The sequence below is a fragment of the Streptomyces xiamenensis genome, assembly GCF_000993785.3.
Taxonomy (GTDB): domain Bacteria; phylum Actinomycetota; class Actinomycetes; order Streptomycetales; family Streptomycetaceae; genus Streptomyces; species Streptomyces xiamenensis.
In genome coordinates this window covers 1,934,080-1,991,750 of sequence record NZ_CP009922.3, presented here as the reverse complement: position 1 = coordinate 1,991,750, position 57,671 = coordinate 1,934,080, and the positions used below count along the sequence as shown (strand labels likewise).

General features: G+C 71.2%; 37 protein-coding genes, 3 rRNA genes and 3 pseudogenes (2 of these 43 only partly in view). 25 read left to right on the top strand and 18 right to left on the bottom strand.

Features of this window, described 5'->3' with window-relative positions; genetic code table 11:
* The 3 genes in view from SXIM_RS08985 to SXIM_RS08975 are tightly spaced (at most 12 nt apart) and all read right to left on the bottom strand, a layout consistent with a single transcriptional unit that may run on beyond the window.
* Positions 1-1,178, bottom strand: the 5' portion of a protein-coding gene (locus tag SXIM_RS08985) for a coenzyme F420-0:L-glutamate ligase (RefSeq protein ID WP_046723565.1). It extends 133 nt beyond the left edge of the window; only the first 1,178 of its 1,311 coding nucleotides appear in the window; it begins with the start codon at positions 1,176-1,178; its stop codon lies off the left edge, out of view.
* A complete protein-coding gene (gene cofD / locus SXIM_RS08980; protein WP_030735592.1) occupies positions 1,175-2,140 on the bottom strand; it encodes a 2-phospho-L-lactate transferase in 966 nt (321 codons plus the stop codon). Before cofD ends, SXIM_RS08985 begins: the two co-directional genes overlap by 4 nt.
* 12 nt (positions 2,141-2,152) lie before the next feature.
* Positions 2,153-2,641: a cysteine dioxygenase gene (locus SXIM_RS08975; protein WP_030735589.1), complete on the bottom strand. Its 489-nt coding sequence runs from the start codon at positions 2,639-2,641 to the stop codon at positions 2,153-2,155.
* A gap of 473 nt (positions 2,642-3,114) precedes the next feature.
* Between SXIM_RS08975 and SXIM_RS08965 the strand changes: the two genes are divergently transcribed.
* From SXIM_RS08965 to SXIM_RS08955, 3 genes and pseudogenes are all read left to right on the top strand, one after another.
* Positions 3,115-3,378, top strand: coding sequence for a WhiB family transcriptional regulator (locus SXIM_RS08965; protein ID WP_019435379.1), 264 nt, complete (start codon positions 3,115-3,117; stop codon positions 3,376-3,378).
* Positions 3,379-3,568: 190 nt separating this feature from the next.
* Positions 3,569-7,236: pseudogene (locus SXIM_RS08960) on the top strand (glycosyltransferase).
* Positions 7,233-8,747, top strand: a complete 1,515-nt coding sequence (locus SXIM_RS08955) for a DUF5719 family protein (protein ID WP_030735580.1) — start codon at positions 7,233-7,235, stop codon at positions 8,745-8,747. The pseudogene SXIM_RS08960 and the gene SXIM_RS08955 overlap by 4 nt, the downstream one beginning before the upstream one ends.
* A gap of 6 nt (positions 8,748-8,753) precedes the next feature.
* Here SXIM_RS08955 and SXIM_RS08950 read toward each other — a convergent pair whose 3' ends face one another.
* Complete coding sequence (locus SXIM_RS08950) at positions 8,754-9,209, bottom strand: metallopeptidase family protein (RefSeq protein ID WP_078635705.1); 456 nt, start codon at positions 9,207-9,209, stop codon at positions 8,754-8,756.
* A 198-nt stretch (positions 9,210-9,407) separates the two neighbouring features.
* Here SXIM_RS08950 and SXIM_RS08945 point away from each other — a divergent pair.
* The 7 genes and pseudogenes from SXIM_RS08945 (at position 9,408) to SXIM_RS08915 (ending at position 16,203) form a co-directional block, all read left to right on the top strand.
* Positions 9,408-9,799: pseudogene (locus SXIM_RS08945) on the top strand (DUF3499 domain-containing protein).
* Positions 9,800-9,829: 30 nt separating this feature from the next.
* Positions 9,830-11,200: a phosphomannomutase/phosphoglucomutase gene (locus SXIM_RS08940; protein WP_030735571.1), complete on the top strand. Its 1,371-nt coding sequence runs from the start codon at positions 9,830-9,832 to the stop codon at positions 11,198-11,200.
* A gap of 139 nt (positions 11,201-11,339) precedes the next feature.
* Entirely contained in the window at positions 11,340-11,522 is a 183-nt protein-coding gene (locus SXIM_RS08935; RefSeq protein ID WP_046723562.1) for a Trm112 family protein, read from the top strand.
* Entirely contained in the window at positions 11,519-12,667 is a 1,149-nt protein-coding gene (locus tag SXIM_RS08930; RefSeq protein ID WP_030735565.1) for an SIS domain-containing protein, read from the top strand. Before SXIM_RS08935 ends, SXIM_RS08930 begins: the two co-directional genes overlap by 4 nt.
* Positions 12,668-12,686: 19 nt before the next feature.
* Positions 12,687-13,883, top strand: coding sequence for a mannose-6-phosphate isomerase, class I (gene manA / locus SXIM_RS08925; protein WP_046723560.1), 1,197 nt, complete (start codon positions 12,687-12,689; stop codon positions 13,881-13,883).
* A 215-nt stretch (positions 13,884-14,098) separates the two neighbouring features.
* A complete protein-coding gene (ahcY, locus tag SXIM_RS08920; protein WP_030735559.1) occupies positions 14,099-15,529 on the top strand; it encodes an adenosylhomocysteinase in 1,431 nt (476 codons plus the stop codon).
* A gap of 48 nt (positions 15,530-15,577) precedes the next feature.
* Positions 15,578-16,203: pseudogene (locus SXIM_RS08915) on the top strand (hypothetical protein).
* Here SXIM_RS08915 and SXIM_RS08910 read toward each other — a convergent pair.
* Positions 16,187-17,029: an RDD family protein gene (locus SXIM_RS08910; RefSeq protein WP_046723558.1), complete on the bottom strand. Its 843-nt coding sequence runs from the start codon at positions 17,027-17,029 to the stop codon at positions 16,187-16,189. The pseudogene SXIM_RS08915 and the gene SXIM_RS08910 sit on opposite strands and share 17 nt — an antisense overlap.
* Positions 17,030-17,067: 38 nt before the next feature.
* On the opposite strand from SXIM_RS08910, the gene SXIM_RS08905 reads away from it, so the two are divergent.
* The 4 genes from SXIM_RS08905 to rrf all read left to right on the top strand — a co-directional run bounded on the left by SXIM_RS08905 (position 17,068) and on the right by rrf (position 23,583).
* Complete coding sequence (locus tag SXIM_RS08905; protein ID WP_030735551.1) at positions 17,068-18,075, top strand: stage II sporulation protein M; 1,008 nt, start codon at positions 17,068-17,070, stop codon at positions 18,073-18,075.
* A 501-nt stretch (positions 18,076-18,576) separates the two neighbouring features.
* Positions 18,577-20,106: ribosomal RNA gene (locus tag SXIM_RS08900) — 16S ribosomal RNA — on the top strand.
* A 188-nt stretch (positions 20,107-20,294) separates the two neighbouring features.
* Positions 20,295-23,417: ribosomal RNA gene (locus SXIM_RS08895) — 23S ribosomal RNA — on the top strand.
* 49 nt (positions 23,418-23,466) lie between these two features.
* Positions 23,467-23,583: ribosomal RNA gene (gene rrf, locus SXIM_RS08890) — 5S ribosomal RNA — on the top strand.
* Together the 16S, 23S and 5S rRNA genes form the textbook arrangement of a ribosomal RNA operon.
* Before the next feature lie 84 nt (positions 23,584-23,667).
* On the opposite strand, the gene SXIM_RS08885 is transcribed toward rrf, so the two are convergent.
* Positions 23,668-24,549, bottom strand: a complete 882-nt coding sequence (locus SXIM_RS08885; RefSeq protein WP_046723555.1) for an oxidoreductase — start codon at positions 24,547-24,549, stop codon at positions 23,668-23,670.
* A gap of 146 nt (positions 24,550-24,695) precedes the next feature.
* Between SXIM_RS08885 and SXIM_RS08880 the strand changes: the two genes are divergently transcribed.
* On the top strand, positions 24,696-25,559 hold the full coding sequence (locus tag SXIM_RS08880) for a LysR family transcriptional regulator (protein WP_030724979.1): 864 nt from the start codon (positions 24,696-24,698) through the stop codon (positions 25,557-25,559).
* A 25-nt stretch (positions 25,560-25,584) separates the two neighbouring features.
* Here SXIM_RS08880 and SXIM_RS08875 read toward each other — a convergent pair whose 3' ends face one another.
* From SXIM_RS08875 to SXIM_RS08855, 5 genes are read right to left on the bottom strand one after another with little or no spacing between them, the layout of a single operon-like run.
* Positions 25,585-26,892, bottom strand: coding sequence for a DUF58 domain-containing protein (locus SXIM_RS08875; RefSeq protein WP_030724982.1), 1,308 nt, complete (start codon positions 26,890-26,892; stop codon positions 25,585-25,587).
* Positions 26,892-27,875 carry an AAA family ATPase gene (locus SXIM_RS08870; protein WP_030724985.1) on the bottom strand — a complete coding sequence of 328 codons (984 nt, stop codon included), beginning with the start codon at positions 27,873-27,875 and terminating at the stop codon, positions 26,892-26,894. The genes SXIM_RS08875 and SXIM_RS08870 overlap by 1 nt, the downstream gene beginning before the upstream one ends.
* Positions 27,872-29,113 (bottom strand): DUF4350 domain-containing protein, encoded by a 1,242-nt coding sequence (locus SXIM_RS08865; RefSeq protein ID WP_030724988.1) that lies wholly within the window; start codon positions 29,111-29,113, stop codon positions 27,872-27,874. Before SXIM_RS08865 ends, SXIM_RS08870 begins: the two co-directional genes overlap by 4 nt.
* Positions 29,110-29,775, bottom strand: a complete 666-nt coding sequence (locus SXIM_RS08860; protein ID WP_046723553.1) for a DUF4129 domain-containing protein — start codon at positions 29,773-29,775, stop codon at positions 29,110-29,112. Before SXIM_RS08860 ends, SXIM_RS08865 begins: the two co-directional genes overlap by 4 nt.
* A 42-nt stretch (positions 29,776-29,817) precedes the next feature.
* Positions 29,818-31,056 carry a DUF7544 domain-containing protein gene (locus SXIM_RS08855; RefSeq protein ID WP_046723551.1) on the bottom strand — a complete coding sequence of 413 codons (1,239 nt, stop codon included), beginning with the start codon at positions 31,054-31,056 and terminating at the stop codon, positions 29,818-29,820.
* A gap of 194 nt (positions 31,057-31,250) precedes the next feature.
* Between SXIM_RS08855 and mtrA the strand changes: the two genes are divergently transcribed.
* From mtrA to SXIM_RS08825, 6 genes are all read left to right on the top strand, one after another.
* Entirely contained in the window at positions 31,251-31,928 is a 678-nt protein-coding gene (gene mtrA / locus SXIM_RS08850; protein WP_030724996.1) for a two-component system response regulator MtrA, read from the top strand.
* A 76-nt stretch (positions 31,929-32,004) separates the two neighbouring features.
* Entirely contained in the window at positions 32,005-33,759 is a 1,755-nt protein-coding gene (gene mtrB, locus SXIM_RS08845) for an MtrAB system histidine kinase MtrB (RefSeq protein ID WP_052384941.1), read from the top strand.
* Positions 33,749-35,599 carry an LpqB family beta-propeller domain-containing protein gene (locus tag SXIM_RS08840; protein WP_030725001.1) on the top strand — a complete coding sequence of 617 codons (1,851 nt, stop codon included), beginning with the start codon at positions 33,749-33,751 and terminating at the stop codon, positions 35,597-35,599. The genes mtrB and SXIM_RS08840 overlap by 11 nt, the downstream gene beginning before the upstream one ends.
* A gap of 34 nt (positions 35,600-35,633) precedes the next feature.
* Positions 35,634-36,380, top strand: a complete 747-nt coding sequence (locus SXIM_RS08835) for a ComF family protein (protein ID WP_324604798.1) — start codon at positions 35,634-35,636, stop codon at positions 36,378-36,380.
* Between the two features lie 158 nt (positions 36,381-36,538).
* Positions 36,539-37,234 (top strand): ribosome hibernation-promoting factor, HPF/YfiA family, encoded by a 696-nt coding sequence (gene hpf / locus SXIM_RS08830; protein ID WP_030725007.1) that lies wholly within the window; start codon positions 36,539-36,541, stop codon positions 37,232-37,234.
* Between the two features lie 148 nt (positions 37,235-37,382).
* On the top strand, positions 37,383-38,135 hold the full coding sequence (locus tag SXIM_RS08825) for a response regulator (RefSeq protein WP_030725009.1): 753 nt from the start codon (positions 37,383-37,385) through the stop codon (positions 38,133-38,135).
* Positions 38,136-38,175: 40 nt separating this feature from the next.
* Here SXIM_RS08825 and SXIM_RS08820 read toward each other — a convergent pair whose 3' ends face one another.
* Positions 38,176-39,396 (bottom strand): winged helix-turn-helix domain-containing protein, encoded by a 1,221-nt coding sequence (locus tag SXIM_RS08820; protein WP_046723549.1) that lies wholly within the window; start codon positions 39,394-39,396, stop codon positions 38,176-38,178.
* A 123-nt stretch (positions 39,397-39,519) separates the two neighbouring features.
* Between SXIM_RS08820 and secA the strand changes: the two genes are divergently transcribed.
* Positions 39,520-42,300 carry a preprotein translocase subunit SecA gene (secA, locus tag SXIM_RS08815; RefSeq protein ID WP_030725015.1) on the top strand — a complete coding sequence of 927 codons (2,781 nt, stop codon included), beginning with the start codon at positions 39,520-39,522 and terminating at the stop codon, positions 42,298-42,300.
* 176 nt (positions 42,301-42,476) lie between these two features.
* On the opposite strand, the gene SXIM_RS08810 is transcribed toward secA, so the two are convergent.
* Positions 42,477-42,980, bottom strand: a complete 504-nt coding sequence (locus tag SXIM_RS08810; RefSeq protein WP_046723547.1) for an Rv3235 family protein — start codon at positions 42,978-42,980, stop codon at positions 42,477-42,479.
* 118 nt (positions 42,981-43,098) lie between these two features.
* Between SXIM_RS08810 and SXIM_RS08805 the strand changes: the two genes are divergently transcribed.
* From SXIM_RS08805 to SXIM_RS08795, 3 genes are all read left to right on the top strand, one after another.
* Positions 43,099-43,548, top strand: a complete 450-nt coding sequence (locus SXIM_RS08805) for a DUF6912 family protein (RefSeq protein ID WP_030725021.1) — start codon at positions 43,099-43,101, stop codon at positions 43,546-43,548.
* 41 nt (positions 43,549-43,589) lie between these two features.
* Complete coding sequence (locus tag SXIM_RS08800; protein ID WP_046723544.1) at positions 43,590-44,276, top strand: HAD family hydrolase; 687 nt, start codon at positions 43,590-43,592, stop codon at positions 44,274-44,276.
* A gap of 273 nt (positions 44,277-44,549) precedes the next feature.
* Positions 44,550-49,523 (top strand): NAD-glutamate dehydrogenase, encoded by a 4,974-nt coding sequence (locus SXIM_RS08795; protein ID WP_046723542.1) that lies wholly within the window; start codon positions 44,550-44,552, stop codon positions 49,521-49,523.
* A 234-nt stretch (positions 49,524-49,757) separates the two neighbouring features.
* On the opposite strand, the gene SXIM_RS08790 is transcribed toward SXIM_RS08795, so the two are convergent.
* The 5 genes from SXIM_RS08790 to SXIM_RS08770 form a co-directional block, all read right to left on the bottom strand.
* Complete coding sequence (locus SXIM_RS08790) at positions 49,758-50,963, bottom strand: metallophosphoesterase (RefSeq protein ID WP_046723540.1); 1,206 nt, start codon at positions 50,961-50,963, stop codon at positions 49,758-49,760.
* Positions 50,964-50,969: 6 nt separating this feature from the next.
* A complete protein-coding gene (locus tag SXIM_RS08785; protein WP_046723538.1) occupies positions 50,970-53,225 on the bottom strand; it encodes an MMPL family transporter in 2,256 nt (751 codons plus the stop codon).
* A gap of 83 nt (positions 53,226-53,308) precedes the next feature.
* Positions 53,309-54,469, bottom strand: coding sequence for an alpha/beta hydrolase (locus tag SXIM_RS08780; protein WP_053116143.1), 1,161 nt, complete (start codon positions 54,467-54,469; stop codon positions 53,309-53,311).
* Positions 54,466-55,536, bottom strand: coding sequence for an NAD-dependent epimerase/dehydratase family protein (locus tag SXIM_RS08775; protein WP_046723536.1), 1,071 nt, complete (start codon positions 55,534-55,536; stop codon positions 54,466-54,468). Before SXIM_RS08775 ends, SXIM_RS08780 begins: the two co-directional genes overlap by 4 nt.
* Positions 55,533-57,671, bottom strand: the 3' portion of a protein-coding gene (locus tag SXIM_RS08770; RefSeq protein WP_053116142.1) for an MMPL family transporter. Its footprint extends 153 nt past the window's final position; only the last 2,139 of its 2,292 coding nucleotides appear in the window; the start codon falls outside the window, past its right edge; the stop codon is at positions 55,533-55,535. The genes SXIM_RS08775 and SXIM_RS08770 overlap by 4 nt, the downstream gene beginning before the upstream one ends.

Sequence of the window (57,671 nt, the reverse complement as noted above, 5' to 3'; positions counted from 1 at the left end):
CGGCAGAACATCGTGGAGGAGATCCACGCCGAGCCCAGGCCCTCCGCCGTCAGGGCGACCAGGAGGTTCTGGACGGCCGCGCCCATCGAGACCGTGAACATCTCCGCCTCCGCGCCCGCCCGGCGCGCGTCGGGGTAGGGGTGGGCCCACTGCGTCGTGGTCAGACAGGGGATCACCAGGTACGGCGCGGCCCGCAGGACGTCGCCGCGCTTCACCCGCTTGGCGATCGACTCCTCCGGCTTGCCGTCCGCCCGCAGGTCCGCGATCCACGCCTCGCGCATCGCGTCCAGCAGGGTGGTACGGCTGTCCGCCGACTCCAGCAGGACGAAGCGCCACGGCGTGGAGTGGTGCGGGGCCGGGGCGGTGATCGCCGCCGCGACCGCGCGGCGGACCGCCGCCGGGTCGACCGGGTCCGGGGTGAACTCCCGCACCGTGCGCCGCTGGGTCACCGCCTCGCGGATCGCCTCCGAGGTACCGAGCCGGAACATGTCCAGCGAGGCGTCCCTGATCAGCGCCCGGGCGGTCTCGGGCGTGTCGGGGTCCGTGCGGTGCGCCAGACCCCGTACCACCGCCACCGGCAGGCCCGAGGTCTTGCCCTTCACCAGGTCGCCGGCCCCGGCGAGTTCGTCGGCGAGCGCGGTGACCGTCATGCCCAGCGGGTTGCCGTGGGTGTCGGTGCCGCCGCGCAGATCGTCCAGTACCTCCACGCCCGAGGCGCCGATGGCCACGTCCGTCAGGCCCTCGCGCCACGGCCGTCCGAAGGTGTCGGTGATGATGACGCCGACGTCCACCGACAGCAGTTCCCGCAGCCCGCGCCGCAGTCGCGCCGCCGAGGCGTCCGAGTCCTCGGGCAGCAGGAGCACGGTGCCCTTGGAGGTGTTGGAGGCGTCGACCCCGGCGGCCGCCATCACCAGGCCGTGCCGGGTCTCCACGATGCGGGTCGCCCCGCGCCGGGCGACCAGCCGTACGGTCTCGGCGTCGATCGCCGCCTCCCGGTCATCGGCCTGGAGCACCCGGCCCTCGGCCTTGCTGACGATCTTCGAGGTGACGAGGAGGATGTCACCGTCCGCCAGGCCGGGGGTGTCCCCGGATCCGGCCGCCGTCGCGATCAACTCGGCCAGGCTGTCGCCGGGGTTGACCTCCGGAATGCCGGGCAGCGCCCATACGCGCAGGGTCATACCGTCCTCAACTCCTCGGCCAGGTTCAGTGCTTCGGTCGCCATCGCCTCGGTGGCGGCGGCGTCCGTCATCAGCAGGGGCACGGCGCGGCAGCGGATGCCGTCGGCCTCCACCGCCTTCACCGCGTGGGCGTCGACCGTGTCCACCAGCCAGCCGTCCAGCAGCCCGGATCCGTAGTGCTGGGCGACGGCCGCCGCCGTGGGCTCCACGCCGATGGCGGCGAGCACCTTGTCGGCCATGCCGCGCACCGGCGCGTCGCCGATGATCGGGGACAGGCCCACCACCGGGACGCCGGCCTCCGCGATGGCCTCCCGGATGCCGGGCACGGCGAGGATGGTGCCGACCGAGACGACCGGGTTGGACGGCGGGAAGATGATGGCGTCGGCGGCGCCGATCGCCTCCAGTACGCCGGGGGCGGGCGTGGACTGCTCGGCACCGACCGGGACCACGGCGTGCGCGGGCACGGCGGCCCGCAGCCGTACCCAGTACTCCTGGAAGTGGATGGCCTTGCGGGTGCCGTCCTCGGCGTCCGTCAGCACGTGGGTCTCGACCCGGTCGTCCGTCATCGGCAGCAGCGTGACGCCCGGCTGCCAGCGCCGGCACAGCGCCTCGGTGACCGCGCTGAGCGGATAGCCGGCGGCCAGCATCTGGGTACGCACGATGTGGGTGGCGAAGTCGCGGTCGCCGAGGCCGAACCACTCGGGTCCGACCCCGTACGCCGCGAGTTCCTCCTTGACGGCGAAGGTCTCCGCCGCCCGGCCCCAGCCCTGTTCCTCGTGGATCCCGCCACCGAGGGTGTACATCACGGTGTCGAGGTCGGGGCAGACCTTGAGGCCGAACAGATGGATGTCGTCGCCGGTGTTGCCGATGACGGTGATGTCCGCGTCCGGCGCGGCCCCTTGGAGACCGCGCAGGAAGCGGGCGCCGCCGATGCCGCCGGACAGAACCACGATGCGTCGCATGTGGCCAGTCTGTCAGCAGGCGACCTGCGGCTGTGTCCGGGCCCGTTGGGCGTGCATGGGCATCTCGGTCAGGCCCGGGAAGTACACGTGCAGGCTGACGGCCCCTTCGAGGGAGTCGTTGACCATCTCGTGGACGTGTCCGGGCGCGAAGACGTGCAGCGTGCCGGGGGTGAGGCGGCGCGGTCCGCGTGCGGTGCGTTCGGTGAGCGTTCCCTCCAGCACGGTGTGGACACCGCTGGACGGTCCGTGGTCGTGGAGCCCGCTGCCCTGGCCGGGCACCCAGCTCAGCAGCCACACCTCGTAGCCGGGGCCGGTGCGCAGCCGGTGGTACCAGCGGGTGGTCCCGTCGTACCGCACCAGGGGAGCCCAACACTCACGATCACCCGCGAGAGCGGTGGCCATCCCGGCGAACTGCGCGACGGTGGATGGGTGCTCGGCGACGGGCTGCAGAAGATGCGGCACGGAGAAGGGATCTCCGGCGATCTCGTTGTCGTTGTTCATGTGTGAGGTGGTCTCAGCGCTTCCGGAAGTGAGGAGAGGAGGGGCAGAAGATGTGTGCGTGCAGATTGATTCGGAACGGCCACTCGGTTGTCAACTCGGGGCCATCCCTTGGCGCATTCTTTCACCACATCCGGTCGTGCTGTCTGCTGAAAGGTTTATGCACCGCCTGAAGCGGTCAGGAGCACGCATCAGTCACGCAGTACGCGGTCAGGGGCGTATCTCATCAGTGCCCCTCTTTGATCCGAAATGAAGATCGGATAAAGCGAACGTGCTGAGTTGCGTGAGCATAGTTTGTGGCGATTTGAACACTTTCCGTATGGCTGTGGTGCCAGAGGGTGAATCATCGGGTGAATGGCAGATCGTGGCTTGACTGCCCGGGAGTGACGCACCTGTAATTTCACTCGTGTCGTTCGACGGCAATCGATAGCGAGCGATGGCATCACGGGGTAGCAAAGAGGACGAGGGGCGCGCACATGACCGAGCTGTTCCACCAACTGCTGGTCAACGAAGCGGACGAAGAGATGGGCTGGCAGGAGCGCGCGCTGTGCGCCCAGACCGACCCGGAGTCGTTCTTCCCCGAGAAGGGCGGTTCCACCCGCGAAGCCAAAAAAGTATGCCTGGCCTGCGAGGTGCGCTCCGAATGCCTGGAGTACGCCCTCGCCAACGACGAACGCTTCGGCATCTGGGGCGGCCTGTCCGAACGGGAGCGCCGCCGACTGAAGAAGGCCGCCGTCTGACCGCGGCGACGCCGCGAAGAACACGTCGGCACGGCCGTACATCTCCCCGGCGGGCCATGGACAGTTGTCCGGCACGCGGAGCGCCGTCGGCCCCAGCCGCTAGTGTGGTGCGCTGTCCCCGACGCACTCGCCGCTGCCGCAGGGCGCGCGCGTCCCCCAGCCCACCGAGCGAACCGGGGTCCGCACCTCGATGTCCGTGCACAGCCAGCAGCCGGCGCACCCGTCCGCCACCACCGCTGCCGCCGCCACCCCAGCCTTCCCGCAGCATGTGGTCACCGCCGTGCTCGTCTCGCACGACGGCGAACGCTGGCTCCCGGAGGTCCTCACCGGACTGCTGGGCCAGGACCGGCCCGTCCAGGACGTCATCGCCGCCGACACCGGCAGCGCCGACAGTTCCGCCACCCTGGTCACCGAGGCGTTCGGCGCCGACCGGGTGCTGCACCTCGCCCGCCGCACCGGCTTCGGCACCGCCGTCGCCGAGGCCGCCCGCAGCGCGCCCGTGCTCACCCCCGACGACCTCCCGTACCTCAAACGCCCGGAGGCGTGGGACCCGACGACGCGGACCTGGAACAACGACGTCTACGACCTGCCCGAATTCCCGCACGGCGAACCCGTCCACTGGCTGTGGCTGCTGCACGACGACTCGGCCCCCGAGCCCGACGCGCTCGCCGAACTCCTGCGGCAGGCCGACGCCAGCCCCTCCGCCGCCGTCATCGGCGCCAAACTCCGCGGCTGGTACGACCGCCGCCAACTCCTGGAAGCCGGCGTCACCATCGCCAACAGCGGCCGCCGCTGGACCGGCCTGGACCGCCGCGAACAGGACCAGGGCCAGCACGACCAGGTCCGCCCGGTGCTGTCCGTCTCCACCGCCGGAATGCTCATCCGCCGCGACGTCTACGAGGAACTCGGCGGCTTCGACCGCCGGCTGCCCCTCATGCGCGACGACGTCGACCTGTGCTGGCGTGCCCACTCCGCCGGCCACAACGTCCTGATCGCCCCGGGCGCCGTCCTGCGGCACGCCGAGGCCGCCGCCCGCGAACGCCGCACCATCGACTGCTCCGGCCGCACCGCCGTCAACCCGCACCGCGTCGACAAGGCCGCCGCCGCGTACACCCTGCTCACCGGCGTCCGCACCCGCGCGCTGCCCTGGGTCCTGTTCCGCCTCGTCCTGGGCACCATGCTGCGCGTCCTGGGCTACCTGGTGGGCAAACTCCCCGGCCGCGCCCTCGACGAGGCCACCGGACTGCTGGCCACCCTGCTGCGCCCCGGGCGCGTCCTCGCCGCCCGCAAACGCCGTCCCAAAGCCGCCGAACCCGGCGAACTGAGAACCCTGTTCCCCCCGCGGGCGCCACCCTGCGGGCCACCGTCGAGCAGATCGTCGGCGCCGTCTCCGCCCGTTCCGAAGCGGCCGCCGCCACCAGCGGCGGCGGCCGGCACGGCGGCCCCGTCGAATCCGGGCCCGGCGACGACGACACAGAATCGCTCCAGGTCGAACAGTTCGCCCGGCTCAAGCGGCTCGCCCGCAAACCCGGACTCGTGCTGTTCATCGGCTTGTTCGCCGTCGCCGCCGTCGCCGCCCGCGATCTCATCGGCGGCGGCGCCCTGGCCGGCGGCGCCCTGCTGCCCGCCCCCGCCGACATCTCCACCTGGTGGGACCGCGTCTGGCAGACCTGGCAACCGGTCGGCACCGGCGGCGCCGAGAGCGCGCCCCCCTACCTCGGTGCCCTCGCCCTGGTCGCCGGCGCGCTGCTCGGCAACCCCGGCGTCGCCATGACCGCGCTGCTGGTGTGCTCCGTGCCACTGGCCGGGGTCAGCGCGTACCTCACCTCCAAGCCCCTGGTGACCTCGCGCCTGCTGCGCGCCTGGGCCGCCATCGCGTACGCCTTCCTGCCCGCCGTCACCGGCGCGCTGGCCACCGGACGCGTCGGCACCGCCGTCCTCGCCGTCCTCCTGCCGCCGCTGGTCCGCTGCGCCGTGGCCGCCGCCGGGCACACCCGCGACAGCGGCAAGGGCTCCTGGCGCGCCGCCTGGGCCGCCGCCCTACTGCTCACCGTCGCCACCGCCTTCACCCCCGTGATGTGGCCGCTGGCCGTCCTGCTCGCCGTCGTCTCGCTCGCCCTGCCGCTGCGCCTGGAGGGCGCGCTGCGGGTGGCCAAGGCCGTACGGTTCGCGGCGATCCTGCTCACCCCGCTGCTGCTGCTCGCGCCGTGGTCCTTCTCGGTGCTGCTGAGCCCCGACGAATTCCGGCACGAGGCCGGGCTGCGCTTCGACACCGGCGCCGCCACGGCCACCCAGCTGCTCAACGCCAACCCCGGCGGCCCCGGCACACCCGGCAGCTGGCTGCTGATCGGGCTGCTGTTCGCCGCGCTGGGCGCGCTGCTGCGCACCGACCGCCGACTGGCGATCGGCACCGCCTGGAGCGGCGCGCTGCTGGCCCTGCTGTTCGGGGTGTGGGTCAACGACAGCGCCTGGGCCGGGCCCGCGACACTGCTGTACGGCATCGCCCTGCTGTCCGCCGCCGTGCTCGGCGCGGACGGGGCGCGCGGACGCGTCGCCGCGCAGAGCTTCGGCTGGCGGCAGCCGGTCGCCGTGGCGGTCGCCACCGCGGCCGCCGCGGGGCCGCTGCTGGTCGCCGCCGGCTGGATGATCAGCGGCGCCGACGGCCCGCTCCAACGCCGTGACCCGGTGCAGGTGCCGGCCTTCGTCGCCGAGGAGTCCTCGACGCGCGACCAGGCCCGCACGCTGGTGCTGGCGGGGGAGAGCGACAGCGCGGACGGTCTGACCGAGCGCGTCACCTACACGCTGGTACGCGGTTCGGGCGCCCGGCTCGGCGACGCCGACGTGGCCCGGCTGCTGGGCGAGGACACCGCGCTGACCCGCGCCGTGGGCGACCTGGTGGCCGGCTCCGGCGCCGACCAGACCGAGGCGCTCGCCGCCTACGCCGTGCGCTACGTACTGGTGCAGGACGGCTCGCCCGCCGAACTGCGCCGCGTCCTGGACACCACGCCGGGTCTCAAGCGGCTCAGCCAGGAGGACGGCGGCGCGCTGTGGCGGGTGGAGAGCCCGGTCGGCCGCGTGATGGTGCTGCCCGCCGAGGGTTCGGCCGAAGCGCCGGTGGCGCTGCCCGCCGGACCGGTCGAGGCGCACACCGACCTCCCGGAGGGCGAGGCCGGGCGCGTGCTGCGGCTGGCCGACACCGCTGACGAGGCGTGGACCGCGACCCTGGACGGCACGCCGCTGAAGCCGGTGACGGTGGGCGGCTGGGCGCAGGGCTTCGAACTGCCGGAGGGCGGCGGCAAGCTGGCCCTCACGTACGACACCCCCGGGACGCACACCCTGTGGGTGTGGACGCAGGGCTTCCTGCTGCTGGTGGTGGCGGTGCTGGCGCTGCCGGGCCGCCGCAAGGAACTGGACGACGACCTGCCGGACCAGGAGGAGGCCGCCGCGGCCGCGGTGCCCTCGCAGGGCCGCGGTGCGCGTCGCCGCGCGGCCGCGGAGGCGGCCGAAGCGGCGCGGACGGGGGAGACGGCGGACGCGGGGGACACGGCGGACGCCCCGGACCACGCGTCGCCGCCGCCCGGTCCCGACCCGGAGCCGCAGCCCGAGCCGGCACCGGAGCCCGGGTACGTCCCGCAGCAGCAGGGCTACTACCAGGACCAGCAGCCGCAGCAACAGCAGGACTGGGCTGGCTACTACGACCAGCAGCAACAGCAACAGCAACAGCAACAGCAACAGCAACAGCAACAGCAGCAGCAGTACGGCGGCTGGGACGGCCAGTACCCGCAGCAGCAACAGCAGAACTACCAGGCGCCGTACGACTATCCGGCCGATTACGGCGACGGGAGCAGCCAGCGATGAACCGGACGACCATCTCCCTGCTGGCCACGGTCACCGCGCTCGTCGCGGTGACCGGCGTGGCCTCCCTCGGCGACGGCGAAGAGGACACCACCCCGGCCGGCAAGGCCCGTGAGATGCCGGTGGAACGCACCGCCCTCACCTGCCCCCGCCCCACCGACGCGGAACTGGCGACCACCGAGTACACCGCGTACACCCCGGCCGCCGAGAGCAGCGCCGAGGGCCGGGGCGAAGGCCGCGCCTACCTCCTCCCCGCCCCCGAGTACACGGCCGGCTTCGGCACCGACGAGGACGCGGACAGCGAGGGCCCCGAGCCGCTGGTCGCCCTGGAGCAGCCGGGCGTCCCCGTCGCCGAGAGCATCGACACCTACGGGGCGCCCGCCCTCGCCGGCACCGCCGAGCAACTGCTGGCCCCCGGCTGGACGGTGCAGCAGACCACCAGCGTCCGGTCCGGCAGCGGCCAGGGCCTGATGGGCACCGCCTGCCAGGTCCCGGACAGCGAGTTCTGGTTCGCCGGGGCCAGCACGGCCGACGCCCGCAACGACTACGTCCACCTCACCAACCCCGACGAGAGCCCCGTCGTCGTGGACATCCAGCTGTACGGCCCGGAGGGCCGGCTGGAGTCCGCACTGGGCGGCGAGGGCGTCACCGTCCCCGGCGGCACCTCGGTCCCGGTCCGGCTGACCACGCTCACCGATGACCCGCTGGCCGACCTGGCCGTCCAGGTGACCGCCCGCACCGGCCGGATCGGCGCCCAGATCGAGGCCACCGACGCCCAGCTCGGCGTCGACTGGCTGACCCCCGTCTCCGCCACCACCGGTCCGCTGGTGCTCCCCGGCATCCCCGCCGACGCCCGTACCGTCCGGCTGGTCGCGTACGCGCCCGGCGACGACGATGTGGCGCTGGACGTCGCCCTGTCCGGGCCCACCGGCTCCTTCACCCCGGCCGGCAACGAGTCGATCACCCTGCGCTCGCGCACCCTCACCGCCATCGACCTGGAGGACCTCACGCAGGGCCAGCCCGGCTCGCTGGTCCTCACCCCGTCCTCCGGGTCGGGCGACGGCCGGGTGGTGGTCGGACTGCGGGTGACCCAGGGCGAGGACGACGAGCGCGAGATGGCGTTCATCCCGGCCACCGCTCCCATAGAGCAGCGCGCGAGCGTGGCGGGCAACACCGCCAAGGGCACCACGCTCTCGCTGGTCGCGCCGGACGAGGCGGCCGAGGTGCGGATCACCGTCTCGGGCGGCAGCGGCGGGGGAGACGCCCCGGAGCCGGAGACGTACACGGTGGAAGCCAGGAGCACCCTGGCCATCGCGCCCGAGCTGCCCGACGGCGCCAAGGGCCGCTACGCCATCACGATCGAACGCCTCGGCGGCGGCGAACTGTACGCGTCCCGCACGCTGTCGAAGAAGCAGGACGACATGGTGACCTTCACGGTCCAGACGATCCCCGACGACCGTTCGACGGTGTCCGTCCCGCAGACCGGTCCCGACCTGTCCGTTCTCACGGACTGACGCCGCTCACTCCTGGCCGTACCTGGGGTCCACCGACTCCGGGGACAGGCCCAGGAGTTCGGCGGCCTGTTCGACCACCACCTCGTGGACCAGGTGGGCCCGCTCGTCGCGGTCGCGGCTGCGCAGTTCCACGGGGCGGCGGTAGACCACGACGAGATCGCGTCCGTCCGGGGTCCGCGCGCGGACGATGCCGCCCAGCGGCACCGTGGCGTCGTCCCCCTCCGGGAGCACCGGCGGCACCTCCCGCACCCCGAAGTCCACCCCGGCCAGCTCCGGCAGCCGTCGCCGGAGCCGGTCGGCGGACTCCAGCACCAGCGAGTCGAAGGTGTCGGAGCGGGTGAGGGCGAGCGGCACCTGCGGTGGCGCGACCGGTCCGCGCATGCCGCGGCCGTGCCGGTCCCTGCGCCGCGGGCGGCGGCCGTCGGGACCTGGCGGACCTGGGGGGACGCTGCGATTGTCCATCGGCTCCGACCTTAGATGACGATGGGTGGCTGTACCGGTTCGATACCGGTTCCTTCAACGTTTCAGTCCATGACGGGGAACAAACCGTACGTCCCGGAACGAATCCGGTCCGAAAACGGACACGGCGCGGCGACACGGGAGAGTGACGCCGGGGTGAGTCGTCGCGGCCCGCTCAGGAGTGCGGTACGGTCCAACATCGTGAGCCCCGTACGTCGCTGTTCGCGCACCGCGTGCGGCCGTCCCGCCGTGGCGACGCTGACGTATGTCTACGCGGACTCCACGGCCGTACTCGGTCCCCTCGCCACTTACGCCGAGCCGCACTGCTATGACCTGTGCGCCGAGCACTCCGAGCGGCTGACCGCCCCCGCGGCTGGGAGGTGGTCCGCCTCGCCGTGGACACCTCCGCCTCCCGCCCCAGCGGTGACGACCTCGAAGCGCTCGCCGACGCCGTACGGGAGGCCGCCCGTACCCCGCCGCCGTCCTCCGAGGACCTCGCGGAATCGGCGGGCCGGCCGGTCAGGGACGCCACGAGCGCCATGGAAGTCGCCCGTCGCGGCCATCTGCGGATCCTCCGCTCTCCCGAACAGTAGGCCCACACCAACACGGACAAGGGGTGAACTGTGCCCGCAACGGACCTGTCACAGCTCGTCAAGGCTTACGACGTACGCGGAGTCGTCCCCGACCAGTGGGACGAACACCTCGCCGAACTCTTCGGCGCCGCCTTCGTCGAGGTCGCCCTCGGCGACAGCGACGGCATCGTCATCGGCCACGACATGCGGCCCTCATCGCCCGGCCTCGCCCACGCCTTCGCGCGCGGCGCCGCCGCCCGCGGTGCCGACGTGACCGAGATCGGGCTGTGTTCGACCGATCAGCTCTACTACGCGAGCGGCGCGCTCGACCTGCCGGGCGCCATGTTCACCGCCAGCCACAACCCCGCCCGGTACAACGGCATCAAGATGTGCCGCTCCGGCGCCCGGCCGGTCGGGCAGGACAGCGGACTCGCCGAGATCCGCGCCCTGGTGGAGCGGTGGGCGGACGACGGCGCGCCGGAGCCCGTCGCCACCCCCGGCCGCATCACACAGCGCGACCTGCTGGAGGACTACGCCGGCCATCTGCGCGGCCTGGTCGACCTCACTGCCATCCGCCCGCTGAAGGTCGTCATCGACGCGGGCAACGGCATGGGCGGCCACACCGCCCCCACCGTCTTCGCCGGGCTGCCCGTCGAGGTCGACCCGATGTACTTCGAACTCGACGGCACCTTCCCCAACCACGAGGCCAACCCGCTGGACCCGGCCAACATCGTGGACCTCCAGGCCCGGGTGCGGGAGACCGGCGCCGATGTCGGACTCGCCTTCGACGGCGACGCCGACCGCTGCTTCGTCGTCGACGAACGCGGCGAACCCGTCTCCCCGTCCGCCATCACCGCCCTGGTCGCCGCCCGCGAACTCGCCAAGGCCCCCGGCTCCGCCATCATCCACAACCTCATCACCTCCTGGTCGGTGGCCGAGGTCGTCGAGGAGAACGGCGGCACCCCGGTGCGCACCCGGGTCGGCCACTCCTTCATCAAGGGCGAGATGGCCAGGACCGGCGCCATCTTCGGCGGCGAACACTCCGCCCACTACTACTTCCGCGACTTCTGGAACGCCGACACCGGCATGCTCGCCGCCCTGCACGTCCTCGCCGCCCTCGGCGGACAGGACGGCCCGCTCTCCCGGCTCGTCGCCGCCTACGACCGGTACCCCGCCTCCGGCGAGATCAACACCGAGGTCGCCGACCAGGCAGGCCGCACCGCCGCGGTCCGCGAACGGTACGAGGGCGGCCAGGACACGGACATCGACACCCTGGACGGGCTGACGGTCACCACCCCCGACTGGTGGTTCAACCTGCGCCCCTCCAACACCGAGCCGCTGCTGCGGCTGAACGTCGAGGCCAGGGACGAGGAGACCGTGGCCAGGATCCGCGACGAGGTCCTGGCCCTCATCACGGCCTGACCCGACCGCAACCGCAACCGCAACCGCAACCGCCACCGCTGCCGCCGCCCGCCCGCCCGCCCGGACGGGCGGCGGTAGGCTGAGGGACCCCGACGCGACACCCGCGCACCGTCCGCAACTCCCCGGAGGGACACCACCCATGCCGCTCGTCGAAGCCGCGCTGCTGGAGATCCTCGCCTGTCCCGTGTGCCACGCACCGCTCCGGGAGGACGAGGACCACTCCGAACTGATCTGCACCGACGCCGGCTGCGGCCTCGCCTACCCCGTCCGGGACGGCGTCCCCGTCCTCCTGGAGGACGAGGCCCGCAGGCCCGCCCGGTGATCGACGAGACCCTGCTGGACGACTCCGAGCGGCTGCTGCGCGCCGACACCCGCGGCCTGCTGCGCGGAGCCGCCACCGCCGGGGCACAGGTACGCACCGCCGCCCGCGCCGCCACCGAGGCCGGCATCGACGGGCTGCGCCCCGAAGGCCGCCCCGGCACCATCCTCATCGCCGGCACCGGCCCCGAAGTACCCCTCGCCGCCGACCTGCTGACCGCCCTGCCCGGGAGCTCCCGGCCGGAGGCCGCGGGAGGCTCGGCGCCCCTGACCGTGCTGCCCGCCACCGGGCCGCTCGCCGCACCCGGCGCCCTGCGCTGGACGCTGCCGCGCTGGGCCGGCCCGATGGACCTGCTGCTCGTCACCTCCGCCGAGGGCACCGAGGCCGGACTGCCGCTCCTGGTGGACGCCGCCTACCGGCGCGGCTGCTCCATCGTCTCCGTCACCCCGGCCGGCAGCCCGCTCGCCGAGGCCACCACGCACCGCCGCAACCTCACCGTGCCGCTCACCCGGCCCGCCCACCAGGAGGCCGCCGGACACCTGGTCGCCCCCGGCCCGTACTGGTCCCTGCTCACCCCGCTGCTGCTGCTCGGTGACCGGCTCGGCCTGTACGAGGGCGCCGGACAGACCGAGGTGGCCGCCCTCGCCGACCGGCTCGACCGGCACGCCGAACGCTGCGGCCCCACCGCCCCCACGGCGGGCAACCCCGGCAAGACGCTGGCCGCCGAATGCGCCGCCGCCCTGCCGCTGCTGTGGAGCGAGGGCCCGCTGGCCGGCGCCGTCGCCCGGCACTGCGCCGCCACGTTCACCGCGCTCGCCGGCACCCCCGCGCTCGCCGCCGCGCTGCCCGGCGCCCTCACCGCCCACGGCGCGCTGCTCACCCGCACCACCCGCACCTCCGAGGACGACTTCTTCCGCGACCGCGTCGACGAACCCGAGGCACCGCGCCCGCGCGTTCTCCTGCTGCGCGAGGACGCCGCGGCCGTCCCGGCCGGCAGCGCCGTGACCGCCGCCCGCGACCTCGCCCATGAGCACGGCATCGCCCTGGGTGAGATCGCCCCCGCCGAGGACGCCGAAGGGCCGCTGGCCGCCCTCGCCGACCTTCTCGCCCCTCTGGATTTCGCCGCCGTTTACCTGACGCTCGCCTGACGCCCGCAATCATGGGGTCATGGACAGCCTCGACAACCCGATCCGGCCCTACGCCTGGGGCTCGACGACCGCCATCCCGGCGCTGCTGGGCACCGTGCCCACCGGCGAACCCCAGGCCGAACTGTGGATGGGCGCCCACCCCGGCGCCCCCTCCCGACTGAACCGCGGCGCCGGACCCCGCACCCTCGGCGAGACCATCACCGCCGACCCCGAGAGCGAACTCGGCCCGCGCGCCCTCGCCGCCTTCGGCCCCCGGCTGCCCTTCCTCCTCAAGGTGCTCGCCGCCGGCTCCCCGCTCTCCCTCCAGGTCCACCCCTCCCGCTCCCAGGCCCAGAGCGGCTTCGCGGACGAGGAGCGCCGGGGCGTCCCCCTCGACGCCCCGCACCGCAACTACAAGGACGCCAACCACAAGCCCGAACTCATCTGCGCCCTCACCCCGTTCGAGGGACTGTGCGGCTTCCGCCCCGCCGCGCGGGCCGCCGCCCTCCTGGAGGGCCTGGGCATCGACGAACTCAAGCCGTACGCGCTCACCCTGCGCTCCCGGCCCGCGGGCGAGGCACTGCGCGAGGTCCTCACCGGCCTCCTCGGCGCCGACCGCACCACCCTCGCCCCGACCGTCGACCGGGCCGCCCGCGCCGCCGAACGCCTCGGCGGCGAGTACACCCCCTACGCCGCCATCGCCCGGCACCACCCCGGTGACCCCGGGGTACTCGCCGCGATGCTGCTCCACCACGTCACGCTGCGGCCCGGCGAGGCCCTCTACCTGGGCGCCGGCGTCCCGCACGCCTACCTCAGCGGCCTGGGCGTCGAGATCATGGCCAACTCCGACAACGTGCTGCGCTGTGGTCTCACCCCCAAGCACGTCGACATCCCCGAACTGCTGCGCGTCGTCCGCTTCGAACCCACCGACGCCGGCGTCCTGCGCCCCGAACCCGGGCCCGGCGGCGAGGAGGTGTACCCGGCGCCCATCGACGAGTTCCGGCTCTCCCGCTACGTCCTGGAGGCGGACGCCGGAACGGACACCGGCGCCCGCACCATCCCGGCCGGCGGACCCCAGATCCTGCTGTGCACCCACGGCACGGTCATCCTGCGCACCGACGCCCCGCAGAGCGCCGAACTGACCCTGCGCCCGGGCCGTTCCGCGTACGTACCGGCGTCCGAAACCGTCACGATCACCGGCCCCGGCACCCTCTTCCGTGCCACTGTGGCCCAGTGACCGCACCGCCCAAGGCGTGTAGATTTGGGCCCGGAGTAGGAGTAGACGTCGCTGCTGATGGCAGTCGGGCGGCCGTGAGGCCCGGCCCGGCCGAGGGGTAAGAAGGCCCTCCGACGGATGCGAAGCCCGGGCCCCCGCACGCCTCGCGCGACGCGTGGTCCGTCCGGCAACTGCATTCTGTCCGTCAGCCAACCCTCCCAGGAGGAGCAGCAGTCATGTCCCACGACCAGGACCAGGACTTCAAGGTCGCCGATCTCTCGCTGGCCGCCTTCGGGCGCAAGGAGATCACCCTCGCCGAGCACGAGATGCCGGGCCTGATGGCGATCCGCGAGGAGTACGCCGCGTCCCAGCCGCTGGCCGGCGCCCGCATCACCGGATCGCTGCACATGACCGTGCAGACCGCCGTCCTCATCGAGACCCTCGTCGCGCTCGGCGCACGCGTCCGCTGGGCGTCCTGCAACATCTTCTCCACCCAGGACCACGCGGCCGCCGCCGTCGCCGAGGCCGGCATCCCCGTCTTCGCCTGGAAGGGCGAGACGCTCGAAGAGTACTGGTGGTGCACCGAACAGGCCCTCACCTGGGCCGACTCCCCGACCGGCGGCCCCAACATGATCCTGGACGACGGCGGCGACGCCACCGTCCTGGTCCACAAGGGCGTCGAGTACGAGAAGGCCGGCGCCGTGCCGGACCCGGCCACCAGCGCGGAGAGCGACGAGCACCGCGTCATCCTCGAACTGCTCACCCGCACCCTCGCCGAGAGCCCGCAGAAGTGGACGCGGGCCTCCGCCGAGATCCAGGGCGTGACCGAGGAGACCACCACCGGCGTCCACCGCCTGTACGAGATGTTCCGGGACGGCAGCCTGCTCTTCCCGGCCATCAACGTGAACGACTCCGTCACCAAGTCGAAGTTCGACAACAAGTACGGCTGCCGCCACTCCCTCATCGACGGCATCAACCGCGCCACCGATGTCCTCATCGGCGGCAAGGTCGCCGTCGTGTGCGGCTACGGCGACGTCGGCAAGGGCTGCGCCGAGTCGCTGCGCGGCCAGGGCGCGCGCGTCATCATCACCGAGATCGACCCGATCTGCGCGCTCCAGGCCGCGATGGACGGCTACCAGGTGGCCCGCCTGGACGACGTGGTGGAGACCGCCGACATCTTCGTCACCACCACCGGCAACAAGGACATCATCATGGCCGCCGACATGGTGCGGATGAAGCACCAGGCGATCGTCGGCAACATCGGCCACTTCGACAACGAGATCGACATGGCCGGCCTCGCCAAGATCCCCGGCGTGGTGCGCGACGAGGTCAAGCCCCAGGTGCACACCTGGACCTTCCCCGACGGGCACGCCATCATCGTGCTCTCCGAGGGCCGGCTGCTGAACCTGGGCAACGCCACCGGGCACCCCTCGTTCGTGATGTCCAACAGCTTCGCCAACCAGACGATCGCCCAGATCGAGCTGTTCACGAAGCCCGACGCGTACCCGGTGGGCGTCTACACCCTGCCCAAGCACCTGGACGAGAAGGTCGCCCGGCTGCACCTGGACGCCCTCGGTGTCCGGCTGACCGAGCTCACCAAGGACCAGGCCGACTACATCGGCGTCCCGGTCGAGGGCCCCTACAAGTCGGACCACTACCGCTACTGATCCACTCGGCACGACGTGACGTGGCATGAGGGCCGTACCCTGGCCCTCATGCCACGCGGCCGTTACAGCCTCCACGACCCGTACGACGGAACGCCGCTGGGGGAGGAGCGCTTCCAGTGCGCGCCCGGCCCGCACGGCTGGCGCTACGTCTCGCGCACCACCGCCGCGGACGGCGCCCCGGCCGGTTCCGTGGATCTCACCCTGGACGATCTCGGCCGCCCGCTGCGGCTCGAACTCCACGCCGGCGACTGGCAGGTACGCGGCGCCGCGCTCTCCGGTGTGACGTGGGTGCGTACCGATCCCACCGGCGAGCACGCCCAGGAGGGCAACGCGGCGGCGCACGGTTTCGCCGGGCGGTCGCCGGCGCATCTGCTGGCCGTCGCCCAGCTGCTGCGACTGCGCGAGGGGAGGGCGCGACCCGGGTCCGGCTGGTGGAGTTCACCGAGCCGGTGCTGGCGCCGCGCACCCGGGACGAGACATGGACGCTGCTGGGCAGCGAGATCCACGCGGCGGAGGGCGGCGGGGCGCTGACCGTCCACGCGTACCGGATCGACGACCAGGAGACGGGGGAGCGGCACACCCTGCATCTGGCGGGTGATGTGGTGCTGTCGGGGCCGGGGATCGAGCTGGAGGAGCTGGACGCGCCGCCCTCGGAGTTCAGGACGGCGGGGTAGGACCGCCGGGGGCGGGCAGCTGCTCGGTGAGGACCGGAGCGGGGGCGTACGGGGGGACGTGCGAGGCCGCCGCGGGGCCGGGACCGAAGACCCGCTCGCTGTCCCGGCGCCGCCGTTCGGCCGCCACCGCCGACAGATAGCCGGCCGGATGCAGGCCGGGCGGCGCGGGCGTGCCCACCCGGGTGGCGACATCCCCGGCGAGCCGCTGCCCCATGGACCAGGCAGCCGTGGGCTCCATCTTGCCCATCCGGGTCAGGTACTGGCGCACGGCGAGCCACAGCCCGTCCGGCACCTGGGAGAGGTCGAGCGCCGTGAACTGCCCGGCCAGCTCGGGAGGCGGCGGGGGCAGCGGGAGGGTGCGGCGGCCGGGAAGCCGCTCGCGGACCACCAGGGTCCCGGCGAACACGTCGCCGAGCCGGCGTCCCTGGGGCGAGACGAGGGAGGCGATCAGGGCGACGGACCCCCCGGTCATGATGATCTCGACGAAGCCGATCACCCCGCGCACCAGCGCGTGCCGGAACCGTACGGGCCCACCGTCCGTGCGCACCACCCGCAGCCCGAGGACCAGCTTGCCGAGCGAGCGCCCCTGGGTGAGGGTCTCGACCGCGATCGGCACCCCGATGAGAACGAGGATCAGCAGCGCGACCTGCACGGCCTGAGCGGTGGCGAAGCCCAGCGGGACGACGGCCGACAGGAGCAGCAGGCTGATCAGCAGATAGCCGGTGATGATGAGGAGGGCGTCGATGGCGATCGCCAGCGCCCGAGTCGGGACCCGCGCGGGCTGGAGCCCGAGCACCACCGCATCACCCGTGACGAGTTGACTCATCTGCCCAGTCTCGCATTGTCATCTGGGAAGCTTTCCCTATGGATCTCGATGTCTTCATGGCCGCGCACGGGCCGGAGTGGGACCGGCTGGATCAGCTGCTGCGGCGGCGTCGGCGGCTCAGTGGGGCCGAGACGGACGAACTGGTGGTGTTGTACCAGCGCACCTCGACGCAGCTGTCGCAGATCCAGTCCTCCTCACCCGATCCGGTGCTGATCAACCGGCTGACCACGCTGGTGGCGCGGGCCCGGGCGAAGGTGGTGGGGACGCGGAAGGCCACGTGGCGGGACGCGGCGCACTTCTTCACGGCCGGCTTCCCGGCGGCGCTGTACCGCACCCGGCGGTGGTGGGTGCCGGTGGCGGTGCTCTTCACGGTGGCCGTGGCGGGCATGGGGTGGTGGATCGCGGCCAACCCCGAGGTGCAGGCGTCGATGGCGGCACCGGAGGAGCTGCGGGAGATGACGCGTCCCGGCGGCCAGTACGAGACGTATTACTCCAGCAGTCCGGCGGCGGCGTTCTCGGCCCAGGTGTGGACGAACAACGCGCAGGTGGCGGGGATGTCGCTGGCGTTCGGTGCGCTGTTGGGGATCCCGGTGCTGTGGGTGCTGTTCTCGAACGCAGTGAATGTGGCGACCGGCGTCGGGCTGATGGCGTCGGCCGACCGGCTCGATGTGTTCCTGGGGCTGATCCTGCCGCACGGGCTGCTGGAGCTGACGGCGGTGTTCGTCGCGGCGGGGGTGGGGCTGCGGCTCGGCTGGACGGTGCTGGACCCGGGGCCGCGGACCCGGCTGACGGCGCTGGCGGCCGAGGGCCGGGCGGCGATCGGGATGGCGCTGGGTCTGGCGCTGGTGCTGTTCGTCTCCGGACTGATCGAGGGCTTCGTGACCCCGTCGGGGCTGCCGACCTGGGCGCGGATCGCGATCGGAGTGGTGGCGGAGCTGGCGTTCCTGGCGTACGTGTTCGTGGTCGGGAAGCGCGCGGTGGAGGCCGGCGAGACGGGCGACATGGCCGAGGCCGACCGGCCGGCCGAGGTACCTGTCGCGGCCTGAGCAGTGGATTTGACGGTGGGGTGGGGGATGCGTAATGTTCTCCGAGCTGTCCGCCCCTCGGGGCCTGGACGGCACATCTCGCCGCACATGATCACGCGATCACGAAGGCGGCACTCACTCGAAAGAGAACGACCCCGCGAGGGCCTTATTTGGCTTGCCCAAATTCGGTACTCGGCCCCGGATTTTGAATCCGGCGGGGAAATCCTCTAAAGTGGTGGACACGCCGGAGGGCGAAAAACTTACCGGGCCGAAAGGCCCAACTCCTCCCAGCGGAGGCCAAGTTCGGGAAACCGAGTGTGGTAAGCTGGGAAACACGAAGGGAAAGCCCGGAGGGGCCCGAGAGGGAACCAAAGGAAGCATCCGTTCCTTGAGAACTCAACAGCGTGCCAAATAGTCAATGCCAGCAGTCTTTAAAAGACACAGCATTTACTGAGTCTGCATCTCGATCTCGTCTGAGGTGCAGCATTTAAGCGAGGATTTTCCTTGCTCTTACATGAAGCATTCATGGAGAGTTTGATCCTGGCTCAGGACGAACGCTGGCGGCGTGCTTAACACATGCAAGTCGAACGATGAACCGGTTTCGGCCGGGGATTAGTGGCGAACGGGTGAGTAACACGTGGGCAATCTGCCCTGCACTCTGGGATAAGCCCGGGAAACTGGGTCTAATACCGGATACGACACATGAGCGCATGCTCGTGTGTGGAAAGTTCCGGCGGTGCAGGATGAGCCCGCGGCCTATCAGTTTGTTGGTGGGGTAGTGGCCTACCAAGACGACGACGGGTAGCCGGCCTGAGAGGGTGACCGGCCACACTGGGACTGAGACACGGCCCAGACTCCTACGGGAGGCAGCAGTGGGGAATATTGCACAATGGGCGAAAGCCTGATGCAGCGACGCCGCGTGAGGGATGACGGCCTTCGGGTTGTAAACCTCTTTCAGCAGGGAAGAAGCGAAAGTGACGGTACCTGCAGAAGAAGCACCGGCTAACTACGTGCCAGCAGCCGCGGTAATACGTAGGGTGCAAGCGTTGTCCGGAATTATTGGGCGTAAAGAGCTCGTAGGCGGCCTGTCGCGTCGATTGTGAAAGCCCAGGGCTTAACCCTGGGTCTGCAGTCGATACGGGCAGGCTAGAGTTCGGTAGGGGAGATCGGAATTCCTGGTGTAGCGGTGAAATGCGCAGATATCAGGAGGAACACCGGTGGCGAAGGCGGATCTCTGGGCCGATACTGACGCTGAGGAGCGAAAGCGTGGGGAGCGAACAGGATTAGATACCCTGGTAGTCCACGCCGTAAACGGTGGGCACTAGGTGTGGGCAACATTCCACGTTGTCCGTGCCGCAGCTAACGCATTAAGTGCCCCGCCTGGGGAGTACGGCCGCAAGGCTAAAACTCAAAGGAATTGACGGGGGCCCGCACAAGCGGCGGAGCATGTGGCTTAATTCGACGCAACGCGAAGAACCTTACCAAGGCTTGACATACACCGGAAACGGCCAGAGATGGTCGCCCCCTTGTGGTCGGTGTACAGGTGGTGCATGGCTGTCGTCAGCTCGTGTCGTGAGATGTTGGGTTAAGTCCCGCAACGAGCGCAACCCTTATCCTGTGTTGCCAGCGGATCCCTTCGGGGGTGCCGGGGACTCACGGGAGACTGCCGGGGTCAACTCGGAGGAAGGTGGGGACGACGTCAAGTCATCATGCCCCTTATGTCTTGGGCTGCACACGTGCTACAATGGCCGGTACAATGAGCTGCGATACCGCGAGGTGGAGCGAATCTCAAAAAGCCGGTCTCAGTTCGGATTGGGGTCTGCAACTCGACCCCATGAAGTCGGAGTCGCTAGTAATCGCAGATCAGCATTGCTGCGGTGAATACGTTCCCGGGCCTTGTACACACCGCCCGTCACGTCATGAAAGTCGGTAACACCCGAAGCCGGTGGCCTAACCCCTTGTGGGAGGGAGCTGTCGAAGGTGGGACTGGCGATTGGGACGAAGTCGTAACAAGGTAGCCGTACCGGAAGGTGCGGCTGGATCACCTCCTTTCTAAGGAGCTTCTCGACCGCGAGAGCGGTCCAGAGCCACTACGCCGGCGAGTGTCCGGCGGTGGTTTGCTCATGGGTGGAACATTGACGCTTTATTTGTGCACGCTGTTGGGTGTCTGAAGGTACGGCTGTGAAAGGTCGAATCTTCGGTTGTTGTTTGAGAATTGCACAGTGGACGCGAGCATCTGTGGCCAAGTTTTTAAGGGCGCACGGTGGATGCCTTGGTACCAGGAACCGATGAAGGACGTGGGAGGCCGCGATAGTCCCCGGGGAGTTGTCAACCTAGCTGTGATCCGGGGGTTTCCGAATGGGGAAACCCGGCAGTCGTTATGGGCTGTCACCCACTGCTGAATGTATAGGCGGTGTGGAGGGAACGCGGGGAAGTGAAACATCTCAGTACCCGCAGGAAGAGAAAACAACCGTGATTCCGGGAGTAGTGGTGAGCGAAACCGGAGGAGGCTAAACCGTATGTGTGTGATACCCGGCAGGGGTTGCGCATGCGGGGTTGTGGGAGCTTTTTTGATCGTTCTGCCGGACGGTCGGTGAGTAAGAAACTGTGTGGATAGGCGAAGGGCATGCGAAAGGCCCGGCGTAGAGGGTAAGACCCCCGTAGCTGAAATCTGCATGGCTCACTTGAAGGTTTCCCAAGTAGCATGGGGCCCGAGAAATCCTGTGTGAATCTGGCGGGACCACCCGTTAAGCCTAAATATTCCCTGGTGACCGATAGTGGATAGTACCGTGAGGGAATGGTGAAAAGTACCGCGGGAGCGGAGTGAAATAGTTCCTGAAACCGTGTGCCTACAAGCCGTGGGAGCGTCGTGCACAGAGCTTGCTCTGTGTGCCGTGACTGCGTGCCTTTTGAAGAATGAGCCTGCGAGTTTGCGGTGTGTTGCGAGGTTAACCCGTGTGGGGTAGCCGTAGCGAAAGCGAGTCCGAACAGGGCGACTCAGTAGCATGCCCTAGACCCGAAGCGGAGTGATCTAGCCATGGGCAGGGTGAAGCGAGGGTAAGACCTCGTGGAGGCCCGAACCCACCAGAGTTGAAAATCTGGGGGATGACCTGTGGTTAGGGGTGAAAGGCCAATCAAACTCCGTGATAGCTGGTTCTCCCCGAAATGCATTTAGGTGCAGCGTCGTGTGTTTCTTGCCGGAGGTAGAGCACTGGATAGGTGATGGGCCTTACCGGGTTACTGACCTTAGCCAAACTCCGAATGCCGGTAAGTGAGAGCGCGGCAGTGAGACTGTGGGGGATAAGCTCCATGGTCGAGAGGGAAACAGCCCAGAGCATCGACTAAGGCCCCTAAGCGTGTGCTAAGTGGGAAAGGATGTGGAGTCGCAGAGACAACCAGGAGGTTGGCTTAGAAGCAGCCACCCTTGAAAGAGTGCGTAATAGCTCACTGGTCGAGTGATTCTGCGCCGACAATGTAGCGGGGCTCAAGTACACCGCCGAAGTCGTGTCACTGCAACAATACTTCTAACGAAGGTTGTGGTGGGTAGGGGAGCGTCGTGTGCCGGGTGAAGCAGCCGTGGAAACGAGTTGTGGACGGTATGCGAGTGAGAATGCAGGCATGAGTAGCGATACAAGAGTGGGAAACTCTTGCGCCGATTGACTAAGGGTTCCTGGGTCAAGTTGATCTGCCCAGGGTAAGTCGGGGCCTAAGGCGAGGCCGACAGGCGTAGTCGATGGATAACCGGTTGATATTCCGGTACCCGTTGTGGAGCGCCAACGCTGAATCAGGCGATGCTAAGCCCGCGAAGCCGCCATCTGTCCCTTCGGGGGTGGGTGGAGTGGTGGAGTCGGTGGTCCAGACCTGTAGTAGGTGAGTGATGGGGTGACGCAGGAAGGTAGTCCAGCCCGGGCGGTGGTTGTCCCGGGGTAAGGGTGTGGCCCGTGGAGCAGGTAAATCCGTTCCACACGAGGGTGAGACCTGATGCCGAGCCGATTGTGGTGAAGTGGATGATCCTATGCTGTCGAGAAAAGCCTCTAGCGAGTTTCACAATGGCCCGTACCCTAAACCGACTCAGGTGGTCAGGTAGAGTATACCGAGGCGTTCGGGTGAACTATGGTTAAGGAACTCGGCAAAATGCCCCCGTAACTTCGGGAGAAGGGGGGCCATTTCTGGTGATGAGACTTGCTCTCTGAGCTGGGGGTGGCCGCAGAGACCAGCGAGAAGCGACTGTTTACTAAAAACACAGGTCCGTGCGAAGCTGTAAGGCGATGTATACGGACTGACGCCTGCCCGGTGCTGGAACGTTAAGGGGACCGGTTAGTCACATTTCGGTGTGGCGAAGCTGAGAACTTAAGCGCCAGTAAACGGCGGTGGTAACTATAACCATCCTAAGGTAGCGAAATTCCTTGTCGGGTAAGTTCCGACCTGCACGAATGGCGTAACGACTTCTTGACTGTCTCAACCATAGGCCCGGTGAAATTGCACTACGAGTAAAGATGCTCGTTTCGCGCAGCAGGACGGAAAGACCCCGGGACCTTTACTATAGCTTGATATTGGTGTTCGGTTCGGTTTGTGTAGGATAGGTGGGAGACTGTGAAGCCTGGACGCTAGTTCAGGTGGAGTCGTTGTTGAAATACCACTCTGATCGTGCTGGATGTCTAACCTGGGTCCGTGATCCGGATCGGGGACAGTGTCTGGTGGGTAGTTTAACTGGGGCGGTTGCCTCCTAAAGAGTAACGGAGGCGCCCAAAGGTTCCCTCAGCCTGGTTGGTCATCAGGTGGTGAGTGTAAGTGCACAAGGGAGCTTGACTGTGAGACTGGCAGGTCGAGCAGGTGCGAAAGCAGGGACTAGTGATCCGGCGGTGGTTTGTGGAAGCGCCGTCGCTCAACGGATAAAAGGTACCCCGGGGATAACAGGCTGATCTTCCCCAAGAGTCCGTATCGACGGGATGGTTTGGCACCTCGATGTCGGCTCGTCGCATCCTGGGGCTGGAGTTGGTCCCAAGGGTTGGGCTGTTCGCCCATTAAAGCGGTACGCGAGCTGGGTTTAGAACGTCGTGAGACAGTTCGGTCCCTATCCGCTGTGCGCGTTGGAGTCTTGAGAAGGGCTGTCCCTAGTACGAGAGGACCGGGACGGACGAACCTCTGGTGTGCCAGTTGTTCTGCCAAGGGCATGGCTGGTTGGCTACGTTCGGAAAGGATAACCGCTGAAAGCATCTAAGCGGGAAGCCTGCTTCGAGATGAGGACTCCCACCCACTTGATGGGGTAAGGCTCCCTGTAGACGACAGGGTTGATAGGCCAGATATGGAAGCCTCGTGAGAGGTGGAGTTGACTGGTACTAATAGGCCGAGGGCTTGTCCTCAGATGCTCGCGTCCACTGTGATTTTTTTTCGAATGACAACCATTAGAGTTTCGGTGGTCATGGCGAAAGGGAAACGCCCGGTTACATTCCGAACCCGGAAGCTAAGCCTTTCAGCGCCGATGGTACTGCATGGGGGACCGTGTGGGAGAGTAGGTCGCCGCCGAACAATCTTTGAGAAGAGGCCCGTTGGGGGATTTCGATCCCCCAACGGGCCTCTTTCTGTTTTTCTGTGCCTTGGGAGTTGCCGGAGCTACCGGCGCCGGCGGCCGATCGAGTCCAGTTCGGCGAGATCCTCCTCGGAGAGCGCGAGCCCCGCGCCGGCCACGTTCTCGCGCAGGTGGGCCACCGACGAGGTACCGGGAATGAGCAGAATGTTCGGCGACCGCCGCAGCAGCCACGCCAGGGCGACCGACATCCGCGTCGCCGCCAGCCGGTCGGCCACGGCGGACAGCGCCGTCGCCTGCAGCGGGGTGAAGCCACCGAGCGGGAAGAAGGGCACGTAGGCGATGCCGGCCCCGGCCAGCTCGTCGATGAGGGTGTCGTCCTGGCGGTGGGCGAGGTTGTACATGTTCTGCACACACACGATCGGCGCCATCGCCCGTGCCTCGGCGACCTGTTCCGCCGTCGCGTTGCTCACGCCCAGGTGCCGGATCAGACCCTGCCGCTGGAGTTCCAGGAGAGCCTCGAAGGGCTCGGCGAGCGATTCCTGACGGGGGCCCCGGGCGTCCCCGAGCCGCAGGTTCACCACGTCGAGCGCGTCAAGACCCAGGTCATCGAGGTTCTCCCGTACCGCGTCGCGCAGTTCCCCCGGCCGGCGGGCGGGGATCCAGCCGCCGCGCTCGTCGCGCACGGCGCCGACCTTGGTGACGATGCGCAGCGGTGCGGCATAGGGACGCAGCGCCTCGCGGATCAGCCGGTTGGTGACACGTGGTCCGTAGGCGCCCGCGGTGTCGATGTGGCTGATTCCCAGGGCGACGGCCTCGCGCAGCACCGCCAGCGCCCCCTCGTGGTCGGCGGGCGGGCCCATGACCCCGGGGCCGGCGAGCTGCATGGCGCCGTAACCGAATCGGGTCACGGTCAGATCACCCAGGGCCCAGGTACCGCCGGGCAGTGAGGTGGAGGGTGTGGTCATGGGGGTGTCCTTCTCGCTGGGCCGGGTTGCCGTACAGGGCTCGGTGAGCCGTTCAGCGTGATCCTCGCCCGGCGACGCACCGGGCGGCCAACACTCATCCGGTGCACGGTGATACCCGGCCGGTATCACCGGTCTAGGGTGGGGCCGTGGACACCCTGGAGACCCGTGAGTTGAGGTACTTCGTCGCCGTCGCCGAGGAACTGCACTTCGGCCGTGCCGCCGAGCGCGTCGGGATCGCGCAGCCGCCGCTGTCGCGGGCGATCCAGCAGTTGGAGCGGCGGCTCGGCGTCCCGCTGCTGACCCGCAACCGCCGTGGCGTCCGGCTGACGAGCGCGGGCGAGGTCCTGCTGCACGAGGGCCGCGCCGCCCTCGACGCGACCACGGCCGCCGCCCGCCGTGCCCGTCGCGCCGGTGGCGCCGGTGACCGGGAGCGCGGCGGCGAGCGTCTGGTGCTGGCGGTGAAGGCGGGCGCGTCCCACGACCTGCTGCACGCGCTGCTCGACGCCTACGCGGCCGAGCCGGGCGCCGCCGAGATCGAGGTGCTGCCGAGCGGTACCTGTGAGCAGGGCGAAATGCTGCGGGACGGCCGCGCCGATGTGGCGCTCATGCACGCGCCGTTCAACTCCCTGGCCGGGTTCGACAGCGAGGAGCTCAGGACCGAGGGACAGATCGCCGTCCTGCCGGCCGGGCACCCGCTCGCGGCGCGCGCTTCGCTGTCCCTGGCCGAGGTCGGTGGCATCCCCGGTCTGCCGCTCGCGCGGTGGGCCCGGCACGGCACGTACCCGCCCGGTCCGGGTCCGGAGATCCACGATCAGACGCAGCTGGCCCAGTTGATCGCCCTGGGCCGCACGGTGGCCGTCTACCCCGAATCGGCCCGCGCCTGGCTGTGGGCCGAGCACGCCGCGGTCCCGCTGAGCGACGCGCCCCCCGTCGTCACGCACATCGCCTGGCCCGCGCACAGCCGTTCGCTCGCCCTCGCCGGGCTGGTCCGTACGGCCACCCGGTTGTGACGCCCGGCGCCCCGGAACACCACACCTAGAGTTTGCCGGCCGCCTTCAGCGAGAGGTACGCGTCCGCGACCGCCGGGGGGAGGTCGGCGGGCGGGGCCTCGACCACCGTGACGCCGAGCCGGGTCAGCCGGGCCCTCGTCCGGCGGCGCTCCTCATCGTGCTGGGCCGCTGCCGCCGCCTCGTAGACGGCGGTGGCGGTGCCCCTGGCCGTGCGCATCTCCTCGACGCGCGGGTCGCCCACCGCCGCCACCAGGACGGTGTGACGCTGGGTCAGCTGCGGGAGCACGGGCAGCAGGCCCATCTCCACCGGGGCGGTCTCCAGCGTCGTGAACAGCACGATCAGCGAACGCCGCGGGGCGCCGGCCCGGGCCGCGGTGGCCAGGGCGGTCATGTCGCTCTCGATCAGCGCGGGTTCCAGCGGAGCGAGGGCCTGGACGACGGCAGGCAGCACGTCCTTGCCGGTGCGGCCGCGTACGGCGGCGCGGGTGCGGCGGTCGAAGGCCAGCAGGTCGACGCGGTCCCCCGCGTGCGCGGCCAGCGCGGTCAGCAGCAGGGAGGCGTCCATCGCGGCGTCCAGGCGCGGGACGTCGCCGACCCGGCCGGCCGCCGTACGGCCGGTGTCCAGCACCAGCAGCAGATGGCGGTCGCGTTCGGGGCGCCAGGTGCGGACGGCCACCGCGGACCGGCGGGCGGTGGCCCGCCAGTCGATGGAACGGACATCGTCCCCCGGCACGTAGTCGCGCAGGCTGTCGAACTCGGTGCCCTCGCCGCGCAGCATGACGCTGGTGCGGCCGTCCAGCTCGCGCAGCCTGGCCAGTTTGGACGGCAGGTGCTTGCGGCTGCTGAACGGCGGCAGGACCCGGACCGTACCCGGGACGCGGTGGCTGCCCTGGCGGGCGGCGAGACCGAGTGGGCCGTGCGAGCGGATCGTGACCCGTACCGCCGCGTGGTCGCCGCGGCGGGTGGGGTGCAGGACGGTGGTGACGCGGCGGCGTTCGCCGGCCGGGACGCTCAGGTGGTGGCGGGCGGCGGCGTACTGGGTGCCCGGCTGCCAGCCGCTGGGCGGCCAGGCGTCTCTGAGGTCCGCCGTCAGCGGCCGTCCGGAGAGGTTGGTGACCGTCAGGTCCACCTCCGCTCTCTCGCCCAGCCGGACGGAGACCGACGCGGGACGGCTCAGGTGGAGGGTGCGGACCGGGGCGGCGCGCAGCAGGTCGTACCCGATGGCCGCCAGCAGGGGCAGGCACACGGCGGCGATGCCGCCCCAGCCCGGCAGCAGGCCGGCGATCAGCGCGCCGAGCGCGGCGATGAGGGCGGTGCGTCCGGTCAGGGCCATCAGCGGGGGACCGGGACGTGCGCGAGGAGGCCGCTGATGACGGTGTCGGCGCTGATGCCCTCCATCTCGCTCTCCGGGCGCAGCCGGACGCGGTGCCGCAGGGTGGGCAGGGCGAGGGCCTTGACGTCGTCGGGGACGACGAAGGCGCGTCCGGACAGCCAGGCCCAGGCGCGGGCGGTGGACAGCAGGGCCTTGGCACCGCGCGGGGAGACGCCCAGGGCGAGGGAGGGCGAGGTGCGGGTGGCGCGGCACAGGTCGACGACGTAGCCGCTGATCTCGGGGGAGACGGTGACCTTGGCGACCTCCTCGCGGGCGGCGGCGAGTTCCCCGGGACCGGCGACGGTGCGCACGCCCGCGGCGCCGAGGTCGCGGGGGTCGAAGCCGGCGGCGTGCCGGTTGAGGACGTCGATCTCCTGCTCGCGACTGGGCAGCGGCAGGGTCAGCTTGAGGAGGAAGCGGTCGAGCTGGGCCTCGGGGAGAGGGTAGGTGCCCTCGTACTCGACGGGGTTCTGGGTGGCGGCGACCAGGAAGGGCTCGGGGAGCGGGCGGGGGGTGCCGTCGACGGAGACCTGGCGTTCCTCCATGGCTTCGAGCAGGGAGGCCTGGGTCTTGGGCGGGGTCCGGTTGATCTCGTCGGCCAGGAGGAGGTTGGTGAAGACCGGGCCGGCCTGGAAGGAGAACTCGGCGGTGCGGGTGTCGTAGACCAGCGAGCCGGTGATGTCGGAGGGCATCAGGTCGGGGGTGAACTGGACGCGCTTGGTGTCGAGTTCGAGTGCGGTGGCGAGGGTCTTGACCAGCAGGGTCTTGGCGACGCCCGGGACGCCTTCGAGGAGGACGTGGCCCTTGCACAGCAGGGCGACGACCAGGCCGGTGACGGCGGCGTCCTGGCCGACGACGGCCTTGCCGATCTCGCCGCGCAGGGCCTCCAGGGCGGTGCGGGGGGAGGACGGGGTGGGCTCGGCGGTTCCGGTCGGGCTGGTCACTGGCTCGGGTCCTTCGGGTCGGGGGTGAGGCTTGCTTCCAGGGCGTCGAGGTCGTCGGCGAGGGCGACGAGCGCGGGGTCGTCGGCGGGGGCCGGGCCGAAGAGGAGGGCGTGCAGGTCGGCGGCGGCCCGGTGGGTGTGGGCGGCGAGCGCGTGCAGCAGGTCCTCGGGAGAGTGGGCGGCGGCCGGGGCGACGCCGACGCGGGGTGCGAGGCGGGTGCGGGCGGCGGAGCGCAGGGCTTCGGCGGCGCGGTCGCGGGCGCCGTTGCGGTGGTAGAGGCGGGCGCGGCCCTCGGTGGTCTCGGCGGCGCGTACGGAGACGGGGAGCCGTTCGGTGACGACGGGGCCCAGGCGCCGGCCGCGCCAGAACGCGGTGAGCGCGGCGGCGATGGCGAGCTGGAGGGCGGCCCAGCGCCAGCCGGGGGCCATGAGGTCGGTGAGGCTGCGGTCCTGGCCGCTGCCGGGGGCGTCGGCGGCGGTGGGCAGGTACCAGATGAGGTGCTCGCGGGCGCCGAGGAGTTGCAGGGCCAGGGAGGCGTTGCCGTAGGCGTCCAGGTTCGCGTTGTACAGGAGGTCGGGGGCGCCGAGCAGGACGGTTTCGGAGGGGCCGCCGGCGTGGTGGGTGACGAGGGTGGGCAGCCCGGCGAATGGGTAGCAGGCCGCGGCGGCGGTCGCCCGGTCGGTGTCGGGCGGCAGGAGGTAGCGGTGGCCGCCGAGCTGGGCGCTGCCGGCCCGCTCGGTGAGGTCGGTGGCGCAGCCGGGGTCGAGTTCGCCGGTGGGGGCGGACGGGGCGACCTCGATGCCGGGGGTGAAGGCGGCGGCGGTGTCGGGGCCCGCGCCGGCCAGGACCGTACGGGTGCCGGTGCGCAGGGTTTCGCGGCGCAGGGCGTCGCGGCGTTCGGGGGCGAGGTTTTCGGGGTGGGTGATGAGGAGGGTGGCGGCGGGCCAGTCGTTGCGGTCCAGGCGGTCCAGCTCGGCGAGCACCTCTTCGGAGGTGTGGGCCACGGTGATGTCGATGCCGTGGTCGGTGAGGAGCTGATTTACGGCGCGGCTGCCGAGCGGGGCGGCGGAGTCGGGGTGCAGGGTGCCGTTGTCGCCGGAGCGGAGCAGGGCCAGGACGAGGCCGGTGATCAGGAGGGCGGCGGCGGCGATGAGCAGTCCGCGGCCGCGTCGCCACAGCCGTCGGGCGTCGGGGGAGACGGAGGTGCCGGTGTCCGCGCCGGTGTCGGTGGCGGTCATCGGGGGGCTCCGGCGCCGGTGAGGTCGGGTTTGGTACGCAGCACCGTCTCGTCCAGGTCGCGCAGTTCGTGGTGGTCGGTGGGGGTGGCGTGGGTGCCGCCGTAGGTGACGGCGTCGAAGGTGGTGGCGGCGGCGCGCAGCCGGGTGGCGAGGGCGGGCATGACGCGGGCGGCGTCGGCGGTGGCCTCGTTGGCGGTGCGTCCGGGGCGGGGGTCCAGGAGGGCGCGTTCTTCCAGGGAGCGGATGAGGGCGCGCAGTTGTTCCTGGACGGCCTGGTCCCACCGGCCGAGCTGGGCGTGCCGGGCGGCGTCGGCGCGGTGTTCGGCGGCGGTGCGGGGGCGGTTGTCGAACAGCGTGCCGCCGGTGGCCGAACGGGCGGTGCGCAGGGCGCCCAGGCGCAGCCGCAGGGCGATGAGGAGGCCGATGACGACGAGGGTGAGGATGAGGATGCCGAGCCAGCCGCCGGGGGCGTGGAAGGCGACGGATTCGAGCGCGCCGAAGATCTGGTCGAGGACCCAGTTGAAGACCCGGCGGACGAGGCCGGGTTCGTGTTCGGCGTATATCTGTTGGGACAGTTCGCGCTCGGCCGCCTCGCGGGCGGCCTCGCGGTCGATGGTGAGCGGCGGTCCGTCGCCGTCACCGGTCATGGCGAAGCTGATCATGTTCGTGCTGTTCTCCCCCCGGTCCCGGCCCCCTGCATGGTGTCAGCTTCCCGGGTGCGGGGTGATGCCGGCGGCGCGGGCCAGTTCCAGGTCGAGGGCTTCGCGGCGGATGCGCAGGTCGATGTAGAGGAGGGCGGCGACTCCCGCGCTGATGGGGAGGGTGATGGCGGAGCCCAGGACGCCGCCGATGCCGGAGATCAGCAGGTAGGTCCAGGTGACGTCGGTCAGGGAGCCGCTGATGAAGCCGTCGACGCTGCCGGAGCCGGCGAGTTCGGCGAGGATCGTGAAGGGGAATTCGAGGATGCCGGCGACCATCGTGATGAGGATCGTGATGAGCAGCTGGATGCCGAAGATGCGCCACCAGGAGTTGCTGACGAGCTTGTAGGAGCGGCGCAGGGCGGTGAGGACGCCCTGGCGTTCGAGCATCAGGGCGGGGGCGGCGAGGGACAGGCGTACCCACAGCCAGACGGCGAGGACGATGCCGGCGATCATGCCGAGGATGGCGACGGCGGGGCTGCCCAGCAGGACGCCGAGCAGTACGGGGACGCAGACGGCGGCGACGATGATGAGGCCGGTGAGCAGGGTGAGGCCGAGGAGGCGGCCCAGCTGGCGTCGGGAGTCGTCCCAGGCCTCGCCGAGGGTGACGCTGCGGCCCAGGACGGCGCGGCTGACGACGATGGTGAGCATGGCGGTGGCCAGGACGCTGCCCACCAGCATGGCGATGCCGGCGACGGAGCTGAAGGCGCCGAGGTCCAGGAGGCCGTCCCGCAGTTCTTCGGTGGTGGGGTCGGGGTTGTTCTCCAGGGCGGCGATGCCGGAGCTCTCGGAGAGCCACAGCTTCATGGCGAAGCCGGAGAGCAGCTGGATGACGATGGCGATGCCGAGGGAGATGGCCAGGACGGTGCGCCAGTGTGCGCGGGCGGTGGAGACGGCGCCGTCGAGGATCTCGCCGAGGCCGAGCGGGCGCAGCGGGATGACGCCGGGCTTGGCGGCGTACTCCTTGGGCCCCCAGGTGGGGGGCGGTGCCCCCCAGCCGGCGGGGGGCTGCTGGCCGTAGCCTGGGTGGTGGCCGGGGCCGCCGGGCTGCTGGCCGGGGTACGAACCGGGCTGCTGTCCGTACCCGGGCTGGCCGTACGAGCCGCCCTGGGGCGGGACGCCGGGACCTGCGGTCCAGCCCTGCGGCTGCGAGGGCTGCGGTTGCGCGGGCGGGGCCGTGGTGGTGTCCGGGTCGTGCTCCGGCGGCTGGGAGCCGGGCGAGGTCCAGCCTGGCGCGTCACTCACGGCTTCGTACTCCTACGCTCGTACTGCTCGGTGTTTGTTGTTTCAACGGGATCTGGGTGCACATCGTGCCATGGCGTGCCGGTGGGTGTTCCGGCTGTGGTAGTTCCCGTACCCGGGACGGATGGGCGCGAGGCCGGGATGTGTTCCAGATCACGTTCGGGGAAGTCACGATCAGGGGATGGGATGATGAAGGCATGAAGGGACGCGTACTCGTCGTCGATGACGACACCGCGCTGGCGGAGATGCTCGGCATCGTGCTGCGCGGCGAGGGATTCGAACCGTCGTTCGTGGCAGATGGCGACAAGGCGCTGGCGGCCTTCCGGGAGATCAAACCGGATCTGGTGCTGCTCGACCTCATGCTGCCCGGCCGGGACGGTATCGAGGTGTGCAGGCTGATCCGCGGTGAGTCCGGGGTGCCGATTGTCATGCTGACGGCGAAGAGCGACACGGTGGATGTCGTGGTCGGCCTGGAATCGGGCGCCGACGACTACATCGTCAAGCCGTTCAAGCCCAAGGAGCTGGTGGCACGGATCCGGGCGCGGCTGCGCCGGTCCGAGGAGCCCGCGCCCGAGCAGCTGGCCATCGGCGATCTGGTGATCGACGTGGCCGGTCACTCGGTGAAGCGCGGCGGTACGACGATCTCGCTGACCCCGCTGGAGTTCGACCTGCTGGTGGCGCTGGCGCGCAAGCCGTGGCAGGTCTTCACACGCGAGGTGCTGCTGGAGCAGGTGTGGGGGTACCGGCACGCGGCCGATACGCGGCTGGTGAACGTGCACGTGCAGCGTCTGCGTTCCAAGGTGGAGAAGGACCCGGAGCGGCCGGAGATCGTCGTGACGGTGCGGGGGGTCGGTTACAAGGCCGGATCCAGCTGAGGTGAGTGCCCGGCTGTGGCGGCGTGGTTCCCGGCTGCTCCCCGAGGGAGCGACGAGCGGCCGGGCCCAGCCCGCGATGCGGATATTCGGCCGGTGGGCGCGTGGCCCGCTGCTGCCGGTGCTGCGCCTGTGGCGGCGCAATATCCAGCTGCGGGTGGTGGCGACCACACTGCTGATGTCGGTTGCGGTGGTGCTCGTGCTGGGCATCGTCGTCATGGGGCAGGTGCGCAACGGGCTGCTGGAGGCGAAACGGCAGACGGCGATAAGCCAGGCCGACGGCGGGTTCGCGGTGGCCGAGGACCTGGCGAACAACGCGCACGACGGCTCCGACCCGGTCTCCGGCCAGGGGATCACCGATCCCGGGTCGTGGATGACGGGGATCGTGGAGCAGCTGGCCTCCGGCGGCCAGGGTGTGTACTCGGTGGTGGCCCTCAGCTCGCAGCTGTCGTCGACCTCGTTCACGGGGGAGCCGGGCGCGGCGATGCGCGGGCCGCGGGCGTCGGCGGACATCCGGCCCGAGGAGAGCATCCCGGCCGAGCTGCGGCAGGCGCTGGACCGTGATCCGGCCACGCACCGGCAGTACGGCACGATCGTGCGCCCGGACGGCAGCTCGGAGTCGGCGCTGATCGTGGGGCGGCGGCTGACGGACAACGACAACGGCCAGTACCAGCTGTACTACCTCTTCCCGTTCACGCAGGAGGAGAAGTCGCTCAGCCTGGTGATGGGGACCATCGCGACCGCGGGGATCTTCCTGGTGGTGCTGCTGGGCGCGATCGCCTGGGTGGTGGTCCGCCAGGTCGTGACGCCGGTGCGGATGGCGGCCGGGATCGCCGAGCGGCTGGCGGCCGGGCGCCTGAAGGAACGGATGAAGGTCAGCGGCGAGGACGACATCGCGCGGCTGGGCGAGTCGTTCAACAAGATGGCCCGCAATCTCCAGGTGAAGATCTCCCAGCTGGAGGATCTCTCCCGGATGCAGCGGCGATTTGTCTCGGATGTGTCCCACGAGCTGCGGACCCCGCTCACCACGGTGCGGATGGCCGCCGAGGTCATCCACGAGGCGCGCGAGGAGTTCGACCCGGTGACGGCCCGCTCGGCGGAGCTGCTGCTGGGGCAGGTGGAGCGGTTCGAGTCGCTGCTGGCGGATCTGCTGGAGATCAGCAGGTTCGACGCGGGGGCGGCGAGCCTGGAGGCGGACCACAGCGATCTGCGCGATGTGGTCCACCGGGTGATCGAGGGCGCCGAGCCACTGGCGGAGCGCAAGGGCAGCGCGCTGCTGGTGCGCGGCGCCGAGGCACCGGTGGTCGCCGAGGTGGACGCGCGGCGGATCGAGCGCGTGCTGCGCAATCTGGTGGTCAACGCCATCGAGCACGGCGAGGGCCGTGACGTGGTCATCCGGCTGGCGGAGTCCGGGGACGGTTCCGCGGTGGCGCTCGCGGTGCGCGACTACGGGATCGGGCTCGGTGAGGGCGAGGCGGAGCGGGTGTTCAACCGGTTCTGGCGGGCCGATCCGGCGCGGGCGCGTACCACCGGCGGCACGGGCCTTGGCCTGTCGATCGCGGTGGAGGACGCCCGGCTGCACGGTGGGCGTCTGGAGGCGTGGGGCGAGCCGGGTGGCGGCGCGCAGTTCCGGCTGACGCTGCCGAAGGTGGCGGGCGGGACGCTGCGCGGGTCGCCGTTGCCGCTGGAGCCGGGGGACGCGCGGCGGCGGACGGTGGCGATTCCGGCTCAGGGCCGGGGCAGCGCTGCCTCCGGTGCCGCCGGCGGTTCCGGCGGGTCCGGTCCGTCGGGCTCCGTGTCGACGGTGGAGGAGGACAGCGGCCGTGGCAGGTGAGCGGTGGCGGGGCGGCGTGAAGACGGTCGGCGTGCTGCTGGCCGGCGGGCTGCTGGTGGGCGGTTGCGCGGCGATGCCCTCCAGCGGTCCGGTGCAGCGGGTGGACGCGGCCGAGCGTGCCGAGAACGAGTCCCCGGTGCGGATCTTCGGGGTCTCGCCGCAGGAGAACGCGACGCAGCAGGAGATCGTCCGGGGCTTCCTGGAGGCGATCACCAGCGACGAGGCGCAGTTCGACACGGCGCGCGAGTATCTGACGCCGCAGCGGCAGCGGGTGTGGGACCCGTTCGCGAGCACCACGGTGCTGGCGTCGGGGCCGAACTTCACCAGCCGGCTGCCGGAGGGTGACCTGCTGGCCGCCGACGGCGACACCGCGGAGAGCGCCGAGACCGCGGTCGTCGACGTGGGGGGCACGCTGCTGGCGACGGTGGACGCCGCACACGGGTACACCCCGCAGGAGGGCGGCTACCGGGAGCCGTTCCGGCTCCAGCGGGTCGAGGGCGAGTGGCGGATCGACGAGCTGCCGGACGGCCTGATCATGAGCGAGGCCGACTTCCAGCGCAACTACCACTCCGTCAACACGTTCTACTACGCGGACTGGGGCCCGGAGACGGGCAAGGCGGGCGAGACCGCCAAGGCGCTGGTCGCCGACCCGATCTACGTACGTTGGCGCATCGACCCGGTCGGGGAAGCCGTCAGGGAACTGCTGAACGGGCCGGGGGAATGGCTGGCCCCGGTGGTGCGCACCGAGATCCCGCAGGACGTCGGCCTGGCGCCGGAGCGCAACGCCATCACCATGGACTCCGGGACGCTCACCGTGGCACTGACCGGCGTGGACCCCGGGCTGCACCGCGACCGCTGCGAGCTGATGGGCGCACAGGTCCTGTACACCGTGCAGGAGCAGTCCTCCGGCGAGGTCTCCGAGGTCCGGCTGACCGACGGTGCGGACGGCTCCCGGCTGTGCTCGCTCTCGCGCGCCGAGGCCAACGGCCTGGCACCCGGCCAGCTGGACGCCCGCACGGGCAGCTCGTACTTCCTGGACGGGGAGGACCGGCTGCTGACGGTCCCCGACGTGGACGCCGAGCCGCAGATCGTCACCGGTGCGCTGGGGCAGGGGGCCGTCCCACTGCGCGAGGCCGCCGTCAGCCGGAGCGAGGACCGGGCCGCCGGTATCACCGAGGACGGCAGATCGCTGCTGGTCACCGAGATGTGGGGCATCGACCCCACCCCCGAGCCGCTGACGCTGAGCGCCTCGGCCGACCCGGAGACCGGCCTGTCCCGCCCCAGCTGGGACGGGCTCGGCGACCTGTGGGTCGCCGACCGGGACCCGGCAGGACCCCGGCTGCTGCGGCTGTCCGGCGGAGTGGGCAGCCCGCAGGAGGTCCCGGTGGAGGGCCTGCCGGCCGGGCAGCACATCGCCTCGGTACGGGTCGCCTCGGACGGGGTGCGCGTCGCGATGCTGCTGGCCGGGGACGACGGCTCGGCCACGCTGTGGATGGGCCGGATCCACCGGGCCGCCGCCGGGGAGGCGGTCGAGGTCTCCGTGCAGGGCCTGCGCGCGGTCACCCCGGTCCTGGAGAAGGTCACGGCGGCCTCGTGGGCGGGGGTCAGCAAGCTGGTCGTCGTCGGGCGCCCGGCGGACGGCGTGGAGCAGTTGCAGTACCTGGCCACCGACGGCTCACCGGCCAGCTCCTCCACCATGCCGGGCCTGGTGACCGGTCTCGCGGCGTCCGAGGACGACACCCTGCCGCTGCTGGCGGAGACCGCCGACGGCATCGTCCGGCTCCAGGACCAGTGGAGGCTGGTGACCGAGCAGGGGTCGGCGCCGTTCTACCCGGGGTAGGCCCGGAACACGACCGGGCGGGTCCGGTACGTGGGTGGTGGTGTCGTTGCGCGGCTGGTGGCGGGAGATCGGGGATCTGGTGCTGCCGGCGGCCTGCGCCGGGTGCGGTGCGGCACGGGCGGTGCTGTGCACCGGCTGCCGGGCGCTGCTGTACGGGGCGCGGGCCGGGACGGCGCGCCGGGTGCGGCCGGCGCCGGAGCCGGCCGGGCTGCCGCCGGTGTACGCGGCGGTCGAGTACGCGGGGGAGCCCAGGTCGGTGCTGCTGGCGCACAAGGAACGCGGGGCGCTGGCGCTGGCCGCGCCGCTGGGCCGGGCGCTGGCGCTGAGCGTAACGGCGGTGCGGGCGCACGGCGAACGGGTGGCGGACGCGGTGGGGCGCGGCGGCGGTGAGGTGCTGGCGCTGGTCCCGGTGCCCTCGGCGCGGGCGGCCACCGGGCGGCGTGGGCACGATCCGGTGCGCCGGATCGCGGTGGCGGCGGCGGCGCGGCTGCGACGCGAGGGTCTGGCGGTACGGGTGCTGCCGGTGTTGCGGCAGCGACGCACGGTGGCCGATCAGGCGGGCCTGGGGGCGGAGGCACGCAGGGCCAATCTGGCCGGCGCGCTGACCGCGGAGGGCAGCCGGGTGTTCGCCCACGGTGAATCCGTGGTGCTGGTCGATGACGTGGTGACCACCGGTGCGTCCCTTGCCGAGGCGGCACGCGCGGTCCGGGCGGCGGGCGGCCGGATGCTGGGAGCGGCGGTGGTCGCGGGGACACGGAGTGCCCGTGAGGAACCTGGGTAGGGGTCTACGCGTTGGTAAGGGTGCCGTAGATGGGCCATTGGAGGTACTTTCGATACAAGGCGTGGTGGTGCGAACCACCGTAAAAAGTGCACATTCGTTCTGTACCAAGGGAGCTGCTCCGCCGGCGCAGGCGGGGCGATCCGGGAACGGAGTTCTGCGTGGACATCGTCGTCAAGGGCCGCAAGACGGAGGTACCGGAGCGATTCCGGAGGCACGTGGCCGAAAAGCTGAAGCTGGACCGTATCCAGAAATTCGACGGCAAGGTGACCAGCCTCGACGTGGAAGTGTCCAAGGAACACAATCCGCGTCAGGCCGACCGTTCCGACCGGGTGGAGATCACGCTGCGCCACCGCGGACCCGTGGTCCGCGCGGAGGCGTCGGCGGCCGATCCCTACGGTGCGCTCGACCTGGCCGTCGAGAAGCTGGAATCCCGGTTGCGCAGGGAGCATGACAAGCGCAAGTGCCGTCGCGGCAAGGGCCGCATCCCCGCCAGTGAGGTGGGAGACGCCGTCCCCGACGCCGCGGTGATCAACGAGGACGGCGAGCTGGGCGCGGGCCCCGAGGAGCCGGAGCCCGCGGTGACCGTACGCCGCACCGGATCGATCGAGGTACAGGGCGACGGGCCGCTCGTCGTCAGGGAGAAGACCCACACCGCCGCCCCCATGTCGCTGGAACAGGCGCTGGAGGAGATGGAGCTGGTGGGGCACGACTTCTACCTGTTCGTCGATATCGAGACCAAGCAGCCCAGCGTCGTCTACCGGCGGCACGGGTACGACTACGGCGTGATCCATCTGGAGGCCGATCCGCTGGCGGAGCACGCCCCGGTCGGCGCGGGAGCGGCGCTGGGAGGTTAGCCTCCGCACCCGCTGATGAAGGGCGCCCCTTGGCCGGATCATGGACCCGGCGGGGGCGCCCGTCATGGAATCATGGTTCTGCCAACCGGCGTACGGTGGCCATCCGTTGTCCGGTGGGCGGCACCGGCCTGTGCAGGGGGATACGACGATGGTGGACGGCTTCGGGCCCGTGATGCCCCGCACCGGTGCGGAGCCGTCGCGGCGGGAGGCGCCGCAGGGCGCGCCCGAGCGGCGGGAGCCGATCAGGGTGCTGGTGGTGGACGACCACGAGCTGTTCCGGCGCGGCCTGGAGATCGTGCTCGCGCAGGAGGAGGACATCCAGGTCATCGGCGAGGCCGGGGACGGCGCGGAGGCGGTGGAGAAGGCCGCCGACCTGCTGCCCGACATCGTGCTGATGGATGTGCGGATGCCGCGGCGCGGCGGGATCGAGGCGTGCACCTCCATCAAGGAGGTCGCCCCCAGCGCGCGGATCATCATGCTGACGATCAGCGACGAGGAGGCGGACCTCTACGACGCGATCAAGGCGGGGGCCACCGGCTATCTGCTCAAGGAGATCTCCACCGACGAGGTGACCGCCGCGATCCGGGCGGTGGCCGACGGGCAGTCGCAGATCAGCCCCTCGATGGCGGCCAAGCTGCTCACCGAGTTCAAGTCGATGATCCAGCGCACCGACGAGCGGCGGCTGGTGCCCGCGCCCCGGCTCACCGACCGTGAGCTGGAGGTGCTGAAGCTGGTGGCCACCGGCAAGAACAACCGGGACATCGCCAAGGCGCTGTTCATCTCCGAGAACACCGTGAAGAACCACGTGCGCAACATCCTGGAGAAGCTTCAGCTGCACTCCAGGATGGAGGCCGTGGTGTACGCGATGCGGGAGAAGATCCTGGACCTGGAGACCGGCTGAGCCGGACCGCGCGGGGCGTGCGGCCCGGTGTGCGCGCCGGTCAGCGGTAGGCGGCCCGGAAGGCGTCGCCCACCGCGCGCCGCAGCGGCTCGTGCAGCCGCTCCGGGGTGGTGCGCTCCACCCGTACGGTGTCCGCGCCCACCCATGAGGCGGCCTCCACCAGGGCCTCGGCCATCGCCGGGAGCGCCTTGGCGGCCCGTTCCGTGGTGCCTTCGAAGGCGGCGTGCCGGGCGATGAGGGTGCTGCCCTCGCGCGCCGGGTCCACCCGGCCCAGCAGCCGCCCGCCGGCCAGCAGCGGCATGGCGAAGTAGCCGTAGACGCGGCGCGGCCGGGGCACGTACGCCTCGAGACGGTGCACGAAGCCGAACATCCGCTCCGTGCGGGCGCGGTCCCAGATCAGCGAGTCGAACGGGGAGAGCAGCGTCGTACGGTGCCGGCCGCGCGGCGCGGTGGCCAGGGCCGCCGGGTCGGCCCACACGCGGTTGCGGCCGTCGCCGCGGCCGCGCGGCGGCTCCCAGCCGTCCACGGTGACCTCCACCAGACCGGTGTCCTCGACGACCGAGGCGACCTGGGCGCCCTTGAGCCGGTGGTAATCGGCCAGATCCGCCTGGGTGGCCACGCCCAGCGCCGACCCCGACTGGGCGACCAGCCGGCGCAGGCACGCGGTGTCGTCGAGGTCGTCGTGCAGCAGGGCGTCCGGGACGGCCCGCTCGGCCAGGTCGTACACCCGCTTCCAGCCGCGGCGCTCCACACACACGACCTCCCCGAACATCAGTGCCCGCTCGACGGCGACCTTGACATCGCTCCAGTCCCACCACGGGCCGCCGTTCTTCGCCCCGCCCAGCTCCGTGGCGGTCAGCGGCCCCTCGGCCCGCAGCTGGTCGATCACGCGCTCGTACACGCCCTCGCCCAGCCCGTGGTGCCAGGACTCGCGCTCCCGGAAGGCGCGGCGCCTGAAGGCGAACAGCGGCCACTCCTCGATGGGCAGCACACAGGCCGCGTGCGACCAGTATTCGAAAGCGGTGCCGCCCGACCAGTACGCCCCCTCCACCGCCTCCCGGCCGACAGCGCCGAGCCGCGCGTAGGGCAGCAGCTCGTGCGAGCGGGCCAGCACCGAGATGGTGTCCAGCTGGACCTGGCCGAGATGGCGCAGCATTCCGCGCACGCCCGCTCTGCGGTCGACGGCCCCCAGCAGTCCCTGGGCACGCAGGGCGATCCTGCGGGCTTCGTCGGCGGTCAGACGCGGAGGAGCAACAGTCATGCGGGCGATCGTAGGGCCGACCACTGACAGTCGCGTCGGCGCTCGCATACCATGGCCGGTGCGGCGGGGCCATTCTCGCTGTGCCCGCGACCCAGCAGGCCCGACCCAAGGAGACCAGCCCTCGTGTCCGTCTTCAACAAGCTCATGCGTGCAGGCGAAGGCAAGATCCTGCGCAAGCTGCACCGCATCGCCGCTCAGGTGAATTCCATTGAAGAGGACTTCCTTGATCTCTCCGACGCGGAGCTGCGGGCGCTGACCGACGAGTACAAGGAGCGCATCGCCGAGGGCGAGTCGCTCGACGACCTGCTGCCGGAGGCGTTCGCCACGGTCCGGGAGGCCGCCAAGCGGGTCCTGGGGCAGCGCCATTACGACGTGCAGCTGATGGGCGGTGCCGCCCTGCACATGGGGTACGTCGCCGAGATGAAGACCGGTGAGGGCAAGACGCTGGTCGGTACGCTGCCCACGTACCTGAACGCGCTGTCCGGCAAGGGCGTGCACCTGATCACGACCAACGACTACCTTGCCCAGCGTGACTCGGAGTGGATGGGCCGGGTGCACCGCTTCCTGGGCCTGGAGGTCGGCTGCATCACGGCGGGCATGACCCCGGCGCAGCGGCGGGCGCAGTACGCGTGCGACATCACCTACGGCACCAACAACGAGTTCGGCTTCGACTACCTGCGCGACAACATGGCGTGGTCGAAGGACGAACTGGTGCAGCGCGGCCACAACTTCGCCGTGGTGGACGAGGTCGACTCGATCCTCATCGACGAGGCGCGCACCCCGCTGATCATCTCGGGTCCCGCGGACCAGGCCACGAAGTGGTACGCGGACTTCGCCAAGCTGGTCAAGCGCCTGGAGAAGGGTGAGGCCGCGGTGCCCACCCGCCAGGTGGCCGAGACCGGCGACTACGACGTGGACGAGAAGAAGCGCACGGTCGCCATCCACGACGCCGGCGTCAGCAAGGTCGAGGACTGGCTGGGCATCGACAACCTGTACGAGTCGGTGAACACCCCGCTGGTCGGCTACCTGAACAACGCCATCAAGGCCAAGGAGCTCTACAAGAACGACAAGGACTACGTCGTCATCGACGGCGAGGTCGTGATCGTCGACGAGCACACCGGCCGTATCCTCGCGGGCCGCCGCTACAACGAGGGCATGCACCAGGCCATCGAGGCGAAGGAGGGCGTGAAGATCAAGGACGAGAACCAGACGCTCGCCAAGATCACCCTCCAGAACTACTTCCGCCTCTACAGCAAGCTGTCCGGGATGACCGGTACGGCGATGACCGAGGCCGCCGAGTTCCACCAGATCTACAAGCTGGGTGTGGTGCCGATCCCCACCAACCGGGGCATGGCGCGCATCGACCAGGCGGACCTGATCTACCGCACCGAGGTCGCGAAGTTCAACGCGGTCGTCGAGGACATCGTGGAGAAGCACCGCACCGGGCAGCCGGTGCTGGTGGGTACCACCTCCGTGGAGAAGTCCGAGTACCTGTCGCAGCAGCTGAACAAGCGCGGCGTGCGGCACGAGGTGCTCAACGCGAAGAACCACGAGCGGGAGGCGGCGATCGTCGCCAAGGCCGGCCGCAAGGCGGCGGTGACGGTGGCCACGAACATGGCCGGCCGTGGTACCGACATCAAGCTGGGCGGCAACCCGGACGACATCGCCGAGGCCGAGCTGCGCAAGAAGGGCCTGGACCCGGCCGAGCACGTCGAGGAGTGGGCGGCGGCGCTGCCCCAGGCGCTGGAGCGCGCCCAGAAGGCCGTGGAGGACGAGTTCGTCGAGGTCAAGGAGCTGGGCGGGCTCTACGTCCTGGGCACCGAGCGGCACGAGTCGCGGCGTATCGACAACCAGCTGCGCGGCCGTTCCGGACGACAGGGCGACCCGGGGGAGTCGCGGTTCTACCTCTCGCTCGGCGATGACCTGATGCGGCTGTTCAAGGCGCAGATGGTGGAGCGGGTCATGGCCATGGCCAATGTGCCCGACGACGTGCCGATCGAGAACAAGATGGTGACGCGCGCGATCGCCTCCGCCCAGGGCCAGGTCGAGCAGCAGAACTTCGAGATCCGCAAGAACGTCCTCAAGTACGACGAGGTCCTGAACCGGCAGCGCGAGGTCATCTACAGCGAGCGGCGCCGGGTGCTGGAGGGCGAGGACCTGCACGAGCAGATCCAGTTCTTCATGGACGACACCATCGACGCCTACGTCCAGGCGGAGACCGTCGAGGGCTTCGCCGAGGAATGGGACATGGACCGGCTGTGGGGCGCGTTCAAGCAGCTCTACCCGGTGAAGGTCACCGTCGAGGAGCTGGAGGAGGAGGCGGACGGCCGGGACGGTCTGACGCCGGAGTTCATCGCCGAGTCCATCAAGGAGGACATCCACCGGCAGTACGGGGCCCGCGAGGAGGAGCTGGGCGCCGAGGTGATGCGCGAGCTGGAGCGGCGCGTGGTCCTGTCCGTGCTGGACCGCAAGTGGCGTGAGCACCTGTACGAGATGGACTACCTCCAGGAGGGCATCGGGCTGCGCGCGATGGCGCAGCGCGACCCGGTGGTGGAGTTCCAGCGCGAGGGCTTCGACATGTTCACGGCCATGATGGACGGGATCAAGGAGGAGTCGGTCGGCTACCTGTTCAACCTGGAGGTCCAGGTGGAGCGGAAGGTCGAGCAGGTTCCGGTCCAGGCCGCGGCCCCGGGCGCCGAGCAGGGCGGGGCGGCGCCGAAGATCCTGGCGAAGGGCCTGGAGGCCCCGAAGCGGGCGGACCGGCTGCACCTGTCGGCTCCGTCGGTGGACGGGGAGGGCGGCGTCGTGGAGAGCGATGTCGTGACCGACGCCGACCAGCCGGTGACCGGTGGCCGGGCGGACCGCCGCAAGGCCCAGAAGGGCGGCCGGCGCCGCAAGAAGTGACGCACACCGTGCGCCGCGCCCGTGCGGGGTGCGGCGGGCGGTGAACCGCCGGAGGGGCGGTGGGAACGGCTTTCGGCCGTTCCCACCGCCCCTCCGGGCGTGGTGGGGGACATCCCCCGGGTGGGGGACCCCGCGGGCCCTGCGGGGTTGACGCCCCACGGCCCCTGCCGGCCGGGTCAGCGGCGGCGGCCGTCGGGGCGGTGACGGGGTGGTGCGGTGGGGTGGGGCGGGTCCTGGTGGCCCGGGTTCATCGTGTCCAGTTCCAGGGCCGCGCACCGCCAGGAGCCGTCGGGGCTCTGTTCCAGCCGGAAGGCGATGGCCCGGGTGCGCTCGCCCACCGTCACGCGGGCGAACGCCTCGACCGCGCCGGGAGCCGGCTGGGTGGCGCCCACCCGCCGCAGCACCGGGGTGCCGGAGAAGGCGAAAGGGGCGCGGTCGGCGGCGTGGATGAGCGCCTCGTACGCCTCGGCCGTGGTGTGCCCCATCAGCAGATGGACGGGGCGGCGCCCGCTGAGGATCAGCAGCAGCCGTTCGGCGAACCAGTGCTGCGGGGTCCGCGCGCCACCGGACGTGCGGGGCAGCGGGACGCCCGGGCGGCGGGAGTCCGTGCGCCGCGTCCGGGGTGCGGGCCCGGCGCCCGGCCGGGGGCGTCGGTCGAATCCGCTCGTGCTGGCGCGCATGCCGTCCCCCTGCTCGTACTGGCGAGTAACTATGACGCAGTGTAGTCATGCGATCGCGGAGCGGCAAGGCGTACCCTGGACTCCTCACCCGTCAAGTCCTGTGATGAAAGCGGCAGTCATGCGCGTCTATGTTCCCCTCACCCTCCCGGGGCTCGCCGCCCTGCACCGCTCGGGAGAACTGGGGCCCGCGCCGCTGACCGCCTTCGCCGTCACCCCGGCACTGCGCGACTGGTACGGCGAGGGAGCCGACGAGGAGGAGCTGGAGTACGGGGCGCTCGGGGAGGCCGCGGCGGGCGCGCTGCGGCTGCTCGCCGCCGACCCGGCGGCCCCGCGGCGGCGGGTGGTCGTCGTCGCCGAGGTCGCCGACGGTGCGGTGGACGCCGACCCCCGGGAGCCCGGCGCCGTCACGCTCACCGCCCCCGTACCGCTGGCCCGGCTCGCCTCCGTGCACGTGGACGCCGCCGACGCCGAGCCGGCCGTGGCCGCGGCCGCCGCCGGGGACCGGGACGCCGACCCCGGCCACGAACTGCTGTGGTACGGCGTCCAGGAGATCCCCCACCTCCTCTAATCCATTTCGCGCCTGTCAGTGCCGCCCCGTACCGTCGAGGCATGGTTTCGGACACCCAGATCCCCGCACCGCGCTCCGCCCACATCGTGTGGGACTGGAACGGCACCCTGCTCCACGACACCGATGTGGTCGTCGAGGCCGTCAACGCCTGCCTGGCCGTCTTCGAGGCCCCGCCGATCACCGTGGAGCGGTACCGCGAGGAATACCGCGTGCCGATCCCCGACTTCTACCGGCAGCTGCTGGGCCGCGAGCTGAGCGAGGCGGAGTGGCTGCGGCTGGACGCGGCGTTCCAGTCGCACTACGCCACCCACGCGACGCGGGCCGCCCTCACCGAGGGCGCCGCCGACCTGCTGGTGTCCTGGCGGGGGGCCGGGCACACCCAGTCGCTGTGCTCGCTCGCCCTGCACGACCAGCTCACCCCGCTGGTCAGCCGCATGGGCATCGCCGGCCACTTCACCCGCGTCGACGGCAGCACGGGAGAGGGCAACCGCATCGGGAAGGCCGAGCAGATGGCCCGTCATCTGGCCGCCCTCGGAGCCGTGCCCCCCTCGCGCACCGTCGTCATCGGTGACGCCGTCGACGACGCACGGGCCGCCGCGCACATCGGGGCGCACGCCGTGTTGTATACAGGCGGTTCGCACAGTCGTCGCAGTCTTCAGCGCGCCGGCGTCCCGGTCGTGGACACTCTGGCCGAAGCGGTTGACCTGGCAGCGGAGCTGGCGGCGTGAGCGGCACCGCTCCGTTCGCCGTGAACCGGCCCTGTACTGCGATTTTGTTCACACCGTTCTCATCCGCTCGTCCCATCGGGAGCGATAGCCTTGCTCACGTGATCAGTGCGATATCGGCAGGAGGCGGTGCCGCCTCCCCTCGGGGCCCGGTTCATGGGGCGAGGTCCGCCACTGATCCGTTCTTCGCCGGGAGCATCCGTCACGTGAGATCGAGCGCTGCCCGGTGACCGTTTCCCGACGTCACGCAACGGCGCGCGACAGGAGCCTGAGGACATGCACACCAAGCTGGATGAAGCCAAAGCCGCACTGCTGGTGCAGGCCGCCGAGGTAGGGGTGGGAGATGGGGGGCCGGCCGGCATGGACGCCGCCGCGTTCACGGCCTACCTCCAGCGGTACTACCAGTACATCTCGCCCGAGGACGTCAGCGAGCGCGAGCCCGTCGACCTGTACGGCGCCGCCCGCGCCCACCTGCGGCTGGCCGCCACCCGCCCGCAGGGCACCGCCAACGTCCGCGTCTACACCCCGACCGTCGACGAGATGGGCTGGACGTGCAGCCACACCGTGGTCGAAGTCGTCACCGACGACATGCCGTTCCTGGTGGACTCCGTCACCAATGAGCTCTCCCGCCAGGAACGCGGCATCCACATCGTGATCCACCCTCAGGTGATCGTGCGCCGCGACATCGCCGGCAAGCTCCTGGAGGTGCTGGACGCCGGCCGCGACCCGTTCGGCCCGTCCGCCACCACCTACGACCCGGCCGAACTGCCCGCCGACGCCGTCACCGAGTCCTGGATCCACGTCGAGATCGACCGCGAGACCGACCGCGAGGACCTGACCCGCATCGAGGCCGACCTGCGCCGCATCCTCAGCGATGTGCGCGAGTCCGTCGAGGACTGGCAGAAGATGCGCGGCGCCGCCCTGCGCATCGCCGACGAGCTGCCCACCGAGCCCAAGGCCGACGAGCTGCGCTCGCAGGAGGTGGAGGAGGCGCGGGAACTGCTGCGCTGGCTGGCCGCCGACCACTTCACCTTCCTCGGCTACCGCGAGTACGAGCTGACCCGGCACAACGGCGCCGAGGACGACGAACTGCGCGCCGTCCCCGGCAGCGGCCTGGGCATCCTGCGCTCCGACCCGCAGCAGTACCCGGACGGCCACCCCGCCTACCCCGTACCGCTCAACCCGGCCGCCTCCCCGGCCTTCGCCAGGCTGTCGCCCTCGGCGCGGGCCAAGGCGCGCGAGCCGCAGCTGCTGATCCTCACCAAGGCCAACAGCCGCGCCACCGTGCACCGCCCTTCCTACCTCGACTACATCGGCGTGAAGAAGTTCGACGCCGACGGCCGCGTGGTCGGCGAGCGGCGCTTCCTGGGGCTGTTCTCCTCCGCCGCCTACACCGAGTCGGTGCGCCGCGTCCCCGTCATCCGCCGCAAGGTCTCCGAGGTGCTGTCCGCCGCCGGGTTCGCGCCCGACTCGCACAGCGGACGCGACCTGCTCCAGATCCTGGAGACCTACCCGCGCGACGAGCTGTTCCAGACCGGGGTGGAGACGCTGCGCTCCATCGCCACCGCCGTGCTGCACCTCCAGGAGCGCCGCCGGCTGCGGCTGTTCCTGCGCCAGGACGAGTACGGCCGGTACTACTCGGCGCTGGTCTACCTGCCGCGCGACCGCTACACCACCTCGGTACGGATGCGGCTGATCGACATCCTCACCGAGGAACTGGACGGCTCCTCCGTCGACTTCACCGCATGGAACACCGAATCGGTCCTCTCCCGGCTGCACTTCGTCGTCCGCGTGGAGCCCGGCACCGACCTGCCGGAGCTGACCGAGGCCGACGTCGACCGGATCGAGGCGCGCCTCGCCGAGGCGTCCCGCTCCTGGAGCGACGGCTTCGCCGACGCGCTGCTCAACGAGTGCGGGGAGGAGCAGGCGGCGGAGCTGAGCCGCCGCTACCACAACGCGTTCCCCGAGGGCTACAAGGCCGACTTCCCGCCGCGGGCGGCGGTCGCCGACCTCCAGTACGTCATCGGGCTGCGCCCCGGCGAGCCCGGCGCCGACTTCGCCCTCAACCTGTACGAGCCGGTGGGCGCCGCCACCGGCGAGCGGCGGTTCAAGATCTACCGGCGCGGTGAGCCCGTCTCGCTGTCCGCCGTGCTGCCGGTGCTCCAGCACCTGGGCGTCGAGGTCGTCGACGAGCGGCCCTACGAGCTGCGGCCCACCGACGGCGCCCCCGCCTGGATCTACGACTTCGGGCTGCGGATCCCCGAGGCACTGGCCCCGCTGCTGGGCGGCGACACCCGGGAACGGGTGCAGGAGGCGTTCGCCGCCGCCTGGACCGGGCAGGCCGAGAACGACGGCATCAACGCGCTGGTCATCTCTGCCGGGCTGACCTGGCGGCAGGCGATGGTGCTGCGCGCCTACTCCCGCTACCTGTGGCAGGCCGGCGCCCGGTTCGCCCGGGAGACCATGGAGGCCACGCTCCGCCGCAACGTCCACACCACCCGGCTGCTGGTCTCGCTGTTCGAGGCCCGGCTCTCCCCGCAGCGCGTCAGCGCCGGCCGGGAGCTGACCGACGGCCTGCTGGAGGAGCTGGACGGCGCCTTGGAACAGGTCGTCAACCTCGACGAGGACCGCATCCTGCGGGCGTACCTCACCGTCATCAAGGCGACGCTGCGCTGCAACTACTTCCAGCGCGACGACGAGGGCAACCCGCACCCGTACCTGTCGCTGAAGCTCGACCCGCAGGCCATCCCCGACCTGCCGCAGCCGCGCCCCGCCTACGAGATCTGGGTGTACTCGCCCCGCGTGGAGGGCGTGCACCTGCGGTTCGGGAAGGTGGCGCGCGGCGGGCTGCGCTGGTCGGACCGCAAGGAGGACTTCCGCACCGAGATTCTGGGCCTGGTGAAGGCCCAGGAGGTCAAGAACACGGTGATCGTGCCGGTGGGCGCCAAGGGCGGCTTCGTCGGCAAGCAGCTGCCCAACCCCGCGGAGGACCGCGACGGCTGGCTGGCCGAGGGGATCGCCTGCTACAAGACGTTCATCAGCGGCCTGCTGGACATCACCGACAACCTCGTCGACGGCGAGGTCACCCCGCCGCGCGACGTGGTGCGGCACGACGGTGACGACACGTACCTGGTGGTCGCCGCCGACAAGGGAACGGCCACGTTCTCGGACATCGCGAACGAGGTCGCGCAGTCCTACGGCTTCTGGCTGGGCGACGCGTTCGCCTCCGGCGGCTCGGCCGGCTACGACCACAAGGGCATGGGCATCACGGCGCGCGGCGCCTGGGAGTCCGTCAAGCGGCACTTCCGGCAGCTGGGCCACGACACCCAGAGCCAGGACTTCACGGTCGCCGGGATCGGCGACATGTCCGGCGACGTGTTCGGCAACGGCATGCTGCTGTCCGAGCACATCCGGCTGGTGGCCGCGTTCGACCACCGGCACATCTTCCTGGACCCGGAGCCCGACGCGGCCGTCGGGTACGCGGAGCGCCGGCGGCTGTTCGACCTCCCGCGCTCGTCGTGGGCGGACTACGACGCGGAGCTGATCTCCAAGGGCGGCGGGATCCACCCGCGCACCGCGAAGTCCATCGCGATCACCCCGCAGGTGCGCGCGGCACTGGGCATCAGCCCGGGCATCGTGTCGATGACCCCGGCCGAGCTGATGAAGGCGATCCTCAAGGCGCCGGTCGACCTGCTGTGGAACGGCGGCATCGGCACCTACGTGAAGGCGTCGGGCGAGACGCACGCCGACGTCGGTGACAAGGCGAACGACGCCATCCGCATCGACGGCCGGGACGTACGGGCCCGCGTCATCGGCGAGGGCGGCAACCTCGGCCTCACCCAGCGCGGCCGGATCGAGTACGCGCAGTCCGGGGGCCGCTGCAACACCGACGCGATCGACAACAGCGCCGGGGTGGACACCTCCGACCACGAGGTCAACATCAAGATCCTGCTGAACTCGCTGGTGGCGAACGGGGATCTGACGGTCAAGCAGCGCAACACGCTGCTGGCCGCGATGACCGACGAGGTCGCCGAGCTGGTTCTGCGCAACAACTACGCGCAGAACGTCGCGCTGGCCAACAGCGAGGCCACCGCGTCCGGTCTGCTCCTCGCCCACCAGCGGCTGATGCGGAAGCTGTCCGCCGACGGCCGGCTGGACCGCGGGCTGGAGTTCCTGCCGGCCGACGAGGAGATCTGGGAGCTGCGCGCGGCCGGCAAGGGGCTGACCCAGCCGGAACTGTCGGTACTGCTGGCGTACGCCAAGCTGTCGGTGACGGCGGACCTGATCGGCAGTGACCTGCCCGATGACCCGTACGTGAAGCGGCTGCTGGCCCAGTACTTCCCGACCGCGCTGCGGGAGCGGTTCCCCGAGCGCATCGAGGACCACACCCTGCGCCGGGAGATCATCACCACGCTGCTCGTCAACGACACCGTCAACACCGGTGGCAGCTCGTTCGTGCACCGCATGGGCGAGGAGAGCGGCGCCTCCACGGAGGAGATCATCCGCGCGCACACCGCGGCGCGGGCGATCTTCGGCCTCAACACCATCTGGGACGCGGCGGAGCGGCTCGACAACCAGGTGGCGGCGGACGTCGTCACCCGGCTGCGACTGCACTCGCGGCGGCTGGTCGAACGCGGCGCGCGCTGGCTGCTGAACAACCGGCCGCAGCCGCTGCAACTGGCCGACACGATCGAGCTGTTCGAGGACCGGGTCGCCCAGGTGTGGGCCGAGCTGCCGAAGCTGCTGCGGGGCCAGGACCTGGAGTTGCACGGCCGGATGTTCGATGAGCTGGTGGAGAACGGCGTACCGGCGGATCTGGCCCAGCAGGTCGCCGGGTTCTCGGCGGCGTTCTCGGCCCTGGACATCGTGGCGGTCGCCGACCGCAGCGGACGTGAGCTGTTCGACGTCGCGGAGGTGTACTACCACCTGAGCGACCAGCTGGGCATCTCGCAGCTCCAGGACCGCATCAGCGAACTGCCGCGGGCCGACCGCTGGCAGTCCATGGCGCGCACGGCGATCCGCGAGGACCTGTACGCGGCGCACCAGCTGATCGCGGCCGACGTGCTGGCGGCGGGCGAGTCCGAAGCGGGCCCCGAGGAGCTGTACGCGGCCTGGGCCGGCCGGCACGCGGCGATCCTGACCCGCGCCCGGGCCACGCTGCGCGAGATCCAGTCCTCGGACACCTTCGATCTGGCGAACCTGTCGGTGGCGATGCGCACGATGCGCACGCTGCTGCGCAGCAACCGCTGACCGGACACCCCGGGCTGTGACAAGGGGCCCGCGCCCGAGTAGCGATACTCGGGCGCGGGCCCCTTCGCGTGGGCAGGCATCCCACGTCGAGTCGGAGGTCGAGTGGCGAACGGCGGCCGAGTGGGGTGGGCCGGGCCGTTGACAGGGGGACCGGCGGATGCCGGCGCCGCTGCCCACACAGGTCATGGTGACTTCGGTGTGTCATCGGGTCCCCGAAGGACGGACCGTGACCCCCTACTGCTCTCGCGGCCCGGCCGGGCGGAGTTCGATCAGGGTGACTTCCGGGGGTGCTCCCACTCTCACCGGGGGGCCGAAGAAGCCGGCGCCGTTGGTCACGTACACAGTGGTGTCCTCCACCTTGCCCAGGCCCGATACCACCGGCTCCCACAGGCGGGAGAGCTGGGTGATCGGGAAGAACTGGCCGCCGTGGGTGTGGCCCGAGAGCTGGAGGTCGACTCCGTGGCGGGCGGCCTGGGTTGCCAGGATCGGCTGGTGGGCCAGCAGGACCACCGGGCGGGTGGGGTCGCGTCCGTCCAGGGTGCGGGCGAAGTCGGGGCCCGTGCCGTACTCCTCACCCGTCACGTCCTCGACGCCGGCCAGGTCGAGGGTCGCGCCGTTGTGGTGGATCTCCACCCGCTCGTTGCGCAGGCCGCGCACGCCGAGGGCGTGGAGTTCGCCCACCCAGGCGTCCGCCCCGTCGTACAGGTACTCGTGGTTGCCGGTGACGAAGAAGCTGCCGTGGGTGGACTCCAGCGAGCGCAGCGGGCGGGCCGCCGCGCCCAGTTCGGCGGGGAGGCCGTCGGCCAGGTCGCCCACCACCGCGACCACGTCGGCCTCCAGGCCGTTGATGTGCCGCACGATCCGTTCGGTGTGGGAGCGGCCGAGCATCGTGCCCAGGTGCAGGTCGCTGACGACGGCGATGCGCAGGCCCGACAGGCGCGGGTCCAGGCGGGAGATGCCGACCGGGACCCGTTGCACGCGCGGTGGACCCAGGGCCGAGGTCAGGCCGTAGCCGGTCGTCGCCACCGAGATCACGCCCGCTGTCGCGCCGGCCGTTCTGCTCAGGAACAGCCGTCTGTTCAGCTCGGCGGCCGTGGGCGGTACGGCGGGTCCGGGGTCGTGCCTGCCCGCGCGGCGCGACCTCAGCCATCCGGCCGCCCGGATCAGCTCCGCCACCAGCAGCGGCAGCGCCAGATACAGCACCACCGCGAGCCAGGTGTATCCCGGCCAGGCCAGCCACCGCCCCGCGTCCGGGCCCAGCGCCGGGACCAGGATGCGCGGGGCCGCGGCCAGCGCGGCCGAGGCGGCGGTCAGGACGGTGCCCACCCGGCGGGCGCGGGTGCCCGGCCGGGTGGTGTCGCGGACCAGGCGCTTCCACAGCCACCAGTGGACCAGCGCCGACGCGAGGACGATGAGCAGGTTCGTTGCCCAGCCGAGCATGCCGCGTTACCCCGCCACCCGTTCCCGGGCCTCGGCCGGCGCCTGCGCCGGCGGCGCCTCGCTCAGGCCGATGCGGTCGTGCAGCCGGCGCAGCGCCGGTGGCGCCCACCAATTGGCCTCGCCCGCCAGCCGCATGAACGCCGGCACCAGCACCGTACGGATCAGCAGCGCGTCCACCAGGACCGCCAGGGCCATGCCCACGCCCAGTTGCTTGAGGAAGACGACCTGTCCGGTGGCGTACGCGGCGAAGGTCAGCGCCAGGATGCCGGCCGCGGCCGTGATCAGCGGGGCGCTGCGCTGGATGCCGGCGGCCACCGCGCGGGTGTTGTCGCCGGTGCGGTCCCATTCGTCCTTGACCCGGGCCATGATGAACACCTCGTAGTCCATGGACAGCCCGTAGGCGATGCAGAACATCAGGATCGGGATGCTGGGTTCCATCCGGCCGGTGGCGGTGAAGTCCAGCAGCCCGGACAGATGGCCGTCCTGGAAGATCCACACCAGGGCCCCGAACATCACGGTCAGGCTGAGGATGTTGGCGACCGTCGCCTTGGCCGGGATGAGGACGCTGCCGGTCATGAGGAACAGGATCACGAAGGTGACGATCAGGATCAGCGCGATGACCAGCGGCAGCCGGTCCAGAAGGGCCGAGCGGAAGTCGGTCATCGCGGCGGGGAAGCCGCCCACCAGGACGTCGTAGGGGGCGTCCGTGGCGCGGACCTCGCTCACCAGCGCGGTGATGTCCCCGGCCAGCGCGTCCTGGCCGGGCACGACCGTGATCCACAGGGCGTCCGGCGCGGCGAAGCGCTCCGAGGACGCGGACGGTTCGGCGGTGCGCGAGCCGTCGCGGTAGGAGCCGGTGAGGGCGTCGACCTGGAAGACGCCGGGGATCTGTGACAGGCGCTGGGCGTACTCCTCGATCCGTTGCGTCACCTCCGGGCCCTCGCCCACACCGGTGGCCACGATCTGCAGGGCGTCGGTCTCCTCCGCCGGGAAGTTCGTCCCGATCTGTTCCTGGGTGACGCGGGCGGACGCCGAGGCGGGCAGGACGCGTTCGTCCGGGAGCCCGAAGTTCGCGCCCAGGAACGGGGCGCCCAGGGCGAGGAGGAGGATGAGGGCCGGGCCGCCGTACAGCAGCGGGCGGCGCATGACGCGCAGGGCCATCCGGTACCAGCGGCCCTCGCTCACCTCGCCGGTCGCCGCCGTGGGAACCGGGCGCAGCGTACGGTGGCCGGCCGCGGCCAGCGCGGCGGGCAGCAGGACCACGGCGCCGAACGCCGCGGTCAGCACGACGGCGATACCGGCGTACGCGAAGGACCGCAGGAAGGGGAAGGGGAACGCGAACAGCGCGGCCAGGGACGCGGCCACCGTGATGCCGCTGAACAGCACGGTGCGGCCGGCCGTCTCCACCGTACGGATCACCGCCGCCGGCCGGGCGCGGCCGGCCGCGCTCTCCTCCCGGAACCGGGCGATGACGAACAGGCTGTAGTCGATGCCCAGGCCGAGTCCGAGCACCAGGGCCAGGTTGGCGGCGAAGGTGGAGACCTCGGTGAAGGCGGTGACGCCGCGCAGGATCGCGAGGGTGGCCAGCACCGAGAAGATGCCGACGCCCATGGTGAGGGCGGCGGCCGACCAGCGGCGGTAGGCCCACACCAGCAGGAGCAGGACGACCGGGACGACGACGAGTTCGGCGCGGATGAAGTCGCGGGCGGACTCCTCGCCGACCTGCCGGAAGATCTCGTCCTGGCCACCTGCTTGGACGGTCAGGACGCCGCCGTTGTCCCGGTCGAGGAAGTGGGCGGAGATGGGCTCCAGTTGTTCTCTGGCCTCGGTCGCGCTGCCCGCCAGCCAGGCCACGACCAGGGCCTGCGTGCCGTCCGTACTGGCCAGGGTGGGGGTGTGGTCGCGGGACCAGTACGAGCCGGTGGTGGTGACCGCGTCCTGGGCGGCCAGTTCGCTCTCGATGGCGGTGGCCTCGGCGCTGACGGCCGGATCGTCGATGGTGGTGCCGTCCCGCGCGGTCAGCAGCAGCACGTAGTTGGGGCTGTTCTGCCCGAACTCGCGCTCCAGGATCTCGCCCGCACGGTAGGAGGGGGAGCCGGGGGACTCGAAGCGGGACAGGGACAGGGCGTTCATGGCCCCGGCGCCGATGGCGGCGGCCAGGACGAAGAGCAGTGCGCCGGCGATCAGGACGGCGCGCCGCCGGGTCGCCGCCAGTGTGCCGAGCCGGCGCAGCGGCGTGAGTGGGGGTGATGCTGCGGGCATGGTCGGTGCTCCTCGGTCGGCTTGGTGGGTTCGGTCGGTGCTGCGGTGCTGCGGTGGTGCGGTGCTGCGGTGTCGTCGCGTGGTCAGCCGGAGACCCGGTCCAGCCAGTCGGCCAGGGCGTCGTGCACCAGGGGTGCCCCGCGTTCCAGGCCCATGTAGTGGCCCGCCTCCGGGACTTCCAGGAGTTCGGTGTCGTCGGTGCCGGTGAACAGCGCCCGGTGTTCGGCGCCGCCCTCGACCCGGGCGTCCTTCTCGCCGTACAGGAACAGCACGGGGACGGTGATCTCGCTCAGGTGCCGCAGGTCGACGAGGACACCGCCGAGCTGCGCGACCATGTCGCCGCAGGGGTGCGGGTTCTGGTGCGGCAGGGCCAGGCGCAGGACCTCGGGGTCGGTGTCGTGGAAGTTGCCGTCCCGGAACTCCTCGGTGCCCAGGTCGTAGTAGACGTAGCCGTCGCCCTCGCCGCCCGCGCCGTTGAGGCAGGTGTTGAGGGCGGTGAAGAAGCGGGCGTTGGCCTGCGGAGTGAGGCCGAGGTCGGTCCAGTCCATGATCACCAGGCCGTCGATGTCCTGGAAGGAGTAAGCGGCGATCTGGGAGATCTGGCCGCCGTTGGACTGGCCGGCGAGGTAGACGCGGTCGAACGCGTAGGGGTCGCCGTCCGCCACGGTGTAGGTGCCCTCCCGCAGCGCCCGCGTGATCTGGTGGGCGATGTCCGCCTCGCCGCCGATACAGGTGAGATAGCCGTCGGGGTGGTCGCTGGCGCCGTAGCCGAGCCGGTCGACGGTGACGGAGGCGTGGCCGCGCAGGGCCATCTCCTCCGCGTGGTGGTAGCCCTCGGCGTCCAGCCGCCAGTACCACTCACCGGCCGCGATGCCGTGCTGGTACAGGGTGACGTCGGGTACGGTGCCGTCCTCCAGCAGGGCACGGGGTGCGGTGAGGTGGCCCTCGATCCGGTAGGTCCCGCCGTCCACCGGGCATTCGGCCAGGGTGCGGTTCTGGTTGACGACGGTGAAGGACACGGGGACGTCCACGATGTCCGCCGCCGCGAGCCGGACGGCGGTGGCGTCGGCGGCGATCGCGGCCTCCTGGGGGGAGGCGACGTCGATCACCTCGCCGGCCGTGTCCGCCGTGCCGTCCTCTCCCGGCGCGGCCACCGCCCAGTACGCGGGGGCGGCCACCAGCAGTGCTGCCGCCGTACCGAGGGCGAACGCGGCGGTGCGGGTGCGGGTGCGGGGTGCGGTCATGCGGCGGGCTCCTTGAGGTCGTGGTCGAGTGCCCCGCCGGCCCGGTACCAGGCGGCCTCGTCGGCGAGGGTCTGGGCCAGCGGCCGGAAGCCGACGCCGAGTTCGCGCTGGGCGCGGGCCGAGCTGATGCGGGTGCGGTTGCCGTCGAGCAGCGCGCGCACCCCTTCGCGGGTGGCGACGGGCGGCCGGCCGCGCAGCCGGGCGCTGGTCTCCAGGAGGGCGGCGAACCCGAGCGCCGCCGCGGCCGGGATCTGCCGGGGCGGGGTGACCCCGGTGGCCAGGGCGATACCGGTGGTGGTGTCGACCAGGGGCTGCCAGCGTCCGGCGACGATGTAGCGGCGCAGCGGGGCGCCGCGTTCGGCGGCGCGGACGCAGGCGAGGGACACGTCGCGGGCGTCCACCACGTGGTTGCCGGCCCGGGGCACGGCACGCAGTTCGCCGCGGGCGACGGACAGGAAAAGCCGCCCGGCGGAGGTGGGCCCTTCGTCGCCCGGACCCCACATCCAGCCGGGCAGCACGAGGGGAACCCGCAGCTCTCCGGGGTGCTCGGCGCAGAACCGGGCGATGGCGGCCTCGGCGCGTACCTTGCTGGCGCGGTATCCGTTGCGCTCCCAGCGCGGCGGCGGTCCGGCGTTCTCGTCGGCGGGGTGCCGGACGCTGCCGGGGGCCAGTGTGTTGATGGAGCTGGTGTGCACGACCGCCGGCACGCCGGCGGCGCGTGCCTCGCCCAGCAGGGTGGTGACGGCGTCGACGTTGACGGCGTGCAGCCGCCGGGCGTCGGCGCCCGGCGCGTAGTACTCACGGAAGTACGCGGCGGTGTGGATGACGGCGTCGGCGCCGGGCAGGGCGTCGCGGTAGCCCGCGGGGTCGGTGATGTCGGCGGTCACCACGGTGAGCCGGCCGGCGGCGGGCGCCGGCAGCAGCCGGGCCGCCTTGGCCCGGTCGCGGACCACGGCGATCACCTCGACGGCGTCCTCGCGGGCGAGCAGTTCGCCGACGACGGCCCGGCCGAGCAGCCCGGTGGCGCCGGTGACGACGACCCGTCGCAGGGGGTGGACGGTGGTCATGGGGTCTCCTCCCGGGCGGTTTCCGGCTCCTCGCGCAGTCCGAACCGCCGCTGGAAGCGGCGCAGCGGGGCCGGCGCCCACCAGGTGGCCGGGCCGAACAGGCGCATGACGGCCGGCAGCAGCAGCGCGCGGACGACGGTGGCGTCCACCAGGACGGCCAGGGCGACGCCGAGGCCGAGCATCTTGGTGTTGGTGATCTGTGAGGTGCCGATGGCGATCAGGACCACGGAAAGGATCAGCGCGGCGGCGGTGATGATGCCGCCGGTGCGCTGGACGCCGGCGACGACGGCGCGCGTGGAGTCGCCGTGCCGCCGGTGTTCCTCCGTCATCCGGGCGAGCACGAACACCGTGTAGTCCATGGACAGCCCGAAGGCGACGCAGAACATCAGGACCGGCAGGGTGGTCTCGACGGTGCCGGTGGCGGTGAAGCCCAGCAGCGAGGACAGATGGCCGTCCTGGAAGACCCACACCACCACACCGAACATGGCGCTCAGGCTGAGCGCGTTGAGCAGGACGGCCTGGAGCGGGATGACGACGGATCCGGTGAGCAGGAACATCAGCAGCAGGGAGGCGGCCACGATGACGAGCGCCGCCCAGCCGAGCCGGGAGCCGATGGCGGCCTTGGAGTCGACGAGCTGGGCGCTCTGTCCGCCGACCACCGGCGACAGCGCGCGGTGCGCGGGGTCGGCGGCGGTGAGGTCGCGGACCTGGCGCACCAGGCGCTGGGCCGTCTCGTCGGTGGCCTCCACACCGGCGACGGGGGTGAGGGTCAGATGGCTCATGCCGGCGCCGCCCCGTACCGCGTCGGCGGGGGTGGCCGCGGCGTCCAGCGCGCCGTTCCGGTAGCCGCCGAGCGGGGTGTCCACCCGTTCCACGGCGGGCAGTTCGGACAGGGCGGCGGCGTAGCCGCGCAGGGCCGCCGCGTCGCCGGGAGTGTCCGGGTCGGCCTGCCGGGCCAGCACTTCGACCGTGCCGGTGGTGGTGTCGGGGAAGTCCTCGCGCAGGGTGTCCTGGACGGTACGGGCCTCCGCGCCCTGCGGCAGCTGCCGGTCGTCGGCGGCCCCGAACGCGATGCGTGCGAAGGGCAGTCCGGCCAGCAGCAGGGCCCCGGCGACGGCGACGGTGACCAGCGGGGCGCGCCGTACCGCCCAGGTCACCAGGCGCCGCCAGCCCGCGCCGCCCCCGGCGCCGGCCGGGGCGCGGCGCCGCAGCACGCGCAAGGCGTCGACCCGGTGGCCCAGCAGCCGCAGCGCGGCGGGCAGCAGGAGCAGCGCGGCCCCGGCGGCCAGCGCCACCACGCTGATGCCGGCGTAGGCGAAGGACCGCAGGAAGTACAGCGGGAACACGAGCATCGCGGACAGCGCCGTCATGATGGTGAGCGCGGAGAACAACACGGTGCGTCCCGCCGTGCGCACCGTGCTGCCGACCGCAGTGTGCGGGTCGGCGCCGGTGGCCAGTTCCTCGCGGTAGCGGCGCACGATCAGCAGTGCGTAGTCGATGGCGAGGCCGAGTCCCAGCGCGGTGGTGAGGTTCTGGGCGAAGACCGATACCTCGGCGAACTCGGTGAGGACGCGCAGGACGGCGTTGGTGCCCAGGACAGCGACGATGCCGACCCCGAGCGGCAGCAGCGCGGCGACCAGGCCGCCGAAGACGACGACGAGGATGATCAGGGTGAGGGGGACGGCGATCAGCTCGGCGGTGAGCAGATCGGCGGCGATGGTGGACTGGAGCTCCTCCAGGACGGCGACGGGGCCGCCGAGCTGGACGCTCAGCGCCGGCAGATCGGCGGGGGAGCCCCGGTAGTCGGGCACCAGCCGCCGGAACACCGCCTTGGCGGCGTCCTCGTCGCCGCGTACATGGGCGAGGATCAGCGCCTGGCCGCCGTCCTCCGAGCGCAGTTGCCCGGCGCCGGTCTGCCAGTACGACAGCACGCCGGTGACGGAGGGTTCGAAGGCCAGCCGGGCGGCGAGCTCGCCGCCCTGGGCGGCGACGTCACGGTCGTTGACCCCCCGGCTCTCCGTACCCGACACCAGCAGCACCAGGTTGGGCTGGGCGGCCGGAAAGTGCTCGCGCAACAGCTCGGCGGCCAGGGTGGATTCGGCGGACGGGTCGTCGGTCCCGCCACCGCGCAGCCG

Bases quoted from the DNA above. Each gene is read 5' to 3' on its own strand.
- SXIM_RS08800 (WP_046723544.1), top strand. From the start codon at position 43,590: ATGGTTTCGGACACCCAGATCCCCGCACCGCGCTCCGCCCACATCGTG.
- SXIM_RS08785 (WP_046723538.1), bottom strand. From the start codon at position 53,225: ATGCCCGCAGCATCACCCCCACTCACGCCGCTGCGCCGGCTCGGCACA.
- SXIM_RS08910 (WP_046723558.1), bottom strand. From the start codon at position 17,029: ATGAGTCAACTCGTCACGGGTGATGCGGTGGTGCTCGGGCTCCAGCCC.
- SXIM_RS08780 (WP_053116143.1), bottom strand. From the start codon at position 54,469: ATGACCGCACCCCGCACCCGCACCCGCACCGCCGCGTTCGCCCTCGGT.
- SXIM_RS08775 (WP_046723536.1), bottom strand. From the start codon at position 55,536: ATGACCACCGTCCACCCCCTGCGACGGGTCGTCGTCACCGGCGCCACC.
- SXIM_RS08820 (WP_046723549.1), bottom strand. From the start codon at position 39,396: ATGACTGTTGCTCCTCCGCGTCTGACCGCCGACGAAGCCCGCAGGATC.
- mtrB (WP_052384941.1), top strand. From the start codon at position 32,005: ATGCGGATATTCGGCCGGTGGGCGCGTGGCCCGCTGCTGCCGGTGCTG.
- SXIM_RS08795 (WP_046723542.1), top strand. From the start codon at position 44,550: ATGCACACCAAGCTGGATGAAGCCAAAGCCGCACTGCTGGTGCAGGCC.
- SXIM_RS08885 (WP_046723555.1), bottom strand. From the start codon at position 24,549: ATGACCACACCCTCCACCTCACTGCCCGGCGGTACCTGGGCCCTGGGT.
- SXIM_RS08865 (WP_030724988.1), bottom strand. From the start codon at position 29,113: ATGACCGCCACCGACACCGGCGCGGACACCGGCACCTCCGTCTCCCCC.
- SXIM_RS08905 (WP_030735551.1), top strand. From the start codon at position 17,068: ATGGATCTCGATGTCTTCATGGCCGCGCACGGGCCGGAGTGGGACCGG.
- SXIM_RS08825 (WP_030725009.1), top strand. From the start codon at position 37,383: ATGGTGGACGGCTTCGGGCCCGTGATGCCCCGCACCGGTGCGGAGCCG.
- SXIM_RS08810 (WP_046723547.1), bottom strand. From the start codon at position 42,980: ATGCGCGCCAGCACGAGCGGATTCGACCGACGCCCCCGGCCGGGCGCC.
- ahcY (WP_030735559.1), top strand. From the start codon at position 14,099: ATGTCCCACGACCAGGACCAGGACTTCAAGGTCGCCGATCTCTCGCTG.
- SXIM_RS08790 (WP_046723540.1), bottom strand. From the start codon at position 50,963: ATGCTCGGCTGGGCAACGAACCTGCTCATCGTCCTCGCGTCGGCGCTG.
- SXIM_RS08950 (WP_078635705.1), bottom strand. From the start codon at position 9,209: ATGGACAATCGCAGCGTCCCCCCAGGTCCGCCAGGTCCCGACGGCCGC.
- SXIM_RS08965 (WP_019435379.1), top strand. From the start codon at position 3,115: ATGACCGAGCTGTTCCACCAACTGCTGGTCAACGAAGCGGACGAAGAG.
- manA (WP_046723560.1), top strand. From the start codon at position 12,687: ATGGACAGCCTCGACAACCCGATCCGGCCCTACGCCTGGGGCTCGACG.
- SXIM_RS08875 (WP_030724982.1), bottom strand. From the start codon at position 26,892: ATGGCCCTGACCGGACGCACCGCCCTCATCGCCGCGCTCGGCGCGCTG.
- mtrA (WP_030724996.1), top strand. From the start codon at position 31,251: ATGAAGGGACGCGTACTCGTCGTCGATGACGACACCGCGCTGGCGGAG.
- SXIM_RS08805 (WP_030725021.1), top strand. From the start codon at position 43,099: ATGCGCGTCTATGTTCCCCTCACCCTCCCGGGGCTCGCCGCCCTGCAC.
- SXIM_RS08955 (WP_030735580.1), top strand. From the start codon at position 7,233: ATGAACCGGACGACCATCTCCCTGCTGGCCACGGTCACCGCGCTCGTC.
- cofD (WP_030735592.1), bottom strand. From the start codon at position 2,140: ATGCGACGCATCGTGGTTCTGTCCGGCGGCATCGGCGGCGCCCGCTTC.
- SXIM_RS08935 (WP_046723562.1), top strand. From the start codon at position 11,340: ATGCCGCTCGTCGAAGCCGCGCTGCTGGAGATCCTCGCCTGTCCCGTG.
- SXIM_RS08860 (WP_046723553.1), bottom strand. From the start codon at position 29,775: ATGATCAGCTTCGCCATGACCGGTGACGGCGACGGACCGCCGCTCACC.
- SXIM_RS08975 (WP_030735589.1), bottom strand. From the start codon at position 2,641: ATGAACAACGACAACGAGATCGCCGGAGATCCCTTCTCCGTGCCGCAT.